The 57,671-nt window shown below is 70.5% G+C and carries 43 protein-coding genes (2 of these 43 running past the window's edge); 20 read left to right on the plus strand and 23 right to left on the minus strand.

Features of this window, described 5'->3' with window-relative positions:
• Window positions 1-1,823, plus strand: the 3' end of a protein-coding gene (locus tag K8640_RS33940; protein ID WP_223750863.1) for a hypothetical protein. The gene continues 2,737 nt to the left of window position 1, outside the view; only the last 1,823 of its 4,560 coding nucleotides appear in the window; the start codon falls outside the window, past its left edge; it ends in the stop codon at window positions 1,821-1,823.
• Between the two features lie 10 nt (window positions 1,824-1,833).
• Window positions 1,834-2,187 carry a hypothetical protein gene (locus K8640_RS33945; protein WP_223750864.1) on the plus strand — a complete coding sequence of 118 codons (354 nt, stop codon included), beginning with the start codon at window positions 1,834-1,836 and terminating at the stop codon, window positions 2,185-2,187.
• 111 nt (window positions 2,188-2,298) lie between these two features.
• Here the strand turns inward: K8640_RS33945 and K8640_RS33950 are convergent, their stop codons facing one another.
• Both K8640_RS33950 and K8640_RS33955 read right to left on the minus strand, forming a co-directional pair.
• Complete coding sequence (locus K8640_RS33950) at window positions 2,299-2,952, minus strand: SDR family oxidoreductase (RefSeq protein ID WP_223750865.1); 654 nt, start codon at window positions 2,950-2,952, stop codon at window positions 2,299-2,301.
• Between the two features lie 92 nt (window positions 2,953-3,044).
• Window positions 3,045-4,259: a phosphatidylserine/phosphatidylglycerophosphate/cardiolipin synthase family protein gene (locus tag K8640_RS33955; RefSeq protein ID WP_223750866.1), complete on the minus strand. Its 1,215-nt coding sequence runs from the start codon at window positions 4,257-4,259 to the stop codon at window positions 3,045-3,047.
• A gap of 133 nt (window positions 4,260-4,392) precedes the next feature.
• Between K8640_RS33955 and K8640_RS33960 the strand changes: the two genes are divergently transcribed.
• The 4 genes from K8640_RS33960 to K8640_RS33975 all read left to right on the plus strand — a co-directional run bounded on the left by K8640_RS33960 (window position 4,393) and on the right by K8640_RS33975 (window position 10,211).
• A complete protein-coding gene (locus K8640_RS33960) occupies window positions 4,393-4,947 on the plus strand; it encodes a DUF2378 family protein (RefSeq protein ID WP_223750867.1) in 555 nt (184 codons plus the stop codon).
• Window positions 4,948-4,984: 37 nt separating this feature from the next.
• The gene (locus tag K8640_RS33965) at window positions 4,985-5,641 is read left to right on the plus strand and encodes an exopolysaccharide biosynthesis protein (RefSeq protein WP_223750868.1); all 657 of its coding nucleotides are present in this window, start codon (window positions 4,985-4,987) and stop codon (window positions 5,639-5,641) included.
• Between the two features lie 150 nt (window positions 5,642-5,791).
• On the plus strand, window positions 5,792-9,334 hold the full coding sequence (locus tag K8640_RS33970; RefSeq protein ID WP_223750869.1) for a serine/threonine-protein kinase: 3,543 nt from the start codon (window positions 5,792-5,794) through the stop codon (window positions 9,332-9,334).
• Window positions 9,327-10,211 carry a methyltransferase domain-containing protein gene (locus tag K8640_RS33975; RefSeq protein WP_223750870.1) on the plus strand — a complete coding sequence of 295 codons (885 nt, stop codon included), beginning with the start codon at window positions 9,327-9,329 and terminating at the stop codon, window positions 10,209-10,211. Before K8640_RS33970 ends, K8640_RS33975 begins: the two co-directional genes overlap by 8 nt.
• On the opposite strand, the gene K8640_RS33980 is transcribed toward K8640_RS33975, so the two are convergent.
• The 8 genes from K8640_RS33980 to K8640_RS34015 form a co-directional block, all read right to left on the minus strand.
• A complete protein-coding gene (locus tag K8640_RS33980; protein ID WP_223750871.1) occupies window positions 10,201-11,040 on the minus strand; it encodes an SDR family NAD(P)-dependent oxidoreductase in 840 nt (279 codons plus the stop codon). The two genes, K8640_RS33975 and K8640_RS33980, sit on opposite strands and share 11 nt — an antisense overlap.
• Entirely contained in the window at window positions 11,037-11,813 is a 777-nt protein-coding gene (locus tag K8640_RS33985; protein WP_223750872.1) for a lysophospholipid acyltransferase family protein, read from the minus strand. Before K8640_RS33985 ends, K8640_RS33980 begins: the two co-directional genes overlap by 4 nt.
• A complete protein-coding gene (locus tag K8640_RS33990) occupies window positions 11,810-12,778 on the minus strand; it encodes a 3-oxoacyl-ACP synthase III family protein (RefSeq protein ID WP_223750873.1) in 969 nt (322 codons plus the stop codon). Before K8640_RS33990 ends, K8640_RS33985 begins: the two co-directional genes overlap by 4 nt.
• Window positions 12,775-14,697, minus strand: a complete 1,923-nt coding sequence (locus K8640_RS33995) for a patatin-like phospholipase family protein (RefSeq protein ID WP_223750874.1) — start codon at window positions 14,695-14,697, stop codon at window positions 12,775-12,777. The genes K8640_RS33990 and K8640_RS33995 overlap by 4 nt, the downstream gene beginning before the upstream one ends.
• Window positions 14,698-14,775: 78 nt before the next feature.
• Window positions 14,776-17,949, minus strand: coding sequence for an efflux RND transporter permease subunit (locus tag K8640_RS34000; protein WP_223750875.1), 3,174 nt, complete (start codon window positions 17,947-17,949; stop codon window positions 14,776-14,778).
• A 9-nt stretch (window positions 17,950-17,958) separates the two neighbouring features.
• Entirely contained in the window at window positions 17,959-19,104 is a 1,146-nt protein-coding gene (locus K8640_RS34005; protein ID WP_223750876.1) for an efflux RND transporter periplasmic adaptor subunit, read from the minus strand.
• Complete coding sequence (locus K8640_RS34010; RefSeq protein WP_223750877.1) at window positions 19,092-20,690, minus strand: TolC family protein; 1,599 nt, start codon at window positions 20,688-20,690, stop codon at window positions 19,092-19,094. The genes K8640_RS34005 and K8640_RS34010 overlap by 13 nt, the downstream gene beginning before the upstream one ends.
• A gap of 143 nt (window positions 20,691-20,833) precedes the next feature.
• Complete coding sequence (locus K8640_RS34015; RefSeq protein WP_223750878.1) at window positions 20,834-22,900, minus strand: HEAT repeat domain-containing protein; 2,067 nt, start codon at window positions 22,898-22,900, stop codon at window positions 20,834-20,836.
• A 262-nt stretch (window positions 22,901-23,162) separates the two neighbouring features.
• On the opposite strand from K8640_RS34015, the gene K8640_RS34020 reads away from it, so the two are divergent.
• Together K8640_RS34020 and K8640_RS34025 are read left to right on the plus strand one after the other, a co-directional pair.
• Complete coding sequence (locus K8640_RS34020; RefSeq protein WP_223750879.1) at window positions 23,163-24,413, plus strand: hypothetical protein; 1,251 nt, start codon at window positions 23,163-23,165, stop codon at window positions 24,411-24,413.
• A gap of 123 nt (window positions 24,414-24,536) precedes the next feature.
• Window positions 24,537-25,373 carry an alpha/beta fold hydrolase gene (locus K8640_RS34025; protein WP_223750880.1) on the plus strand — a complete coding sequence of 279 codons (837 nt, stop codon included), beginning with the start codon at window positions 24,537-24,539 and terminating at the stop codon, window positions 25,371-25,373.
• A 47-nt stretch (window positions 25,374-25,420) separates the two neighbouring features.
• Here the strand turns inward: K8640_RS34025 and K8640_RS34030 are convergent, their stop codons facing one another.
• The 5 genes from K8640_RS34030 to K8640_RS34050 all read right to left on the minus strand — a co-directional run bounded on the left by K8640_RS34030 (window position 25,421) and on the right by K8640_RS34050 (window position 33,468).
• Window positions 25,421-28,309, minus strand: a complete 2,889-nt coding sequence (locus tag K8640_RS34030; protein ID WP_223750881.1) for a HEAT repeat domain-containing protein — start codon at window positions 28,307-28,309, stop codon at window positions 25,421-25,423.
• Window positions 28,302-29,513 carry a VWA domain-containing protein gene (locus K8640_RS34035; RefSeq protein WP_223750882.1) on the minus strand — a complete coding sequence of 404 codons (1,212 nt, stop codon included), beginning with the start codon at window positions 29,511-29,513 and terminating at the stop codon, window positions 28,302-28,304. The genes K8640_RS34030 and K8640_RS34035 overlap by 8 nt, the downstream gene beginning before the upstream one ends.
• Window positions 29,510-31,819, minus strand: coding sequence for a DUF5682 family protein (locus tag K8640_RS34040; RefSeq protein WP_223750883.1), 2,310 nt, complete (start codon window positions 31,817-31,819; stop codon window positions 29,510-29,512). The genes K8640_RS34035 and K8640_RS34040 overlap by 4 nt, the downstream gene beginning before the upstream one ends.
• A complete protein-coding gene (locus K8640_RS34045) occupies window positions 31,819-32,904 on the minus strand; it encodes an AAA family ATPase (protein ID WP_223750884.1) in 1,086 nt (361 codons plus the stop codon). The genes K8640_RS34040 and K8640_RS34045 overlap by 1 nt, the downstream gene beginning before the upstream one ends.
• Window positions 32,905-32,997: 93 nt before the next feature.
• On the minus strand, window positions 32,998-33,468 hold the full coding sequence (locus K8640_RS34050; protein WP_223750885.1) for a hypothetical protein: 471 nt from the start codon (window positions 33,466-33,468) through the stop codon (window positions 32,998-33,000).
• A gap of 174 nt (window positions 33,469-33,642) precedes the next feature.
• On the opposite strand from K8640_RS34050, the gene K8640_RS34055 reads away from it, so the two are divergent.
• Complete coding sequence (locus K8640_RS34055) at window positions 33,643-34,617, plus strand: NADP-dependent oxidoreductase (protein WP_223750886.1); 975 nt, start codon at window positions 33,643-33,645, stop codon at window positions 34,615-34,617.
• A 70-nt stretch (window positions 34,618-34,687) separates the two neighbouring features.
• Here the strand turns inward: K8640_RS34055 and K8640_RS34060 are convergent, their stop codons facing one another.
• Window positions 34,688-35,713: a linear amide C-N hydrolase gene (locus K8640_RS34060; RefSeq protein ID WP_223750887.1), complete on the minus strand. Its 1,026-nt coding sequence runs from the start codon at window positions 35,711-35,713 to the stop codon at window positions 34,688-34,690.
• 260 nt (window positions 35,714-35,973) lie between these two features.
• Between K8640_RS34060 and K8640_RS34065 the strand changes: the two genes are divergently transcribed.
• Window positions 35,974-36,840 (plus strand): GNAT family N-acetyltransferase, encoded by an 867-nt coding sequence (locus K8640_RS34065; protein WP_223750888.1) that lies wholly within the window; start codon window positions 35,974-35,976, stop codon window positions 36,838-36,840.
• Between the two features lie 180 nt (window positions 36,841-37,020).
• Here K8640_RS34065 and K8640_RS34070 read toward each other — a convergent pair whose 3' ends face one another.
• Window positions 37,021-37,377 carry a DUSAM domain-containing protein gene (locus tag K8640_RS34070; RefSeq protein ID WP_223750889.1) on the minus strand — a complete coding sequence of 119 codons (357 nt, stop codon included), beginning with the start codon at window positions 37,375-37,377 and terminating at the stop codon, window positions 37,021-37,023.
• 532 nt (window positions 37,378-37,909) lie between these two features.
• Complete coding sequence (locus K8640_RS34075) at window positions 37,910-38,920, minus strand: AraC family transcriptional regulator (RefSeq protein ID WP_223750890.1); 1,011 nt, start codon at window positions 38,918-38,920, stop codon at window positions 37,910-37,912.
• Between the two features lie 353 nt (window positions 38,921-39,273).
• Here K8640_RS34075 and K8640_RS34080 point away from each other — a divergent pair, with 353 nt between their 5' ends.
• The gene (locus K8640_RS34080; RefSeq protein WP_223750891.1) at window positions 39,274-42,075 is read left to right on the plus strand and encodes a YncE family protein; all 2,802 of its coding nucleotides are present in this window, start codon (window positions 39,274-39,276) and stop codon (window positions 42,073-42,075) included.
• Window positions 42,076-42,283: 208 nt separating this feature from the next.
• Window positions 42,284-43,849: a putative metal-binding motif-containing protein gene (locus tag K8640_RS34085; RefSeq protein ID WP_223750892.1), complete on the plus strand. Its 1,566-nt coding sequence runs from the start codon at window positions 42,284-42,286 to the stop codon at window positions 43,847-43,849.
• A 37-nt stretch (window positions 43,850-43,886) separates the two neighbouring features.
• Here K8640_RS34085 and K8640_RS34090 read toward each other — a convergent pair whose 3' ends face one another.
• Window positions 43,887-44,345 (minus strand): SMI1/KNR4 family protein, encoded by a 459-nt coding sequence (locus tag K8640_RS34090; RefSeq protein ID WP_223750893.1) that lies wholly within the window; start codon window positions 44,343-44,345, stop codon window positions 43,887-43,889.
• Window positions 44,346-45,162: 817 nt separating this feature from the next.
• On the opposite strand from K8640_RS34090, the gene K8640_RS34095 reads away from it, so the two are divergent.
• A complete protein-coding gene (locus K8640_RS34095) occupies window positions 45,163-46,668 on the plus strand; it encodes a putative metal-binding motif-containing protein (RefSeq protein ID WP_223750894.1) in 1,506 nt (501 codons plus the stop codon).
• Between the two features lie 31 nt (window positions 46,669-46,699).
• Here K8640_RS34095 and K8640_RS34100 read toward each other — a convergent pair whose 3' ends face one another.
• Window positions 46,700-47,491, minus strand: a complete 792-nt coding sequence (locus K8640_RS34100) for an ABC transporter ATP-binding protein (RefSeq protein ID WP_141325976.1) — start codon at window positions 47,489-47,491, stop codon at window positions 46,700-46,702.
• A 157-nt stretch (window positions 47,492-47,648) separates the two neighbouring features.
• On the opposite strand from K8640_RS34100, the gene K8640_RS34105 reads away from it, so the two are divergent.
• The 3 genes from K8640_RS34105 (at window position 47,649) to K8640_RS34115 (ending at window position 49,253) form a co-directional block, all read left to right on the plus strand.
• A complete protein-coding gene (locus K8640_RS34105; RefSeq protein WP_223750895.1) occupies window positions 47,649-48,416 on the plus strand; it encodes a polysaccharide lyase in 768 nt (255 codons plus the stop codon).
• A 136-nt stretch (window positions 48,417-48,552) separates the two neighbouring features.
• The gene (locus tag K8640_RS34110) at window positions 48,553-48,744 is read left to right on the plus strand and encodes a hypothetical protein (RefSeq protein WP_223750896.1); all 192 of its coding nucleotides are present in this window, start codon (window positions 48,553-48,555) and stop codon (window positions 48,742-48,744) included.
• Window positions 48,744-49,253: a metal-dependent hydrolase gene (locus K8640_RS34115; protein ID WP_223750897.1), complete on the plus strand. Its 510-nt coding sequence runs from the start codon at window positions 48,744-48,746 to the stop codon at window positions 49,251-49,253. Before K8640_RS34110 ends, K8640_RS34115 begins: the two co-directional genes overlap by 1 nt.
• A gap of 7 nt (window positions 49,254-49,260) precedes the next feature.
• Here K8640_RS34115 and K8640_RS34120 read toward each other — a convergent pair whose 3' ends face one another.
• Complete coding sequence (locus K8640_RS34120; RefSeq protein ID WP_223750898.1) at window positions 49,261-49,848, minus strand: GAF domain-containing protein; 588 nt, start codon at window positions 49,846-49,848, stop codon at window positions 49,261-49,263.
• Between the two features lie 260 nt (window positions 49,849-50,108).
• Between K8640_RS34120 and K8640_RS34125 the strand changes: the two genes are divergently transcribed.
• Together K8640_RS34125 and K8640_RS34130 are read left to right on the plus strand one after the other, a co-directional pair.
• Window positions 50,109-50,801 carry a DUF2490 domain-containing protein gene (locus tag K8640_RS34125; RefSeq protein ID WP_141325980.1) on the plus strand — a complete coding sequence of 231 codons (693 nt, stop codon included), beginning with the start codon at window positions 50,109-50,111 and terminating at the stop codon, window positions 50,799-50,801.
• A 158-nt stretch (window positions 50,802-50,959) separates the two neighbouring features.
• A complete protein-coding gene (locus K8640_RS34130; RefSeq protein ID WP_223750899.1) occupies window positions 50,960-53,140 on the plus strand; it encodes a M4 family metallopeptidase in 2,181 nt (726 codons plus the stop codon).
• A gap of 238 nt (window positions 53,141-53,378) precedes the next feature.
• On the opposite strand, the gene K8640_RS34135 is transcribed toward K8640_RS34130, so the two are convergent.
• Window positions 53,379-53,648, minus strand: a complete 270-nt coding sequence (locus K8640_RS34135) for a hypothetical protein (RefSeq protein ID WP_223750900.1) — start codon at window positions 53,646-53,648, stop codon at window positions 53,379-53,381.
• Window positions 53,649-53,802: 154 nt separating this feature from the next.
• Window positions 53,803-55,389 (minus strand): hypothetical protein, encoded by a 1,587-nt coding sequence (locus K8640_RS34140; protein WP_223750901.1) that lies wholly within the window; start codon window positions 55,387-55,389, stop codon window positions 53,803-53,805.
• A gap of 533 nt (window positions 55,390-55,922) precedes the next feature.
• Here K8640_RS34140 and K8640_RS34145 point away from each other — a divergent pair.
• Window positions 55,923-57,095, plus strand: a complete 1,173-nt coding sequence (locus K8640_RS34145) for an FAD-binding oxidoreductase (protein ID WP_223750902.1) — start codon at window positions 55,923-55,925, stop codon at window positions 57,093-57,095.
• Window positions 57,085-57,671, plus strand: partial view of a hypothetical protein gene (locus K8640_RS34150; protein WP_223750903.1) — the 5' portion only. Its footprint extends 40 nt past the window's final position; 587 of the gene's 627 nt are visible here — the first part of the coding sequence; the start codon lies at window positions 57,085-57,087; its stop codon lies off the right edge, out of view. Before K8640_RS34145 ends, K8640_RS34150 begins: the two co-directional genes overlap by 11 nt.

A 57,671-nucleotide genomic window follows, 5' to 3' on the forward strand; every position in this document is an offset into this window, starting at 1 on the left:
TCGACAACGCGTTCGAGGGTGTGAAGGTCGACGCGCAGTTCACCACGGGCTCGTTCAAGGACCGCGAGCTGGGCGTGGGCGCGAAGCTGGGTGTCGTGGACTTCGAGGTCAACGCGCGCCACCGCGACGTCACGGCCGAGGGCGGCAGCGGCGGTGGTGGTACCACGGTGAGCCTGGGCGGTCGTCGGCGCAATGGCACCAACGGCTCCGATGGGTCGAACGGCTCCAACGGGAGCAACGGCACCAACGGCTCGAACAAGCCGGGCTCGACGACGGGCACGGACTCGAAGCCGGGGACCACGACGACGGGCACGGACTCGAAGCCTGGGACCACGACGGGGACGGACACGCGTCCGGGCACGACCACGAACCCGGAGCAGGCGGGCCGTCCTCCGCAGAACCGCGTGGAGAACCGGCCCACCGAGTTCCGCGTGAATCCCGCGACGGGCCAGCTCATCCCGGTGCCGCGCACGAACGGTCCGGAGAACACGCGTCCCACGCAGCCCGAGGTGGGCACGGACAACACGGGCCGTCCGCCCGTGCCCGTGGTGCGCAACCCCGAGCTCAACGGGCGCACGACGCAGGTCCGCTACGACAACGGCAAGGTGCACATCGAGGCGGGCCCGGACGCGACGAAGGAGGACATCCAGGCGCACATGGAGACGGCGCGCGTCCTCCAGCGCTACGAGGGCACTCTCGGCAAGGTGCGCCAGCTCGTCGACAAGGTGAAGCAGGCCATCACCGGCATGCCGGGGTACGGCACGCAGGGCTTCGAGTCGCGGCTGGAGGTGCAGAAGCTCAACGGCATCCTACGGACGATGGAGGCGACGCAGGCACAGCTCACCCAGGCGATCAACTCGACCTCTGGACAGTCAACGCCCGCAAGTGCCGCGCGGCTTCAGGACCTGGAACAGCGTATCGCCAGCGTGGAAGACCAGCTCCGTACGCACGCCGCGCAGGTGGACTCTCTGGTGTCGGGGCGTGGCCACGTGGCCATGGAGGACACGACGGGCGTAAACCCGCGTGGTGATGGTGAAGGCTCCGTCGAGGACCGGGTGCGTCAGCGGGTCGAGGACCGCATCGCGAACCCGAGCTTCGTGAACAAGAACAACACCTACACGATGCGCTACAGCGATGAAGAGCTGAAGGGCATCGTGCAGCGGGGCCAGGAACTGGGGCTGGACGAGCAGCTCATCACGGACATGGTCCACACGGGCTCTCGTGACGCGAAGCCCATCAGTGCCGAGGACCTGAAGCAGCAAATGGCGAACTGGGCCAATGAGGTCAGTCCACGGGGCTTCCCCTACAAGTTCAATGACCGGGCGGAGTTCGAGAGGTTTGGTCAGGAACTGTTGCAGGGAGTGGAGCAGGCGGGCTTCCCCACGGATGATGTGCGTGTCCAGGGGTCCTCGCTCCGTAACCCCGAAGCCAATGATGTCGATCTCGCGGTGTTCATGGATGGTGCCGCGTTCGACAACCTGCTGGTGGACTACTTCGATGGGAAGGCCCGTCTGGCCAATCCTGACCAGCCTGGCAAGCCCGGTCAGGCGCTGGACCTGAAGAACATGTCGCCCGAAGAGCTGATGGCGGTGGCTCGGGACATCGACGACAATCCGAAGAAGTACAATGCGAACGCCAAGACGTTCGCGAACGCCATGCTCAATGGCAACATCAACTCGAAGTCGGACCTTTCCAAGGGCCTGAAGCAGCTGGCGAAGTCGCTGGCGGCGACCTACGAGCACCTGAACCTCGAGACCATCTCGATCATGCGGCGCAATAGTGATTTCGACGTGGTCCCGGACATGCGCATCGGTGGAAACTGAGGCCTACGTCATGGACAAGTTCACATTCACCGGCAGTTTTGAGACGGACGATGCCCAGGTGCTCTCTCGCCTTCTCCAGGATGGATTCAAGATCCCGGAGCCCCGGACCCGAGTGGGGCGGGTTGGCGTCGAGATGGTGTCTGAGAGCGACGGGTTCTACCTGTTCTGCCACGAGGCGGCGACGCGACCTGGGAACCCTCCTCGGTATTTGCTCGAGGGGTCGATGAGCGGTGCGCTCAGCCCGACTCGTGATCGGCTCCAGCGCCTCGCGACGCTGGCGCGGGAGCGGAAGGTCTCCATGGACCTGGAGTTCGTCCAGGTGAATGAGGAGGGGGATGAGCTGAGCGAGCCAGTCATTCTCTGAGAGCGTCGCAGCGAGATGGCCTGCGTGGATTCCTCACGCGGGCCTGCGCATCACGTGGGTCTGACTTCTCTCGCTCATGCGCGTAGGGACGTGAATCGGCGCCACCGGGCCTCACTTCCCGGTCGCCGCCACCTCGCTCCAAAGGCTGTCACCCTCGAGCACCGCGCCCAGCGGTGCTCGCCGCTCCGCTACACGCAGCAGCACGGCGGCGAGCTGGTCCAGGTGAATCGGGCGCAGCCCACGCAGCGGCTTCAGCTTCGCCAGCGTGCGCAGGATGGCGGGCGGGTGGTGGTACTCGCCCTCGAACGCGGGCGGACGCACCACCGTCCACGGGATTCCACTCTCGCGCACCAGCCGCTCCGCCTCGGCCTTCGCCTTCAGATACGCGCCCACCGGACGCCCCGCGCCCACCGAGCTCAGCAACACGATGTGGTCCACGCCCACGCGCCGGGCCGCCTCCACCAGGTGCCGCGTCGTGCCGATGTCGCTCGTCTCGTACGTGTCCCCGGACCCGAAGCGCTTGCGCATCGTCCCGATGAGCTGGAGCACCGTCGTGCTCCCCTTCATCGCCTCCGCCAGCTCGTCCCCGCGCGCCAGCTCCACCAGCGCCTTGCGAGGCCAGCTCCGCGCCGGCTCCGTCTGGGCGCTCTTCGGGCGCACGTGCGCGATCAACGGCACGTTCCGCTCCAGCGCCTGCTTCACCACGTTGCGCCCCGTGGCCCCCGTGGCGCCAGCGACGAACAGAAGACGGGAGGGCTCGGTCATGGCGCGCGGACTCCGACAGACAAGAGGGGAAGAGGCCCGCTCTTTCAGCACACCGGCCCCCTCCTGCCCAGCCCCACGGCGCTCCACCGTGCTCAGCGAGACACCTGCCCCGTGTCCCCCACCTCCCGCGCGCGCGACAGGTCCTCCAGGAAGAACGCCTCCATCTGCCTCGCCGCGTCCAGGTCCTCCAACACCAGCGAGCCCTCCTCCAGGATGTTGAACGACAGCGGGTCGTAGTTGATGGACCCCACCAACACCAACCGGTCATCCACCAACATCGTCTTCGCGTGCATCATCGACGGCTGGTACTCCCAGACGCGCACCCCCGCCTTCAACAGCGCGTCGTACGTCGCCCGCTGCGCCACCGTGACGAACTTCTGGTCGTTGATGTCCCCCGGCGCCAGCACCCGCACGTCCACGCCCGCGCGCGCCCGCTCCTGCAACAGCTCCGATAGCGGCCCGTTCGGCGTGAAGTACGACTGCGCAATCCACAGCCGCTTCGTCGCCGCGCGCACCAGCAACTGCGTCAGCCGCTCCGCCCGCGTCACCTCCGGGTTCGCCGTGCTCCCCACGAACGCCGCCCAGCCCTCACCCGCGCCATCCAGCCCCGGCACCGGCAAGGCCAGCGTGGGGAAGTCCTCCGGCGGCAACAGCTCCCCTGTCGTCTCCTGCCAGTTCTCCGCGAACGCCTGCTGCATCTGCTCCACCACCGGGCCCGTCACGCGCGCGTTCGTGTCGCGGTACTCGCGCTCACTCAGGCCGTTGCCCAGCCACTCGTCCTGGATGGCCAGTCCCCCGGTGACGCCCACCCGCCCGTCGACCACCAGCACCTTGCGGTGGTTGCGCGCCAGGTTCTCGTCCGCGGGCAGCGGGCGGAACAGGTGCGCCCGACACCCCGCCGCCTCCAGCCTCGGCTTCACCTCCGCCTCGAACCCCGCGCTGCCGAACGGGTCCACCATCACCCGACACGCCACGCCCGCGCGGGCGCGCTCGGCCATCGCCTCCACCATCCGGTCCGAGGCCCGCCCCGGCCGCCAGATGAACATCACCAGGTTCATGGAGACCTTCGCCCGGCGAACCTCCTCCACCATGACGTCGAACACGTCCCCGTTGTTCGTCCACGTCAGGTGGTTGCCCGGCGCCATGCGCACGCCCACCGTCTGGTAGAGCGCCACCGCGAAGTCCGGCCCGCGCGAGCCCACCTCGCCCTTGAGCTGGAACACCCGCGGCCGCTCCTTCGTGCACGCGATGGGACACCCCGTCACGGACACCGCCGCCACCACCACCCACGCCATCCACCACCGCATGCCCCTCCCAGCTAGGCACTCGCGGCCCGCGCTTCACCCCGGGGGACGAGACAAATGTTCACCAGAGGATGTCTCCACCCACCCAGGACCCCGGCAACCTGTCGGATGCGGCGCGCGCTGTCGGCTGGCTAGCATGCCGCCCGCCTTGGACACCCGCGAGCCGCTCGTCTTCCCCCAGAGCTTCGAAGGACTCATCCGCGCGCTGGGAGACCAGCTCGACGAGCGCTGCGTCGGACGGCTCAAGCAGGTGGGCGTCGACACCCAGGGCAAGCTCGCCCCCGCCTATCCCCTGGAGGTGTGGCTGGGCGCGCTCAAGGTCGCCGCTGACACGCTCGCCCCCCACCTGCCCCTGGAGGAGGGCGCCGCCGTCGTCGGCCGCCGCTTCGTGGAGGGCTTCAGCGGGACGCTCATCGGCGGGGCGCTGCTCACCACCGTGCGCCTGTTGGGCCCTGAACGCATGCTGGCGCGCATGACGCGCAACCTGCGCACGGGCACCAACTACCTGGAGGCCACGCTGGAGCCCCGAGGGCCCGGGCACTACGCGCTCACCTGCCGCCCCGTCGTGGTGGCGGGCTTCTACGTGGGCCTGTTCCTGGCGGGCCTGGAGGCCAGCGGCGCTCGCCACCCCTCCGTGCAGGTGGTCCGTCGGCAGGGCGAGGAAGCGGTGTACGACATCGCCTGGAGCTGAGCGTCCCCCGCCGGGGCGTGATAGGGGAGCGGCGTCCATGTCCACGATGCCCCCTTCGTCCTCCGCCCGGTTCTCCGACACCCAGGTCCAGCTCTCCACCACGCTGCGCGCCCTGGCGGCGCGACTGCCCGAGTCGCTCACGGTGCGCGAGCTGATGCAGGCGTGCGGCGAGCAGGGCCTGCTGCTCTTCTGCTGCATCCTGACCTTCCCCTTCCTGCTGCCCGTGTCCATCCCGGGCGTCTCCACCGTGTTCGGCGCGCTCATCGTGCTCATCGGCGTGGGCGTGACGCTCAACCGGGTGCCGTGGCTGCCGCGCAAGCTGCAGGAGAAGATGCTGTCGCGCGCGTCGCTGCAGCCCGCGCTGGAGAAGGGCGCGGACGTGTTCACCAGGGTGGACCGGCTGAGCAAGCCGCGCCTGCTCGCGCTCACCCACGGCGCCAGCACCAACCGCTTCAACGGGTTCATGCTCTTCGTCGCCGGCGTGCTGCTGATGATGCCCTTCGGCTTCGTGCCCTTCAGCAACACCCTGCCCGCGCTGGCCGCGCTGTTCTTCGCCATCGGCATCCTGCAGCGCGACGGCTACGCCATCCTGGCGGGCCACGGCATGACGCTGGGCACCATCATCTACTTCGGCGCCCTCATCTTCGGCGCCGTCCAGGGCGGCCGCAGCCTGGCCAGCCTCATGGGCGGCTGATACTCCCGGTGGGTGGGCCTCCTGCCCCAGGGGGCAACGGGAAGTCCGGAGGGTGCCGGGTGTGTAACAACCCGTGTATCACTGTAAGGAAACCAACCCCCCGGATTCCCTGAAACTTCGTTATCATCGCCGGCGGGCGGCCCCCCGCACATGCGTTACATCCCACTCGATGCGCCACAGCCTCGTTCCGAGGAACCCGCGCGCCTGTCCGGCGACGGCGAGGTCGTGGGCGGCCGCTACCGCATCATGGAGTTCCTGGGGCGGGGCGGCGCGGGCACGGTGTGGCGCGCGCAGGACCTGCTGACGGGCCCGGTCGCCATCAAGCGGCTGCACAAGACGGTGGAGGACCTGGTGCGGCTGCCGCCGGGTGAGAACACCCCGTCCTCGGCGGCCCGGCACGAGCTGGCGCTGTCCCTGGCGCACGAGTTCCAGACGCTCGCCTCGGTGCGCCACCCGCATGTCATCAGCGTGCTGGACTACGGCTTCGACGCCGAGCACCGGCCGTACCTGGCCATGGACCTGCTGGAGGACGCGCGGCACCTGGTGAAGGCCGGCGCCCACCAGCCGCTCGACGTGCAGGTGGAGCTCTTGGTGCAGACGCTCCAGGCGCTCGCGTACCTGCACCGCCGGGGCATCATCCACCGGGACCTGAAGCCCGCCAACGTGCTGGTGGCGCGCGGCCAGGTGAAGGTGCTCGACTTCGGGCTCGCGGTGGGGCGCGAGCAGGTGCACCGCGCGCAGCCGGGCGGCACGCCGGGCTACCTGGCGCCGGAGCTGTTCGAGGACGAGCCGCCCTCGGAGGTGACGGACCTCTTCAGCGTGGGCGCCATGGCGTGCCAGATGATTTTCGGGCGGCTGCCCTTCGACGGGAGGGCGCCGGCCGCGCCCGCGGACTTCCCCGAAGCGCTGCACGCGGTGCTCGAGCGCATGGTGTCGAAGGACGCGCGCCAGCGGCCCCGGAGCGCGGACGAGGTGATTGCCGCGCTGTGCGCCGCGACGCGCCGGCCGCTGCCCGCCGAGTCCGTCACCACGCGCGAGAGCTTCCTGCAGGCCGCGCGCTACGTGGGCCGCGCGCGCGAGCTGTCGCTCCTGTCGTCCGTGCTGGACCAGGCGCTGCTGGGGCGCGGGGGCGGGCTCCTGGTGGGCGGGGAGAGCGGCGTGGGCAAGTCGCGCCTGCTCGACGAGCTGCGGCCCCTGGCGCTGGTGCGCGGCGCGGTGGTGCTGCGCGGCCAGGCGGTGGCGGCGGGCGGCAGTCCGTACCAGGAGTGGCGGCCGGTGCTGCGGTGGCTGTCCATCCTCACGCCGCTGGATGACCGCGAGGCGAGCGTCCTCAAGCCGCTGGTGCCTGATTTGGATGGGGTGCTGGGGCGGCCGGTGCCGGACCCGGCGGACCTGGGCGCGGAGATGGCGCAGGCGCGCCTGCTGCAAGTCGTGGAGGACATCTTCGCCCGGCTGACGCAGCCCACGGTGGTGCTCCTGGAGGACCTGCACTGGGCCCACGGGGAATCGCTGCTGCTGTTGTCCCGGCTGGCGGCGCGCGCCACCGGGTTGCCATTGCTGCTGCTGGGCAGCTTCCGCGACGACGAGGCCCCGGGCCTGCCCGCCCAGCTGCCCGCGCTGGACGTGCTGCGCCTGCCCCGGCTGGACGCGGGGGAGATAGCGGTCCTCAGCGAGTCGATGATTGGCCCGGCCGGCGCGCGGCCCCACCTGGTGGAGCTCTTGCGCCGCGAGACGGAGGGCAACCCGTTCTTCCTGGTCGAGGTGGCGCGGGCGCTGGCGGAGGAGGCGGGCGGGCTGGACCGGCTGGGCGACATGCCGCTGCCCGAGCGAGTCTTCGCCGGTGGCGTGCGGCGGCTGGTGCGTCGTCGGCTGGAGAAGGTGTCGGCCAGCTCGAGGGACCTGCTGCGCGTGGCGGCCATCGTCGGACGGCAGGTGGACGTGACGCTGCTGCGGCACGCGGCGCCCGGCGTGGACGTGGAGCGGTGGCTGTCCTACTGCGCGGGGGCGGCGGTGCTGGACGTGGCGGACGGGCACTGGAGGTTCGCGCACGACAAGCTGCGCGAGGGCGTGCTGGAGGAGCTGGCCGCCGCGGAGCGTCCCCTGCTGCACCGCCGCGTCGCGGAGGCGATGGAGGCGGCGTACGGCGAGGGCTCCGCGCGCACGGCGGCGCTCTGCTACCACTGGGGCGAGGCGGGCGACTTCGCGCGCGAGGTGGAGTACGCGCAGAAGGCCGGCGAGGAGGCCCTGCGGGTGGGCGCGTGCCGGGAGGCGCTGCCGTTCCTCGCTCGCGCGCTGGAGCGGGTGTCCCCGAAGGACGCGCTGCGGCTGGGCCACCTGGAGGCGCTGCTCGCCGAGGCGCGCTTCCAACTGGGCGAGCTGGAGGCGTTCCGCGGCCACGCGGAGCGGGCGCTCAGGCACTTCGGCTGGCCGGTGCCGACGACGCGCGTGGGCTGGGCGGTGGGCACGCTGATGCAGATGGGGGTGCGGCTGGTGCAGAGCGCCCGGCCGGACGCGCAGGGCGTGGAGTCCGAGGAGCGGCGGCGCGTGCGGCGCGTGGCGGGGCGGCTGCTCATGCGGCTCACCGATGCGTTCATCTACGGGCAGGAGGCGCTGCCGGTGCTCTGGTCGGGCCTGCGCATGCTGAACCTGTGCGAGCCCGCGGGCGCGTCCCCGGAGCTGGCGCGCGGCTACACCAACATGGCGGTGGTGGCGGGCGCGGTGCCGGTGCGTCCGGTGGCCGAGGCGTGGGTGGGCCGCGCGCGTGACGTGGCCGAGCGCGTGGGCAGCCCCGCGGACCTGGCCTACGTGCTGTGCCGCAACGCCGTGTACGCGACGTACATGGCGCGCTGGGCGGAGGTGGAGGCGTGGCTGGAGCGCGCCACGGGCATCGTCGACTCGGTGGGGGACCTGCGGCTGGCGGAGGAGTGCCGCGCGCTCTACACCGTGGTGGGGTGCTACCAGGGCAAGTTCCAGCGGGGGCTGCCGCTGATGGACTGGCTGGAGAACTCGGCGCGTCGGCGCGGGGCGCTCCAGACGCAGCACTGGGCGCTGCACTACCAGGCCCACATCCACCTGCGGCTCGGTGACCACCTGAAGGCCCGCGCGGCGCTGGAGCAGACGGTGGTGTGGACGGAGGCGCAGGGCGGCCTCACGGACCGCATCATCCTGGACGGCACGCTGGCGCTGGTGCGGCTGCGCGAGGGCGACGTGGCGGGCGCGCGCGCGGCGGCGGAGAAGGCGCTCGCCAAGCTCACCGCGGGCAAGTCGGTGGCGCACTTCGTCTACTTCGGCGTCACCGCGGTGGCGGAGGTGCTGCTCACGCTGTGGGAGCGCGACGGCGGCAAGGACACGTCCCTGGTGCGGGGCGCTCGCGAGGCGTGCCGCGCGGTGGAGGGCTTCGCCCGGGTGTTCTCCTTCGCCGAGCCCGCGGCGAAGCTGTGGCGCGGCTGTGAGGCGTGGCTGTCCGGCGATGCGCCGCGCGCGCACGCGGCGTGGCGCGACTGTGTGGCCTTGGCCATGGCGAAGGGCACGGCGTACGAGGAGGCCCGGGCGCGACTGGAGCTGGCGCGACACCTCCCCTCGGAGGACCCGTCGCGTGGGCCCCACCTGACACGGGCACTGGAGCGCTTCGAACAGATGGGCACGCGGGACGACGTGGCGCGCGCGAAGGTGCTACGAGGCTCGGGTGTCTAGTGGATTGAAGGCAGGGGATGTCCCGCTGGTGACGTGTCCGGACTGCGGCGGGACGCTGGTGTTCCACGGCCAGGAGGAGGAAGGGCGCCTGGCGTGGGGCTGGCTTCGCTGCGGTGGCTGCGGCGAGCCGTGGCCGGTGAAGCGGGGCCTGGCGCGGCTGTATCGCGAGGACGCGGTGCGCGGCACGGACCGGCTGATGCGCGTCATCTACGACGGGCTGCCCGCGCTGCATGACCCGCTGACCACGGTGCTCACGCCGCTCTTCCAGTCCGTCTCCGAGTCGAAGATGCGCGCGGGCTACCTGCGGCGCTTGGAGCTGGGCGCGCTCCGGCCGCACGCGGACGGCACGCCGCTGCGCATCCTGGAGGTGGGCGTGGGCGCGGGGGCGAACCTGCCGCTCATCCGCCGCGAGCTCGTCACCGGCCAGGAGGTGGAGGTGTGGGGCGTGGACCTGAGCGAGGGGATGCTGGGACGCTGCCAGCAGCGCCTGCGCAAGGGGCGCTACCCGGGCGTACGACTCTTGATGGCGGACGGACACACGCTGCCGTTCCGCGCGGGCCTGTTCGACCGCGTGCTGAGCGTGGGCGGCATCGGCAACTACCGCGACCCGGCCGCGGGCCTGCGGGAGCTTGGCCGCGTGGCGAAGCCGGGCACGCCCGTGGTGGTGGTGGACGAGCAGCTGGACGCGGGCCGCCGCCCCTCGCTCTTCCAGCGCGCCGCCTTCCGGGCCATCACGTTCTACACGCGCGACGCGCACTGCCCCCGGGAGCTGTTGCCCTCGCGCGCCGAGGACGTGCTCGAGGAGCAGGTGTCGCCGTTCTTCTACTGCCTGCGCTTCCGGATGCCCGAGCCCGTCGCCGCGCCCGTCACGGGTTGAGCACCAAATCGAGCAGCCGCAGCGTCATGCCGCCGCTGTAGTCGATGGTGGCGCCGTTGAACCAGCCCGCCTCGTCGCCCACGAGCACGCTGACGAAGTCCGCCACCTCCTCCACCGTGCACATGCGCCCCGCGGGGTTCATCCGCGCGTGGGCCTCCTCCAGCCGGGCCAGCGCCTCGGGTGAGTACACGTGCTTGAGCGCGGGCGTGAGCACCGTGCCGAACTTGAGCAGGTTCACCCGGTGGCCCTTCGCGCCCAGCTCCAGCGCCAGGTAGCGCACGTACATCTCCAGCGCCGCCTTCGACGCGCTGATGAGCCCCGTGTTCGACAGGTGTGTCTCATCCAGGGAGTTCTGCAGGCCGAGCAGCCGCGCGCCCGGCGCCAGCATGTCCGCGGCCACCAGCGCCTGCGTCCAGTACACGAACGAGTGCGCCATGGTGTCGAACGTCCTGCGGATGCGCCGCGTGTGCAGCCGGTCCTCGCCCTCGGACAGGAAGCGCCCCACCGAGGCGCCCGCAATCGAGTGGACGAAGAGCTTCACCGAGCGCGGCCCCGCCACCTCCCGCAGCGCCAGGACGCCCGCCTCCGCCGCCTCGGGCGTGGACGCGTCCGCCTGCCACAGCCGCGCGCGCCGGCCCGCCTCCCGCACCTGCCGCTCCACCTGCGCCGCGTTGTCCGCGTAGCGCCCCCGGTGCACCCCGAAGACATCCAGCCCGGGCTTCTTCGCCACCGCGTGGGCAATCGCCGCGCCCGTGCCCGAGGAGACCCCCAGGATGAGCGCCCAGCGTCGCCCCTGCGTATCGGGGGGCTCCCCTTCCGAGTCCTTCATCTCACCACTGCCTTCCCTGCCACTCGCGCGGGGCTCCGGCCGCGTGCCCGGTCCAACAGCGCCTGCACGGCGCCCGCCACTTCCCCGTGCGCCTGCAACATCGACGCGCGGTCACCCGCGTCGAAGTCCGGCGCCAGGTGACGCGTGAGCGGCTCGCCCACCCACTGCGTCATCTTCACGGGGAAGGGCAGCGACAAGGGCCACACGCCCGTCGCCCCCACCCCCAGCCACAACGGCAGCCGCGCGGGCATCCCCACGCGCCGCCCCAGCGCATAGCCGTCGTTGAGCCCCAGGAATGCGTCATCCATGCCGCTGCCACCCACGGGGACGATGGGCAGCCGGTAGCGCACCGCCAACCGCAGATAGCCCAGCCGCTCGCCCCAGCTCACCCGGTAGCGGTGGCGGAAGCTGCGGCACCCCTCGCGTGTGCCACCCGGTTGCAGCAGCACATGCTCGCCCCGGGCCACCGCCTGGGCGAGCCGCGCGTCATCGCCGGTGACGAAGCCCAGCCCGTCCGCCACCGCGCGCATGCCGGGGATGCGGTCGAACGCACCGTGCGCCACGCCGTGCGGCAGGTAGCCCAGGCGCTCGTGCAGCGTCACCGTCAGCATGCACAGGTCCACCGCCAGGGGCCGCCCGTGGTAGCCGACGATGAGCTTCGCGCCGGGCCGGAGCAGCGGCTCCAGGTTCACCACCTCGTAGCGGTGGTAGCGCTGGAGGAGCTTGAAGAAGCCCAGCCACGTGGCGAGGGGCAGACCCCCGGCGCGTCTCATCCCCCCACCTGGTACAGCACCGCGCCGTGCGCGACGCCCGCGCCCACGCCCACCAGCAGCACGCGGTCCTTTGGCTTCAGCCGCTTCGTGCGCCACAGCACGTCCAGACACGTGGGCAGGGACGCCGAGCCCACGCTGCCCAGCGTGTCCACCACGCGCACGCTGCGCCGGGCCTCCACGCCCATCGCGTCCAGCACCGCGTCCAGCATCCGCCCGTTGGGCTGGTGCGTCAGCACCCACTCCACGTCGCGCAAGGCCACCTTCGCCCCGTCGAGCACCTCGCGTGTCGCGCGCACCAGCGCGTCCAGCGCCACCCGCGTCATCTCCTTGCTGGGCGTCAGGAAGCGCATCCGCTCCAGCCGGCCCGTCGCATGCGGGTTCTCCAGCACCACGTCCGTGGGCAGCGAGCCGTCGTTGCCCAGCGCCACGCCCAGCACGCCCTCGTCCGGGCGCCCCGTCCCCAGCACCGCCGCCGCCGCCGCGTCCCCCAGCACCAGGTAGGGCCGCGGGTCCTCCGGCGTCGTGGTGCGCGACAAGAGCTCCACCGACACGATGCCCACCGGCCCCAGCCCCGTCGCCACCGAGCGCGCCGCCAGGTCGAACGCGCTCAAAAAGCCCATGCACGCGTTGCTCAGGTCCATCGCGTCGCAGCTGCCCGACAGCCCCAGCGCCGCGGCCACCCGGTTCGCCGTGGCCGGCGTGGTGACGTCGCCGCCCATGGAGCTGACGCAGAAGATGCGCTTGAGCGCGCGCGCCGGAAGCCCCGCCGCGTCCAGTGCGCCTCGCAGCGCTTGCGCCGCCACGTCCGCGGCCTGGGTGCCCGGCGGCGCGAAGTGACGCGTGTGGATGCCCGTCTTGCGCATCACCTCGGCCACGTCCCGCCCCACGCGCGCGCACAGCTCCGCCGTCGTCACGGCGGGGCCCGGTCTCAGGCTCGCCGTGCCCAGGATTCTCACGGGAATCATGCGGCCTGCTGGCCTCCGCGGTGCCGGCCGTTCGGGCCACAGTGCGCGCGCATCTGCTCCCAGTGCGCCTTGAGCTCGGTGAGCCTCTCCGCCAGGGCTTCGTCCGTGGCGGCGCGCTCCAGGATGTCTCGCGCCTTGGTGAACTCCATCGCCGTCCTCAGCGGAGTGTCCGCTGACTGGATGTCGTAACTCACGTCCGCCATCAAGCTCTCCGCGTCGCCGCTGCGATGCAACAGCAACACACCGCTGGCGACCAGGTCCAGCGCCCTTGAGACAGGATTGAGATTCGCCAGGAAGCGGCCCGCGCGGGATTGCGGCATCCACGCCGGCTCGCGCACGCCGAAGGGGAAGATGTTGCTGGAGAACACGAGGTCCGCTCCCGCGCTCACCAGGACGTTCGCGGGCACCATGCTGGTGAAGGCCCCGTCCACGTAGCGTGCGGGAGGCACCACCGTGGGCGCCCACATCCCGGGCGCCGACCCGCTCGCGCGCACGGCCTGGGCCACGTGGCCCCGCTCCAGCGCCATGCACTCGCCGCGCGTCAGGTCCGTGGCCACGGGCAGGAAGTGGATGGACAGCTCCTCCAGCCCCACGTCGCCCAGGTCCCCGGTCACCAGGTGCTCCAGCGAGTACGTGGTGACGACGGCCGCCATCGCCGCCAGCGACAGCCGACGGCGCATGGCCTGCTCCTCCAGGCGTCGCAGCCCCGACAGGCCATTGTGTCCATCCAGCGCCGTGCCACAGAAGTACGCTCCCACCAACGAGCCCATGCTCGAGCTGCTGATGAAGTCCACCGGCACGCGGTGCTCCACCAGCCAGCGCAAGATATGCACGTGGTAGAAGCCCCACACGCCGCCGCCGCTGAGCGCCAGCCCCACGCGCCGGTGGGTGATGGCCCGGGCCCAGCGCGACAGCGCGTCCCGCTCCGCGCAGCCCAGTCGCAGCGCCGCGAGCGGACGGTCGTCCACCTCCAGCCCCTCCAGTCGTCCCACGTCCAGCCTCAGCCGGCACGGCTGCAACACGTGCGTGCCCGCGCCGGGCCTGTCCTGGGGCCGCCCCTCCAGCGCGGCGCTCCGGGGCGGGCGCACCGGGTCGATGAGCACGGTGGGCAGCACCCGGCCTTTCGCCAGGCGGAACTCGCGCGTGGGCTCGTGGCGCGGCACCAGGGCCACGTGCTTGTCCACCAGGAGCGCGCCCTCCGCCAGCTGGCACCCGTCGAGGAACACGTAGTGCAAGTCGCCCTCCCGGGCGAACTCGCGCAGGCGCTCCAGGCCCAGCCGTCCCGGGGCGCCGCGCTGGGGGGCGGGAACCCAGGCGCGCAGCACGCCGTCCGCGCCCTTCACCGGCGCGGGCTCGCACGTGCCCGGCTCCGCGGTGCGCACCAGCAGCACCCGGTCCTTGAAGTCGTGGGTGATGACCTTGGCCACCAGCTCGATGAGCCGCGACAGCGGCGCGCCCGTCACCTCGCTGGAGAAGGTGACGACCTCCACGTGGGGCAGCGGGTCCGGCTGCCGGGGGGGCTCGGCGTGCGCCAACAAGCGCTTGAGGTCCTGTCTCAGGCCCGCGCGCGCGTGGACGAGCGCCCACACCGCGTCCCTGGGGAAGAACAGGCCCTTGCAGGTGGTGGCCGCGCGCGCGGTGACGGAGTAGTGGCCGCCCATCAACGCCTCGAACCCCAGCGGCGTGCCGGGGCCGAGCGTCAACAGGAGCTCACCGTCGCGGCGGGCCTCCAGCTCTCCCTCCAACAGCAGGAAGAAGCCGTGGGCCTCCTGGCCCTCCTCGCACAGCACCGTGTCCTGCGCCCAGGCGACGTCCCAGGCCAGGTCGAGCAGTTGGAGGAGGACGGTGTTGCTGGTGTGGCGCAGCGCGGGAGCGCGCTTGAGCGCATACAGCCGACGACGCTGGACGTCGAGGGGCATGGAGCGGGCCATGAATCGACGGAGGATAGCGAACCCTCCGGCGTGGGATATTGGGTCGTATCAGCCCCGCCATGGACATCAGGCGGGCTGCGGTCGGGGCGGCTCCGAGGGCGGCGGTGTGCCTCCGCCTGGAGGTCGTGCGTGCTCGTGCCGCTTGAGCAGCCGCGAGCGCGCGGACTCCACCACCGCGTACAGCACGGGGATGAAGATGAGGTTGACGAACGTGGACAGCAACATGCCGCCGAACACGGTGGTGCCCAGCGACTTGCGCGCCGCCGCGCCCGCGCCCGACGCGAGCACCAGCGGCACCACGCCCATCAGGAACGCGAAGGACGTCATCAGGATGGGCCGCAGGCGCGTGCGCGCCGACTCAATCGCGGAGTCCACCACGCTGCGGCCCTCGTGGCGCAGCTGCTCGGCGAACTCGACGATGAGGATGGCGTTCTTGCTCGCCAGGCCCACGAGCATGACCAGCCCCACCTGGCAGAACACGTCGTTCTGCAGGCCGCGCGCGTTCTGGAACGCGAGCGCCCCCAGCATGGCCACCGGCACGCCCAGCAGGATGACGAACGGTAGCGCGAAGCTCTCGTACTGCGCGGAGAGCACCAGGAACACGAAGACGATGCCCAGCCCGAAGATGAGCAGCACGCGCCCTCCTGCCTCCTTCTGCTCCAGCGACAGCCCCGTCCACTCGAAGGTGTAGCCCTCCGGCAGCACGTCGCGCGCCGCGGCCTCCATGGCCTCCAGCGCCTGACCGCTGCTGGCGCCCGGCGCCGCCTGCCCGTTGATCTCCGCGGCGCGGTACAGGTTGTAGTGCTGGATGTTCTGCGCGCTGGTGATGGGCTTGATGCGCACCAGCGCCTCCAGCGGAACCATGTTCCCGGTGGCCGAACGGACGTACAGCGCGCCGATGTCCTTGGGCTCGTTGCGGAAGGGCATGGCCGCCTGCACGTACACCCGGTACACGCGGCTGGCGAAGGTGAAGTCGTTGACGTACTGGCTGCCCAGGTACACCTGCAGCGTGGCGAACAACGCGTCCAGCGGCACGCCCAGGGACAGCGCCTTCTCGCGGTCCACCTGGACGTCGAGCAGCGGCGTGTTGGCGGTGAACGACGAGAACACGCCGCGCAGGATGGAGGCCTGGTTGGCCTTGCCCACCAGCTTCTCCGTGGTGCTGGCCAGGTCCGACAGCGAGCGGCCACCTTGCTGGTCCTCGAGCACGAACTCGAAGCCGCCCACGCTGCCCACTCCGCGGATGGCGGGCGGCTGGAAGGGCAGCACGCGCGCCCCGCCGATGCCGAGCAGCGGACCGCGCAGCCGCTCCACGAGCCCCGCCACGCTCTCCTCCTGCTTCTTCCTCTCGTCCCACGGGCGCAGGTTGACGAAGAGGGTGCCGTAGTTGGCGCCGGTGCCCAGGAGCGAGAAGCCGCCCACGGTGAAGGTGCCCGTCACCTCCGGCTGCTTGCGGATGATGTCCTCCGTCTGCAGCAGCACCCGCCGCGTGTAGTCCAGCGAGGTGCCCTCCGGGCCCTGCACCGCGATGATGAGGTAGCCCTGGTCCTCGTCCGGGATGAAGCCCGAGGGCGTGGCGCGGTACACCCACGCGGTGCCCAAGAGGCACAGGGCGAAGACGATGATGACCGGCCACTTCCACGGGCCGATGAGCTTGTGGAGCAGCCGCCCGTAGCCGTCGCGGAAGCGGTCCAGGCCCTGGTCGAACTTGCGGAAGAACAGCCACTTCTGGCCCTCGTGCGGACGCAGCAGCCGGGCGCACAGCGCGGGCGACAGCGTGAGCGCCACCAGCGCGGAGAGGCTGATGGAGAAGGCGAGGGTGAGTGCGAACTGGCGGTAGATGGCGCCGGTGGTGCCGGGGAAGAACGACACCGGGACGAACACCGCGGAGAGCACCAGGGCGATGGCCACCACGGCGCCGGCCACCTGGCGCATGCCCCGCTCGGTGGCCTCGCGCGGGCTGAAGCCCTCCTCCATGGTGCGCTCCACGTTCTCGATGACGACGATGGCGTCGTCCACGACGAGACCCGTCGCCAGCGTCAGGCCGAACAGGGTGAGCGTGTTGAGCGAGAAGCCGAAGGCGCTGACGAACATGAACGTGCCGATGAGCGACACCGGCAGCGTGGTGGCCACCACCAGCACGCTCCTCCAGCCGTGCAGGAAGATGAAGATGACCAGCACGACCAGGAGCACCGCCTCGCCCAGCGTGACGAGCACCTCTTCAATCGACGCCTCCACCGCCGCGGTGGTGTCGAACGCCGTCGCGTACTCCAGGCCCGGCGGGAAGTTGCGCTTGAGCCGCTGGAGCTCCTGGACCACGCCGTCGCGCACCTCCAGCGCGTTGGAGCCCGGCAGCTGGAAGATGCCCAGGCCCACGGCGTCGCGGCCGTTGAAGCGCAAGAGCTGCGCGTAGTTCTCCGCGCCCAGCTCCACCCGGCCCACGTCCCGCACGCGCACCAGCGAGCCGTCCTGGCCCCGCTGCACGACGATGGCGCCGAACTGCTCCGCGGTGGCGAGCTGCCCCTGCACGCGCAGGGTGAACTGGTAGTTCTGTCCCGGCGGCGCGGGCTCCTGGCCCACCTGCCCGGCGCCCACCTGCACGTTCTGCGCGCTCAGGGCCGCGACGACGTCGGAGGCGCCCAGCTTGCGCCTCGCCAGCTCCGAGGGGTCCAGCCACAGGCGCATGGCCAAGCGCCGCTCGCCGAAGATGCGCACGTCGCCCACGCCCTTCACGCGCAGGATGGCGTCGCGGATGTACACGTCCGCGTAGTTGCTCAGGAAGCCCGTGTCATAGCGGTCCTGCGCGTCGAACAGGCCGAAGGCCATGAGCAGCTGCGTCTGCGCCTTGTTGACGGTGATTCCCAGTGCGTTGACGGCCGCGGGCAATTGCGGCGACGCGGTGGAGACGCGGTTCTGCACGTCCACCGCGGCGATGTCCAAATCCCGGTCCTGCTCGAAGGTGACGGTGATGCTGCTCTGCCCGGTGTTGCTGCTGGTGGAGGAGATGTAGCGCATCCCCTGCACGCCGTTGAGCTGGCGCTCGAGCACCGTGGTGACGGCGCTCTCCACCGTCTCCGCGGACGCGCCGATGTAGTTGGCCGTCACCTGGACCTCGGGCAGCGACAGGTCCGGGTACTGCTCAATCGGCAGGCCGGGGATGGTGATGGCCCCGACGAGCGTGATGAGGATGGACAGCACGCTGGCGAAGATGGGCCTTCGGATGAAGAAGTCGGTGAACATGCCGTGCCCTCACTGCCCCGCGTCGGAGGCGCCGCCGACGCCCTGGTCCTCGGGCTTCGCGGGCATGGGCTTGATGGGCTGGCCATCCCTCAACAGCTGCAGGCCGCTCACGACCACCTGAGTGCCCCCGTCCAATCCTCCCGTCACCTCGTAGTCGTTGCCCGTCACGTCGCCCACCTCCAGCGGCGTGCGCTTCGCCACCGTGCCGCCGTCGGCGGACGCCACCACGTACACGAAGGACTGGCTGCTGATTTGAGTCACCGCCACCGTGGGCACGGTGAGCGCCTCGCGCGCCTCGTACACCAGCCGCGCGCGCACCAGCTCCCCGGCGCGCAGCCCCACGGTGTTGTCGAACGCGGCCTTCACCTCCACCAGCTGCGTCGTCGCGCTGGGCGTGGGCGCCACGAAGAACACGGGCGCGGACACCCGCACGTTCCCCTTCTCGTCCAGCACCTCCACCGGCGTCCTGCCCACCCGGACGACGCGCGCCCGGTCCACCGGCACCTGCACGGAGACCTCCAGCGCCTTGCTCTGGTCCAGTGACGTGAGCTGCGATTGGGGCGTGACGTAGTCGCCCACCTTCACCGGGATGTCGCCGACCACGCCCGCGAAGGGCGCGCTCACCTCGTAGAAGCCCAGCTGCACCTGCTGCGACTGGATTTGCGCTTCAATCGCCCGCGCGCTCGCCTCCGCCTGCTGCGCCTGCGCCACCGCCTGCTCGTAGTCCTGACGGCTCTGCAGTCCTTCCTTGAGCAGCTGCGCGCTGCGCTCGCGGGTGCGCCGGGCGAACTCGCGCTGGGCCAGCGCGGAGGCCTTCTGCGCCTTCGTGGCGCGCAGCCCCGCCTCTTCGCGGCGCGGGTCGACGACGAGCAGCACCTCGCCCTTCTGCACGCGGGTGCCGGGCCGCACCGGTATCGCCTGCACGTAGCCGGCGACCTGGGGATACACGCTGATGCTGCTGCGCGAGATGAGCGCGCCCACGTACTCGGCGGCGTCCTGCACCTCGTTGGGGGAGAGCGCCTGCACCTGCACGGGCATCACCGTGCCCGCGGCGGCCTGTCCCGCCTGCGGTCCGTCTTCCTTGCCCGAGCCCTTGCACCCCGAGAGCGTCAGGAGCATCGCGCCCGCCGCGCCCCATGTCCTCACCAGTCGCATGCCGCCTCCGCCAGGAACGCCTCGACGCGCGCCTGCTCCAACTCGAACTCGCGCACCACCAGGGCCAGCTCGGCCTGCCGCAGCGCCGCGGCCGTCTGGATGAGCTCCAGGCTGGTGCCGGTGCCCACCTCGAAGCTGCGCCGGGTGAGCCGGTCGTTCTCCTCGGCCAGCCGCTGCTCCTGCGACGAGATGTCCCGCGACGCCTGGGTGACCTCCACGCCGCGCCGCGCCCTGGCCACCTCCACCGTGACGGAGCGCTCCAGCTCCACCACCTGCTGGCGCGCCACCTCCGCCTCCGCGCGGGACTGCCTCAGCCGCCCCTCGCGCGCGCCGCCGTCCCAGAAGGGCAGCAGCAGGCTGGCGCCGATGTTCCAGATGGGGACGTTCACCACGTCGTCCTCCACCGTGAGCGCAATCGTCGTGCTCGTCAGCGAGAGCGACGGCGCGTACTGCGCCTTCACCGCGCTGACCTGTCGCTCGGCCACGGTGTGCCGCGAGCGCGCCGCCGCCAGGTCCGAGCGCCCGTCCACCGCCTCCAGCTGGCGACAGTCCTTCCTCGCGCCTCGCAGCAGGTCCTCCACGCTCACGCCCTTGGCCAGCCCCACCGCCTGGGGCATGCCCAGCGCCAGGCCGAGCCCCTCTCTTGCCTGCCTCAGGTTCTCGTCCCCGGTGACGACCAGGGCCCGCGCCGCCTCGGCGTCCTGCTGCACGCGCACCACGTCCAGCCGCGTGCCGGCGCCCAGCTCCAACCGCCGCTCCGCCAGGGCCAGCCGCTCCAGCGCGGTGCGCAGGTTGACGCGGTTGACCTCGGCCAGCCGCTCCTGCGCGGCCACCTGCACCAGCGCGCGGGCCAGCGCTCCGCTGAGCTGACGCCGGGTCTCCGCCAGGGACAGCGTCGCGGCGCGCTGGGCCTCACGGGCGACGCGGCGCGCGCCGATGGCCTGGAAGTCGAGCAACGGCATGGACGCGGAGAGGAAGCCCACGACGGGCGGCTGCGTGGGCCGGAGGCCGTCTCCGTCGCCGGTGCCTCCGCCGACGCCGCCGCCGATGCCACCGCCCACGCCGCCCCCCGCGCCGCCGCCGATGAACGTCGTCGCGTCCGGGTCCAGCACGTTGTACTGCACGCCCACGGTGCCGGTGACGGTGGGCAAGAGCCCCGCCAGCGCGATGCGCGCCTGTCCCGCGGCGGACTCCACCTGGGCCAGCGCCGTCCTCAAGTCCGTGGAGCGCTGCCGCACCAGCTCCAGCGCCTCGTCCCAGGACTTCATCTGGATGGGCGCGGGCGGCACCGGCGTCAGGAGCGGGTCCGACACCTCGGGCTGCGGAGGCTGGGGTGAGTCGTCACCCGAGGGGCCGGGCCCGGGCGTGCTCGGCGCCTGTGAGGGCGCGCCGGGATTCCGGGGCGGCGTCTGTTGTCCCTGGGCGGACGGCGGCTTCGCGGGGCCCTGGGCGGGCAGCACCCGGGGCACGCGCTGGCGCGGCTGCGTCCGCTGTCGCACGGCGGGGCGTGGCCGGGCCTGGGCGAGCAACACGCCCGGCTCGGAGCCAGGGTGCGAAAGCAGGAGGACGAGCAGCAGGGCGTTCATATCGGGTGCCCTGAGGTAGGGGAGGCACCCGATACCGGCCACGTACCGTGGGGCGAGGCCCCTCCTGCCGGACAGAACCGGCGAGTGCCTGCTCAACAGTGGATGGAGCGGCGGGAGGCTTCGTCCGCGAGCGGTCCCGCGCCTCAGCGTCCTTGTTGGAGCATGGACAGACGTTGCTTCGCCGCGCGGCTCTGCGGGTCGAAGCGCAGCGCCTCCTCCAGGCGCTCGCGGCCCCGCTCCACCTGTCCCTGCACGACATAGACATCGGCCAGACGGATGAGGGCGTCGGGGTTGTAGGGCTGCAGGTCCAACGCCTTCTCGAACTCGCGCACCGCGGTGGTCAGGTCCTTGCGGCGCACCGCGAGCTGCGCGAGCAACAGGTGCGGCTGCACCAGCCCGGACGTCTCCGGCTTGGAGGCCAGCGCCTCCACGGCGGACAGGCCGCGAGCGTCACCGAAGCTCGCGAGCGTCACCGCCGCCGCCTGACGGACCCAGAGAGACTCCGTCTGGAGCAGGGCGGCCAGGTCCTCGCTGGCCTCGCGTGCGTTCACCAGGCTCAGCGCCTCGATGACGTCCGTGCGCAGCTGGCTGTCCTGGGTGCTCTTGAGCGCGGCGCGCAGGGCGGGGATGGCCTCGCGCTTGTAGCGACGCACCAGCACCTTCGCCGCCGCGCCGCGCAGGGACGGGGCTTCGTTCGCATCCGCGAGCGTGGCCTCCAGCGCGGGGCGCCCCGTCTGGGCGGTCTTGTCGTCGAAGGCGTCCGCGAGCCGGAGGCGGCGCTCCTGTCGCTTCGCGGCGGCCGGCCACAGCTTCGTCATCGCCTGGGCCATGGCCTCCGGCGTCTGCTTCGTGTGGCAGGTGTTGCACGCGTTGGGGATGTTGTGGCGCGTGGTGTTCTGGGGCGCGGGGACGTCCAGCGCGTGGTCCGCGAACTTGTCGAGCACGCCGGAGACGACGGGAGGCATGTGACAGGCCAGGCAGTCCTGCGCCTCGCGCGAGGTGTGGCGCGCGTGCTGGGCGGCCCGGGCGAAGAGGTCCGCGTGGCACTGCTGACAGGTGGCCGAGCCGACGGAGACCTTCGTCTGGGACTTGTCCGGGAGGTTCAGCTCGTTGGGGGCGTTGGGCTCGTGCGGCGCGGTGTGGCAGGTGAGGCAGGTGGCGCCGCCCTTGAGATGACACGCGGACTGGATGAGGGCCTGGTACTCGAAGCTGGAGGTGCTGGGGCGGCCGTCGGTGAAGTAGTCGCCGGAGCGCTCGTTGCCGAGGAAGACGACGATGGGCTGGTAGAAGTCCTCGTAGCGCTGGCCGGGCTGGTAGCGGTGCGTGGTGTCGAGGATGGGGAAGAGCGGACGGCGCGGGCCGTGGCACTGCGCGCACACGGCGAAGCCCAACTCGTGGGACAGCTTGGACGGCTGGACGATGTCCTTGGGTTCCTGCGTGTCGGCGTGGCGCGCGCCCGGGCCGTGGCAGCTCTCGCACGCGACGCCCGCGTCGGTGAAGGCGGTGGTCCACGTGTGCTGGTCGCGGTCATAGCGCGCGTCGAGGCCGGTGACGTGACAGTCCAGGCACGCGTGCTGCGCGCTGCGGCGGAAGTTGGTCCAGAAGAACGGGTGCTCGGGCGTGAGCGCGCCCTGCTTGGTCTCCGAGTAGTCCACCCATTCGCCCTTGCCGGTGACGTGGTAGTAGACGGGCAGCACCTGCCAGCGTCCGTCGGGCATCACCGCGACGGGGTCCTGCATGCGCTTGCCGCCGATGACCCACTCCACGGGGAACTCGGCGAGCTGTCCGTCCGAGCCCTTGGTGCGCATGAAGTGGCGCTCGCCGTCGCGGCGCATCCACGCCTCGCTGGAGTCGCCCTTGAAGTGCGTGCGCTTCGCGTAGTCGCCCACCACGAACTCGCGCGTCCCGGGGGACAACGCGCGCGCGTGCCAGTCCTTGCCCCACGCGGCGTGCTCGTCCTCGTGGCACTCGCCGCACGCCTCCGAGCCCGCGTAGACACCGCGCGCGGGATGCGCGTCCTTCACCGCGGTGGGCGTCGCGCTCGCCTGGACCGCGGGGGCCAGGGTGGGGGTGGCGGTGGGCGTCGCGGCCCGGGGCACGGGAGCCGGGGCCGACGAGCCCGGTGAGCGCAGCGCGAGGGTGATGCCCGCGGCGGTGCCGAGCAGCGCGAGGAAGACGAGGACGAGCAGGACGGGACGGGCGGGGCGCATGGCGGGGCGGAGCCGTGAGCCTGCCCTTCGCGCCCTGTCATGACAAGCCGGGCTCCCGGGGATGGCGGGGCTTGGCCGCCCTCCTGGGTCGGGAGCTCCGGCGGTGGATGGGCCGGCGCACGGGTGCTGTCAGTGGATTGCTCCTGCAGCCTGGCTGCTGGGTTTGTCTTCACCAGGGACGATGTTTGACTTCTCTCGTGGGTGCCCGTTTCGTCCCGGGCAGGGTTGACCCTGGCTCACCGCGAGGGGAGGCTCGGGGGCGATGCTCAAGCTCCAGTGGCTCCAGGTCCACCGTTTCCGCGCCGTGAAGCCCGGCACGCGGCTGTCGTTCAGCCCGTCCTTCAACGTGCTGCTGGGACGCAACGGCACGGGGAAGACGCTGCTGCTGGACCTGGTCGCCGCCGTGGCCAGCTCGGACTTCACCACGCTCGCGGCGGAGCCGTTCGACCTGGAGTACGCGCTCGCCGCGGACACCGGCCACATCACCGTGCGGGTCCGCAACGAGCCGGTGCCTCCCCAGAGCGGGCCCGTGGCGGCCGGGCTCTTCATGGACATCGTCGTCTCGCCGCGCGACATGGCCTGGCCGCTGGTCATCCGCCGCGAGGGACTCCAGGTCACCGTCTCGCGCGAGGACGACGCGTCGCTCGTCGTGCAGGAGCGCCTGGCGCCGGAGGTCGCCGGCCGCCTGTGGCTGGTGCTCATGTCCGGAGGCATCGCCTGGGTGGAGAAGACCGGCGAGGGGTCCGCCACCGTGGAGCCGCTGCTCGCCATGGCGCGCGAGGTGTCCGCGCTCGCGGGGCTGAGCCGCTTCGACGAGGGGCTCGCGTACTTCGAGCAGCTCTACCAGGTCGAGCTGCGCCTCTCGCGGCGCGCGGAAGGTGTGCTGGCCACCGGCATGGGGCTCGCGTCCGAGGCGCTCCTGGATGGCCTGCGCCGGCTCGCGGCCGCCCAGTGGGGCTCCCCGCGCTATGTCGTCCCCTCGGACGCGGTGCCCTTCCTGCGCGACGCGGCCAGGCTGCTGGGCTTCACCTCCGCGGAGGCGGTGCTCGTGCCCGTGGAGGCCCCGCCCGAGGGCAAGTACGAGTCGCTGACGCTCGGTGGGCTGGAGCTGGACTTCCTGGGCCCCGCGGGGACGCGCGTGTCGGCGCGGCACCTGGGCCATGGCCAGAAGCGGCTCCTGGCGCTCCAGCACTACCTGGCCCGGGCGCGCGCGGTGGTGGTCGCCGACGAGGTGGCCCACTCGCTCCACCCGCAGCTGGTGCGGGCCAGCGTGGAGCCCCTGAAGGGCCGGCAGAGCTTCTTCACCAGCCAGAGCCCGGGCCTGATGGACCTCTTGTCCTTCGACTCGGCGGACCAGGTGCGCTCGAGCCTGGTGCTGTGCCGCCGCGACGAGGCCACCGGCCTCTTGTCCTGGGAGAACCCGTCCCCGGAGGCCGCCGAGCGCCTGTTCACCGCCACCACCGCCACGCCCGGCCAGCTGGGCACGCTGCTGCAGACGCAGGGGCTCTGGTAACCCCGGGACGCCCGCACGCACGCCGGGCGTCCGCGAGTCGACAGCCGGCGCAACGCGGCAAGACTGTTGCCATGTCGCGTCACGCCCTGGCCTATCCTGCTCGCAGGTGGGGAGGGAACCGCGATGCCGATGCTGTCCGTGAATGGAACCGAGTTGCATTACGAAGATACGGGTGGCTCGGGCGAGCCCATCCTCTTCAGCCATGGGCTCCTGTGGAGCACGCGGCTGTTCGACCCGCAGGTGGACGCGCTGCGAGGGCGCTACCGGTGCATCGCGTATGACCACCGGGGGCAGGGCCGCAGCGCCGTGCCGGACGTCAGCGCCATCGACATGGAGACGCTGTACCTGGACGCGGTGGGGCTGTTGGAGCAGTTGGACGTGGGGCCGTGCCACTTCGTCGGCCTGTCGATGGGCGGCTTCATCGGGATGCGCATCGCGGCGCGGCGGCCGGAGCTGTTGCGCTCGTTGACCTTGATGGAGACGTCCGCGGACCCGGAGCCGCTGGCCAACGTGCCGCGCTACACGCTGCTCAACCTCATCGCCCGGCTGGCCGGCCTGCGCCCGGTGGTGGACCCGGTGATGCGCATCATGTTCGGTCGCAACTTCCTGACGGACCCGAACCGCGCCGAGGAGCGGGCGCTGTGGCGGGCGCGCCTGTTGGAGAACCGCCGCGACATCTGGCGCGCGGTCAACGGGGTGATTCGTCGCAACGCGGTGTCGCACGAGGTGCCGAGCATCCGCGTGCCCACGCTCATCGTGGTGGGCGAGGAGGACGTGGCCACCGTCCCGGCGAAGGCCGAGCGGCTCCACCAGCTCATCCCCGGCTCGAAGCTGGCGCGGCTGCCGCGAGGCGGGCACTCGTCCACGGTGGAGGAGCCCGCGCTCGTCAACGCGGCGCTCGGCTCCTTCCTGGAGTCGCTGGAGCGCCCGCACGTGTCGCCTCGCGTGGGACTGGGCTGAGACGAGCCTCCGCTCGCCGCGACTGGCTCGCGGCGAGCGGGCCTGCCTCACCCCTTCAACCCGAGCAGCTTCTTCGCCGTGCGCGACAGGTCCTTGTCCATCGCGGCCTCGGGGATGTCGAGCAGGGCCGTCGCCACCACCTTCCCCGCGCCGTGCGTGTTCTCGCCGGCGAGCTTCAGGTACGTGCCGAAGCGGGCGAGCCGCTCGGGGTGCGAGCGCGCCACCTCCACCCGGGCGAGCAGCGCCTGGGACAGCGCCGCCTTCGGGAACTTCTCGAACAGATTTCGCAGCGCCTGTCGCTCCATCGCCTCCGGCCGCGTCTCCGCCAGGCGCACGGCCGGCTCGAGCATCGCCAGCCCGAAGGTCTTCAGCGCGGTGGACACCACGTTGGGCTTCCAGCCGTCCACGAACGCGCAGAGCAGCGCCTCCGCCCCGCGCACGTCCCCGAGCACCCCCAGGGCATACACGGCCGCCTTCGCCCCCTCGTCGTCCGTGTCGCGCTCCTCCACGGCGTGGACGAAGCGGTCCAGCACCTCGGTGTCCCCCAGCCACGCGAGCGCCATGGCCGCGCGACGTCGCACGTCCTGCGACGCGTCTCCGTAGAACACCTGCCGCAGCACCGGCCACGCCTGCGTCAGTCCCAGGCCCTCCAGTTGGTCCACCGCCGCTTGTCGGCCCTCGCGGTTCGACTCCGTCAGCGCGCGCTGCGCGAAGGGCCGCAGCCGCTCCTGCCGCTCGCGTGCGAGGCGCGCCACCGCCTCCGGCCCCTTCTCCCGCGCCTGCACGTCGTCGAGCACCTCGCGCACATAGAGCCCGAGCCCGCTGTCATGCCGCCTGCGCGACAGGCCCTCCAACCACACCCGCGCCTCGGGTCCACCCAACTGCCCCAGCACCTGGACGGCCGTGCGATGCACCCGGTGGCTGTGATGCTCGGCCAGGGCGCGCTTCACCACCTCCAGCGCCCGCTCCCGGGGACAGGCCGTCACCGCGCGCACCACGAAGGTGCTCGCCGCGCCGTCGCTCCACGCGGGATACAGCGACTCCAGCAGCGTGTCCGTGCCCAGGCCCGCGTAGTGGTGCGCGGCGTGCGCCGCGGCCTCGTAGCGCGTCAGCTCCCCGCGAGCGCGCCTCCTCAAGGCCTCGCCCGGAAGCAGCGGCGTCTCGGGCTTGCGGATGCGGATGCTCGGGTGCGTGGGCACCGGCTCCAGCGCGCCCGCCTCCACCTGCACCGCGCCCGCCAGCCGCACCAGGGCGATGCCCAGCACCTGGTACACCTTGATGAAGTCCTCCAGCCGCTCCGCGGGGTCCGCACGCCGCGCCAGCGCCTCCAGGAGCGCCCCGGGCTTCTCCAACCCCAGCTCCCGCAGCCGCGCCACCAGGGGCTCCACCGCGCGAGGCGACACCGAGGGCAGCCCGTTCGAGAACCGCTCCGCCAGCTCGTCGCGCACCTCCGCCAACGCGATGGCCGCCGGGGACGCGCCCGCCGCGCGCGCCGCCTCCGCCCAACCTCCGCGTGGCACCGCGACTGGCGCCTCGACCCGCGCGCTCCGCCGTCCGCGCCGAGGCTCCTCGGGTGACTCCTGCTGTCCCAGGCCGCGCAGCTCCAGGCCCTCGGAGGTCTCCACCAGGACCGCGAGCGGGAACAGCGTGGGCAGCGCGGCCTCCAGCCCCACGTTGCCCAGCACCACCTTCAGCGTGGCCCCCTCCAGGGCCGCGGACAGGGGCTCGTCGAGCCGCGTGTCCGCCGGGAGGAACAGCCCCCGGTCTCCGGAGTCCACGAGCTGCGAGCGCTGCCCGCTCGCCAGCAGCGTCTGCACCCGCAGCGCCACCGGGAACAGCTCCGGCGCGAACACGTCCTTGCGGTGCTCCTGGAAGGCCGCCAGCGCCGCGCCCACGTCCGGCAGCGCCACCTCGATGAGCCGCCGCAGCGCCGCGCCGCCCAGGTCCCGCGTCTTCTCCGCGCCCTCCAGGTCCAGCCGCACGGGCGCGAAGCCGGGATACCGGCCGCCCTTCGCGCCCTCCAGCACCGTGCCCGCGTGACTGCGCTTGGGCTCCACGCTGCGCAGGAACGCGGGGAGGATCTGCTTCTCCGCGTAGTGCGCACCCGTGCCCAGGTCGATGAAGCGGCTCTCGCGGATGACGAAGTTGTCGGGCGTGGAGCGCGTGGTGAACGCGTACTCCAGCAACCGCAGCCCCTCGACGGGCGCGCGGTCCTTCTTCGTCCACGTCTTGCCGATGAGCTCCTCGACGTAGCGGTCCTCCAGCGCCTCGCCGCCCAGGTGCTTCTCCACCTTGCGCGCGGTGAGCAGCATGTCCGCCATCAAGTCCGTGAAGACGGGAGGCTCGAACGCCCCGGTGCGCGCCGCCGCCTGCTCCAAGAGCCCCGCCACCTCCACCGCGCGCGCCGCGAGCCTGCGCAGCCCGTTCGCGCGCAGCGCCTCGCCCAGCGCGCGCACCTGCGCGGCCCGGTCCTCGGACAACGCGGCCACCCCGGACAGTCCCAGCTCGCGCACCAGCGTGGACACCTGCGCCACGCCGGACCTCATCAGCTCGGCCGTCTGCGTCTTGCCCTTCTTCACGCTCTTCTTCGCGGGGCCGCCCGCGCCCGTGGGCGCCGTGTCGGTGGTGACGAAGGCGTCGGGCGCGCGAGACCACGCCACCAGCAGCGCCGCCGCGTGCTTGCAGAACGGCCGCGAGCGCGCCGCCATGCACGAGCACTTCCCCTTCACCTCGTGCCCGTCGCCGAACACCAGGGACACCTTGTACGGCGAGGCCCCGGAGCCCGACGCGTCCGCGAACAGCCGGTTCTCGAAGCGCGACAGGTGCGTGAGCTGCTTGTCGTCGAAGATGCGCGCGCCCTTCGACAGCTCGTCGCGGTCGCGGATGATGTCCGTCAGGGCCCCCATGCCCGGGGCCAGCCTTCGCACCTCAACCATGGCGAGTCTCCTTGTCGGCGTCGAGCAGGGACGTCAGGTCCTGGTTCCGCATCACCCGCTCCACCACGTCCACGAGCCTGCGAGGCGTGCACCCGAAGCACGGGATGCCCATCGCGGTGAGCTTCTCCGCCATCACCGGGTCGTACGAGGGCCTGCCCCCGTCCGACAGCGCCAGCAGGCACAGCACCTTCGCCCGCGAGTCCACCAGCTGCCGCAGCCGCGCCACCAGCTCCTGGGCGTCGCCGCCCTCGCACAAGTCGGTAATCAGGATGAAGAGCGTCTTCTCCGGGCGCTCCACGTAATGCGTCTGCGCATATGCCACCGCCCGGTTGATGTCCGTGCCTCCGCCGAGCTGCGCGCTGAAGAGCACCTCCACCGGGTCCGACAGCACGGGCGTCATGTCGACCACCTCGGTGTCGAACAGGATGAGCCGCGTGCGCAGCACCTCCAGCGACGCGAAGATGGCCGCCATCACCGAGCTGTACACCACGCTCTCCGCCATGGAGCCGGACTGGTCCACCACCAGCGTCACGTCCCACTCGTGGTGACGGCGCTGGTTGGGCCAGAAGTAGAAGCGCTCGGGGACGAGCCGCCGGTGCTCCGCGTCCCAGCCCTTCAGGTTCTGGCGAATCGTGCGCTTCCAGTCGATGTTGCGCGCAATCGGCAGCGGGCTCGTCCTGTCGCGCCTCAGCGCGCCGAACACCGCCGTGCGCACGGTGGACTCCAGCTTCTCGCGCAGTTGGTCCACCACCTCGCGGACGATCTGCCGCGCGAGCGCCTTGGCGTCCTCGGGGATGAGGCCGCGCGCGCTCACCAGCGTCGTCACCAGCTCCACGTTCTTCTCGAGGAAGGGCAGCGTCTCCGGCTCGAACAGGAGCTGCGTGAGGCCCTTCTTCTCGATGGCGTCCTTCTGGACGAGGGCAATCACGTCGTCGCGGAAGAAGCCGCGCAGCGCGCCCAGCCACTCGGGGATGTACGGCCGCGAGCCGGACGCTCCCGCGCTCTTCTCGCCGTAGACGAAGGACAGCGCGTCATCGAGCGCCTCCAGCTCCGTCTCACCCACGCCCACCGCGCTCGCGCCGGCGCCCAGCGCGTGCAGCGACGGACAGCTGCCCGTCTTCTCCGCGGCGGGGCCCAGCGCGAGCCGCCAGCGCAGGAGCGCCTCGCGGTCCTCTGGTGCCAGCTCCTTGGGGTCCATGCTCATAGCAGGTCATCCAGGTCGGCGAGCGCCTTGCCCAGCTCGGCGCTCATGTCCTTGAGCTTCTCGGTGTCCTTCTCCGCGAGAATCGTCTTCGCGGCCCGGCCCTTGTCTCCGAGCTGCCGCACCGCGACGACGTTCTCCAGGAGGTAGCGGCGCTCGGTGGGACCGAGCACGCCCAGTGCCCTCCTCAATACCGGGAGGGTCTGACGGAAGCGCTCGGGGTCCACGCTCGACAGGAACGCATCCAGCGCCCGCACCACCTCGCGGTTCTTCACCAGCACCAGCGCGTTGACGCGCAGGAAGCCCTCCAGCCACGACGCGCCCGCCTCGGGCTCCACCGCCAGCGACAAGCGCAGCCCCACCTCGCGAGCGACCTCCGACTCACTCAGCTCCTCGGCCAGGTACAACAGGCCGGTGGCCAGCCCCGACGTGGCCGGATGCACGACGGTGCTCGACATCAACCCGCGCGCTTCGGTGAGCCAGCCGGCCTTGTCCGCCAGGGGCTGCGCGAGCGCCACCTCGTGCAGCGTCCTCAGCGCCCCCATCACCGAGGGCACGGTGTCCTGGGTGCAGGCGCACGCATCGGACACGCGCAAGAGCGCGCGAGCGAAGGTCTTCTGGCACAGCGCCGCCACGGCCTCGTCGCCCAGCGCCGAATGGGTCCGCGAGGTGCCATAGGCCACGAGCCCCGACAGCGCCCGCGAGGCCGAGGCGAGCGAGGGCAGGTCCGCGTCCGTGGTCGCGTGGCCGTCACAGGCACGCAGGGCGGAGGCCATCGTCTGCGGGCAGCCGGTGATGACGGACTCCAGCAGCACCGCCGCCGCCGCGCCCGTGGACTTCGCGAGGGCCAGCTGGTCCTGGAGGACGCGCGTCGTCACCGCCTCGAGCGAGTCGCCGAGGACGATCTTCTCCACCAGCGCCACATCGGTGGACGGCGTCCACTGTGCCTGCCAGGACTCGCGCACGCGCGTCAGCGCGGCCTGTCCCCCCGCCTCCTGCGCCGTGGCCTTCTGCTGACCCGTGGCGGCGAGGCCCGCGTAGGGGATGCCCACCACGCGCAGGCGATGAAGGAAGATGGAGGAGCCGACCTCCACGGGGTTGTTCAGCCGCAGGGTGAAGGTCTCCGCGCTGTCGGTGCTCGGCAGTCGGCGTGACTCGACCTCGCGCCAGAACTCCGCCTGCAGCGAGTTGCGGCCGATGCGGCTGGCCACCCGGCCCACCTGATGTCCGACGACGCTCTTCCACAGGAAGTCGTCGACGTGGGTCGCGTCTCCCCGGCACAGCGTGGCCACGGTGGCCTCGCGCAGCTCGTCCAGGCCGGGCGCGCTCTTCTCGCGCAGGTCCGCGAGCGTCACCGCGAGCCGGTAGGCCTCCAGCACGTCGGACAGCGACGCGGTGAAGCCGCGCATGCGCAGGTGTCCCGCGAAGTCGATGAGCACCTCCAGCGTGGCGCGGCGGAAGTCGCACTGGGCCTCGTGGGCCTTCTGGTAGAAGTGCGGCGCGCGGTTGCCGGCGCCGTAGCCGAGCTGCTCGGACAGGCGCGGGAAGCTGTAGGGAATCACCGTCACCGCGCAGGGCACGGCGGTCGGGAGCTTCGCCTCCAGCGTCGGGTCCACGTCCCGGGCCAGGAAGGCCGCCACATGGGCCGCGCCCGCCACCACGGCGATGCGCTCCGGAGGCACGCCGCTCGCGATGACCTCCAACACCTGGCGCGCCATGAAGGCATCACGCCAGCGGTGGTAGTCCGGCCGGGACCCCGCGTTGAGCACGTCCGCCCACGCGAGCAGCACGGGGCGGAAGCCGTCGGGCGTCCAGTCAGGAGCCTCGAACATCGCCTCCCACAGCTCCTCGAACGAGCGATAGCCGCGCTCGCGGGCGAAGCGCTCGGTGAGCGGTTCCTCCATGCGCGCGCACGTGGACTCCGCGTCCTCCGAGGGCTCACCGTCGAGAGACACGGCTTCCACGTGACGGTCCACGCCCAGGCTGACGCCGACGGGGATGTCGATGAAGCGGGCGCGAGCGCCGTGGGCCTTCGCCCAGCGCAGGGCGGCGTATTCGGGCGAGTAGTCCGCGAAGGGCCACAGCGCGGAGCCCGGGGTGTCGTCGGTGCGGTAGCCGAGCAGGGCGATGGGCGGCTTCGTCTCCGCGTCGCACAGCACGTCCACCAGCTCCGAGGCATCGCAAGGGCCCTCGATGAGGACGACCTGGGGCTTCACGTGGTCGAGCCAGCGCGTGAGCACGGCGGTGGTGCGCGGCGAGTGGTGGCGCACGGGGAACAGGTGGGCGCCCAGGAGCAGGTCCAGGTCCATCAGCCCCTCAGGAGCTTCTTGCTGGCGGAGTACAGCTCCTTCCACGCGCCGGGGCGGCCCTTGGCCACGGTCTCCATGTACTCGCGCAGGGCCTTCACGTCGTCGGCCTGCTCCTTCACCACCGCGCCCACGAGCGAGGCGGCCAGTTCCTGCGCGGTGACCTTCCCGCCGCCGAACTGCTGCGCGAGGATGGAGCTGTTGAAGAGGACGCTGATGGCCTCCGCGGTGGAGAGCACGGCGCCCGGGGTGCGGACCTTCGTCTTGCCGTCCTTCGTCACGCCCTCGCGCAGCTCCTGGAAGAGCGTGAGCAGCAGGCGTGACAGCTCCTCGGTGGGCGGCACGCCGACCTGATAGTCATTGCGCAGCTCGGCCTCGCGCTTCGTGACGATTTGAATCTCCTGCTCCAGGTCGTCGACGATGGGGACGGTGACGAAGTTGAAGCGGCGCTTGAGGGCGGCGCTCATCTCGTTGACGCCGCGGTCGCGGGTGTTGGCGGTGGCGATGAGGTTGAAGCCGCGCTGGGCGCTGACGACCTCGCCGAGCTCCGGGATGGAGACCTGCTTCTCGGAGAGGAGGGAGATGAGGGCGTCCTGAATCTCCGGCGAGGTGCGCGTCACCTCCTCGAAGCGGGCGAACTTGCCGGTGCGCATGGCGCGCAGGACGGGGGAGGGGACCAGGGCCTCGGGGGTGGGGCCCTGCGCGAGCAGCAGGGCGTAGTTCCACGAGTACTTGAGGTGGTCCTCGCTGGTGCCGGCGGTGCCCTGGACGATGAGGGCGGAGGTGCCGCTGATGGCGGCGGAGAGGTGTTCGGAGAGCCAGCTCTTCGCGGTGCCGGGCTCGCCGACGAGCATCAGCGCGCGGTCGGACGCGAGCGTGGCGATGCAGACCTGGATGAGGCCCCGGTCGCCCACGTACTTGGGTGTAATCGTGACGCCACCCACGGGCTTGGGGCTCCCGAGGATGTAGGCCTCCACGGCGCGAGGCGACAGGGCCCACCCGGGAGGGCGGGGTTTGTCGTCGTGCGCGGCGAGGGCTTCCAGCTCACTGCTGAACTTCGCTTCGGCGGGCAGTCGGATGTCCGGCATGCGTGAAAGCTACCGGCCCGGTCTGACACGCCACGCTCCGTCAGGTTGTCTCGTCTGTGACTCGAAAACCCACCTCCCGGGGCGTCCGCCCGCTCACTCCGCGCAGGGGAACGCGGTGTCCAGCGTGCGAGTCCCCTGCACCCCGGGGCCCGTCAGCGTGGCCACCACCTTCACGGTGGACGCGCACTGATACGTCAGCAGGAACGGCACCACCGTGACGCCGCCCTCCGCGAGCACGTGAAGCTCGCGCGTCTGCGCCGTCTTCCACGCGCGGCGCGAACCGGCCTCCGACTCCTCCTTCGGCGCGCTCGCCGTGAGCTTCAGCCGCAGCGGCTTGTCGCCCTCGTACGTGCCCTTCACCTTCACCAGCAGCACCGCGTCCACGTTCATCCCATACGGGTCGGAGGCCTCGTCCACCGCGACGAGGGCCCCCTTCGCCCGGTCGAACACGCGCAGCTCCACGCCCTCCAGCGTCACCGCCGGCGCGCTCGCGCTCCCCGCCATGGACGGCACCCACAGGACTCCCCCCAGCAACAACGCGCGCAGCTTCGTTCGCGGCGACATCCTCGCCTCCCAGGCTCACGACAGCGTGTCCGGCCACTGTACGTCAGCCCGCCCCCTCTCGCGCCCGGTCGGCGGCCGTGTGGACATGCCCTGGCCCGTCGCTTCGTCGCTCGCTCTGCATTCCCACAAGGCCGTGCCCAGCCTGCGAAAGAAACCCCATCCCTGGAGACGCCCATGAACCCCTCCATCCCCTCCCAGATGAAGGCCGCCGCCATCGACCGTTTCGGCGGTCCCGAGGTGCTCGACACGCGCACCATCCCCGTTCCCCAGGTCGGTCCCGGTGAAGTGCTCATCCAGGTCGAGACCGCGGGCATCGGCCAGTGGGACCCCTCCGAGCGTGCGGGCGAGATGGAGGGCTACAAGCCGGGCAAGACGTCCTTCCCCCACGTCCTCGGCACGGATGGCTGCGGCACCGTCGCCGCCGTGGGGGACGGCGTGAAGAACCTGAAGGTCGGCGACAAGGTCTACGCCTTCGGCTTCCTCAACGACAAGGGCGGCTTCTACGCCGAATACACCGCGGTGAAGGCCAGCGACACCGCGCCCATCCCCAAGGGATTGAGCGCGGAGCAGGCGGGCGTCCTGGCGGCGGATGGCATCACCGCCCTGCAAGGCGTGGAGGACACGCTGAAGGTCGGCAAGGGCACCACGCTGCTCGTCTACGGCGCGAGCGGCGGCGTGGGACACCTCGCGGTGCAGCTGGCGAAGCGGCTCGGCGCGCGCGTGCTCGCGGTGGCCTCCGGCTCCGACGGCGTGGAGCTCTTGAAGAAGCTCGGCGCGGACAAGGTCGTGGACGGCCGCGCGGATGACGTCGTGAAGGCCGCGCGCGAGTTCGCGCCGGACGGCATCGACGCGGCGCTGGTGCTCGCGGGCGGCGACAAGACGAACCAGGCGCTCTCCTGCGTGAAGTCCGGAGGCCACATCGCCTACCCCAACGGCGTCGAGCCCGAGCCCAAGGGCAACGACGGCGTCAAGGTCTCCAGCTACAACGGCGAGGCCAACTCCCAGGTGCTCGCGCGGCTCAACAGCCTCATCGAGTCCGGCCCCTTCCACGTCGAGGTCTCCCAGGTCTTCCGCCTGGACGAGGCCCGCGACGCGCACGAGGCCGTGGGCAAGCACCACCTGGGCAAGCTCGCGCTGCGCATCCACTGACGCGCCACACCCCGGGCCCCGCTTCCACGCGCGGGAAGCGGGGCCCGATTTCGTCACACGGGACGCGACGTCAGCGCGTCAGCTTGTCCGTGATGTCGATGGACGTGGGGCTCGAGGGCACGGCGAAGGTCTTCCCGTTGGCGGCCTGGAAGTCGAGCGACCTCAAGTTCACCGAGTAGACGAGCGGGTCCTGGTAGAGCCGCACGTTGAGGACGTTGTGGGTGAGGTCCTTCACCACGGTCCACTGGGTGTAGTCGTCCTCTTCCTTCTGGGTGTTCTCGTTGAGGGCGCGCACGGTGCCTCGCGGGATGTCCACCGTGTTGAGCAGGTGGAAGGCGAGCGTGGTGGCCTCGGCGGCGTTGGCGACGGGGCGCGCGAAGTTCTTGAGGTACGTGGTGCGCACGAAGCGGGACGGAGGCATCGGGTCTCCGGGCAGCCCGCGCAGGCCGCTGCCGTGGCCGGGCTGCGCGAAGCTCTGGCTGCCCAGCTCCACCTTCTTCGCGTCCCACGGGGACAGGCCCACGTACTCGCGCAGGTTCTTCAGCTGGAACGGGAAGGGCGGCGCGTTGGTGAGCACGGCGACGGGGTTGTCGTGCAGGTGCATCACGCCGTCGAGGAACTCCACCACCAGGCTGTTGCCCTGGGCGTCATGGATGGGGAAGTGCAGCGGCAGGTACTGCGCCAGCCAGTCCGACTCCCAGACCTGGGCCTCGCCCTTCTCGAGCGCCCCGCGCACCTCCGCGACGGTGGAGAAGTTCCCCAGCACCCAGCCGGCGAAGAACGCCAGCGACAGCGCCTTCGAGTTGTCGGTGACCTTCGGGTAGCGCGAGTCCGGCAGCCACAGGCACCCGGTGGAGAGCCCCTCCGTGTTCAGGCCATCGACGATGAAGGGCACGTCGCCCTTTCCGGTGAGGCCCACGTAGCCATACCTGGACGTCCAGGACAGGCCGTTGGTGAGTCCCGAGGGCGAGGGCGAGGCGAACCTCGAGCCCGCGGCCCTGACGAGCAGCTTGGAGTCGAGGTCGACGCCGAACTCCATGCTGCGTCCATTGACCACGCTCTTATCCGAGGCGACGACGAGGAAGTCGGTGCACATGCCAGGCTCCTTGCGTGAGGTGGGGGAAACAGGGGTGACGCGGGCGGCCCTTGTGCACCGCTCGCGCCACGCACGCTCCTGTCAGCGAATCCGCGCGGTTGAAATCGCGCCCCGGTCGCGCTCCGGGTCCGCGTGTCGCCTACTGCACGCGAGCCGCCCGCAAGCCGCGTTCAGGCGGGAGACACCCGCGTCCGGCGCGGACGCGATGCGCGTGAACGGGCGGTTTCGGACACAGGGACATTCGTGCTGTGGTGCCCGCCATGTCGACCTCCCGAGTCGTGGTCATCGACCAGCATGCTCCCTCGCTGCAGACCGCCTTCTGCGACTACGTGCCCCGGGTCTTCCGCACCGTGGACTTCAGGCGCTGGTGCGAGTGGGGCGAGTGGACCGACGACTACCGCGCGTTCAGCATCCTCGAGGACGGGCGCGTGGTGGCGAACGCGTCGGTGATGCGCATGTGCCTGCGCGTGGAGGGCCGCGACGTCACCGGCTATCAACTGGGCGCGGTGGGCTGTGTCCCCGAGCGCCGGGGGCACGGCCTCGCGCGCGTGGCGATGGAGGCGGCGCTGGAGGCCTGCGGCGACGCGCCGGTGATTCTGTTCGCGAACAAGACGGTGCTCGATTTCTATCCACGCTTCGGCTTCGCGCCACGAGCACAAAGCCTGTTCGGCGTGGACCTCCAGGTGACACCGTCGGCCGAGCCCGCGCCGACGCTGGAGCTGGCGGACCCCACGGTCCGTCAGGGATTGAGGACGCTCGCGAGGGAGGGCACGCCGCTGACGGAGCGCTTCGGCGCGCGGCGCCACGCGCGCATCGCGAGCTGGTACGCGGCGGCGAACTTCGCGAGGCCGCTGCGCCAACTGCGCGAGGACGCGTGGGTCTTCGCGAGCGTGGAGGACGGCGTGCTCCACCTCGACGACGTCTTCGCGGCCGAGGTGTTCGACCTGCGTCCATACCTGGGCCGACTGGTGGCCGAGCCCGTGAAGCAGGTCCGGTTCGGCTTCACGCCGGAGCGCTGGTGGCCGGACGCGCGCGTGCTCGGCGAGGACGACGACGCGGACCTGTTCGTGCGAGGGCTGTACTTGCCCGAGGGACCGGACCGCTTCCCGGTGATGGCGCGGACCTGATGCGGGCTCGCGGTTCTCTTCCCTGAACACCCAGTCACTTGATTGGCTCAGGGGGCACCGAGCCTTGTCTCGTTCGGCATGTGCTTCTTGGGTGGTGCTTTTCGAAGCGGCAAGGGTCGGAGGGTTCGGTGGGTCGAGCAACTGCACCGCACTCGCACCGGGGCGCGGCACGGCGGGCATTCACATGTCGTCGAGTTGGCCTTGCGCTATTTCTCGGTAGAGCGGCACGACTTCGACGGCGAGCACGTCTCGCATTTCCTGGCGGGCGCTGTCGTAGTCGCCTGTCTCCTGGTGGCGGTACATCCGATGGAGCGCATCGCCCAGCCGGTTGGACCCTTCGGTAATGCGCCGTGAGCATTCGCGCAGGACCGCTAGCGCGCCTTCCTGGGTCTCCACCTCGGCTTCGGCGAGTGCGACTTCATGCGCCGTGCGTCGCAGCAGGTCGCGTACCTCCTCGGTGAGCGGAAGCATTTCGCCGTCGCGAAGAACGCGCCGTGCAAGCGCGCGAAAAGGGGTCCAGTCGAGCTGTGTTTCCATGGTCATCGCCCCTTCTTGGGGCGACAGAGGTCGAAGGGCCATTCGTGGTCCCCAGTGCAACGCTCGAAGCATGCAAAGCAGCTCCCCTTCTGGTCTGCCCAGTTTTGATTCTCACAGTCCCCATACAGCCGGATACACCGGTTCTTCCACTCGGGCAGGCGCGAGTCCTCGACGTAGTCGTTCACCTTGGTTCCGGAGCTGGTGACAGTACCGGCTGCTTCCGCGGCGGCGGCCATGAGGGCGGCGGCTTCCGAGGCCGTGAATCCACAAGCTTCCGGGCCCCGGCGCTGGATGCAGCACGTCTCGGAGTCCATGCACGTTGCCTGGGCGTACAGGTCGCGAGGACTCGCAGAGGCGGCTCCCGTGTGGGCTCCAGTCGCGCACCCAGCGAGGGCTACGCCCGAGAGCGAGAGGAGGAACCCTCCAGTCCACCTTGTCATGGCGGGGACTGTATTGGGGGGCTGCAGTGCAGTCCATGCCCGGAGGTGGCGCCGGGGCCGGGGCACCATTGGCACGCATCACGCAAACTGGCTCACGTCCCCGAGCGCGCGCCGAAGCGGCTGGGCGGCTGTCCCGTCCACCGACGGAAGGCGCGGGTGAACGTGCTCACGTCGGAGAAGCCGAGCAGGTACGCGATTTCGCTCACCGAGCGCCCGGGCTCGGAGAGATAGGACAGGGCCAGCGTGCGGCGCGTCTCCGCGAGCAGCTCGCGAAAGCCCGAGCCCGATTCCACCAGCTTGCGCTGCAGGCTGCGCGAGCTCATGTGCAGCCGCTCCGCCACCTTCTCCTGGGACGGCTCGCCCTGGGGCATCAGCTCCAGCAGCATCGCGCGCACCCGCGTCACCAGGTCCTGCCCCGCGTGCCTCGCCAGGTGCCGGGTGATGAGCTCGTCGTTGATGCGCGCCAGCTCCGGGTTCGCCCCCGGAAGCGTCACCTCGAACGGCGCCCGCTCGTACACCAGCACGTCCGCGTTGGCCCCGAACGTCACCTTGCACCGGAACAGCTTCTCGTACGGCCGCAGGTCCGAGGGCGCCTGCCGGCGCAGCAGCACCTCGCGCGGCGACAGCTCCCGCGTGTAGACGACCCGGCAGAAGCGCACCAGCAGGTACGCCACCGCGTCCGTCTCCTCCTCGCACAGGTGCGGCCCGTCGCCGCCGTCGAAGAGGATCACCTGATAGCAGTCCCCATCCCGCGTGAAGGCCGGCCGCAGCGCGTCCGACACCAGCGCCACCGCGTGCACCAGCCGCTCGAACGCCTCGCGCAGCGTGCTGGACGCGTTGAGCCGGTAGCCCACCGCGTGGAACGTCGTCGGGCTCACCTGCCGCGCCATCTCCAGCCCGATGGCCGGGTCCCCCGAGCTCTCCACCGCCAGCCGCCACAGCCGCGTCAGCCCCTCCTGCGGATAGCGCGCGTTGGCGTCACCGAGCAGCCCCGGATTCAACCCGGCCTTCACGAACAACCCGTGGGAGTCCAGGCCACGCAGCTCCAGCGTGCGATGGAGCGCGAGGGCCCAGCTCGTCAACATGGTCGCCGGAGAGCTCATGTTGTCGCCTTCGGCCAAGGGAATTGGCGCAATGGGGCAAGCGGTCCAGGGCCGCTAAGCGATACCTTGGCTTCCTCGGAATCCTGCCATGTCGGAGGTGAGGATGCTCAATCCCGCATCAGTGTGTCCTCTTGGTAACGCATTGCATCATGTCTGTCTGTAGACCAGTCCGAGCGTAGCCGTTCAAGGGCTCCACGCTTTTCCACCCCGCTCACATTCCGTCAGCCCTTTTTCCGTCGGCGGAGGTCCCCGCCGCGTCGGGTCGGCGTGTGCGTGGGGCCCCGCGGTTCGCGGCGTGGGATGGGCTCTCGCCGTGGTCGTCCCCCTGTCATCCCCCGAGGTCTGGCATCCCCATGACTCCCACGAGACTCAGAGGCATCCAGAAGTCCTTGCTGGCGGCGGCGGCGCTGCTCGCCGTCATGTCGCCGGGCTTCACCCCCGCGCGGGCGGCGCCGCCGTCGTTCATCGCCTTCGAGAGTGGCCAGGTGCGCCCGCTGGCGTTGTCGCCGGACCGCACGCGGCTGTTCGCGGTGAACACGCCGGACAACAGCCTGTCCATCTTCACCGTGGGCGCCAATGGCCTGACGCTCCAGTCGCGCGTGCAGGTGGGCCTGGAGCCCATCGCCGTCGCCGCGCGCAATGACAATGAGGTCTGGGTGGTCAACCACCTGTCGGACAGCGTGAGCGTGGTGTCGCTCACGGGCACGCCGCGCGTGGTGCGCACGCTGCTGGTGGGGGACGAGCCGCGCGACATCGTCTTCGCGGGCACGGGGGGCCGGGCCTTCATCACCACGGCGCACCGCGGGCAGCACCGCACGCACGCGTCCATCGCGGCGGTGCCGGGCGCCGGAGACCCGAAGCTGACCACGCCGGGCGTGGGCCGCGCGGACGTCTGGGTGTTCGACCCGGCCAACCTGGGCACCTCGCTGGGCGGCACGCCCGTGCGCATCCTCAACTTCTTCGGTGACACCCCGCGCGCGCTGACGGTGAGCCCGGACAAGCAGACGGTGTACGCGGCCGTCTTCAAGTCGGGCAACCAGACGACGTCCATCCTGGAGGAGACCGTCTGTGAGGGCTTCAATCCCTACCTGCCCTGTCTGGTGAACGGCTCCATCTATCCGGGCGGCAGCCCCGGCCCCGCCACCAACCACGAGGGCATCCGCGCGCCCGAGGTGGCGCTCATCGTGAAGTACAACAACCAGGCCGGCAAGTGGCAGGACGAGCTGGGGCGCAACTGGAACAACGCGGTGCGCTTCCGGCTGCCGGACCAGGACGTCTTCGCGGTGGACGCGAACTCGCTGGGGCAGAAGGCGGCGTACTCGCAGGTGGGCACCACGCTGTTCAACATGGTGACCAACCCGGTGACGGGCACGGTGTACGTGTCCAACACGGAGGCCTTCAACCACGTGCGCTTCGAGGGCCCCGGCAACTACGGCGGCACCACGGTGCAGGGCCACCTGGCGGAGACGCGCATCACCGCCATCCTCGGCGGCAGCGTGCTGCCCCGGCACCTCAACAAACACCTGGACTACTCGAAGCTGGCCACGGACCCGGCCTTCGACCGGACGGCGAAGAACCACAGCCTGGCCACGCCGGTGGACATGGCGGTGAGCTCGGACGGGCGCACGCTGTACGTGGCCGCGTACAGCTCCAGCAAGGTGGGCGTGTTCGACACGCAGGCCCTGGAGGCGGACAGCTTCAACCCCCGGCTCAACAGCGCGGCCTACATCCCCGTCAGCGGCGGTGGCCCCAGCGGCCTCATCCTGGACGAGGCGCGCAATCGCCTCTACGTGCTGACCCGCTTCGACAACGCGGTGAAGGTCATCGACCTGGCCACGCGCGCGGAGCTGGGCAAGCAGGTGCTGCCCAACCCGGAGCCCGCCTCCGTGGTGCAGGGCCGCCCCATCCTCTACGACGCGGCGACGTTCTCCGCGAACGGCGAGGCCTCGTGCGCCAGCTGCCACATCTTCGGCGACATGGACGACCTGGCGTGGGATTTGGGCAACCCGGATGACGACGTGACGCAGAACCCGATTCCAGGGCGCCTGTTGGGCGCGGCGGAGCTGCTCAAGCCGCACATCAACGGCTCGGGCAACGTGGAGGACTTCCACCCGATGAAGGGTCCCATGACGACGCAGACGTTGCGCGGCATGGTGGTGTCGGGCCCGATGCACTGGCGCGGTGACCGCTCCACGGGCTTCTTCGGCACGTCGGGCACGGACCCCAATCTGTCGTTCATGAACTTCATCGTCGCGTTCGAGGGGCTCCTGGGCCGCTCCACCGCGCCCACGCAGGCGGAGATGCAACGCTTCACCGACTTCCAGCTGCAGGTGCAGCTGCCGCCCAACCCGGTGCGCAACCTGGACAACTCGCTCACCGCGGCGCAGCAGCGGGGGCTGGACTTCTACGCGGGCTCACGCCGCTCGGATGGCCTCCCGTTCGGAGAGGGGCTGGGCTTCACGTGTGAGGGGTGTCACCGGCTGAGCCCGGCGCAGGGCTTCTACGGCACGGATGGCATGGCGAGCTTCGAGAACATCCCGCAGATCGTGAAGATTCCGCACCTGCGCAACATGTATCAGAAGGTCGGCATGTTCGGTAACCCGACGACGCCCTTCTTCCTGGCGCCGGACAGCGGCTGGCAGGGGGACCAGGTGCGTGGGTTTGGCTTCGTGCACGACGGCGCGGTGGACACCATGGCGCGCTTCCTGTCGGCCATCGTGTTCATCCCGAGCATCGGCGTGGGCTTCCCGCTGAACAACCCGGACGCCACGCGGCGGGACGTGGAGCAGCTGTTGCTCGCGTTCGACACGGACCTGGCGCCCATCGTCGGGCAGCAGGTGACCTTGACGAGCACCAACGCCTCGGCGGTGGGGCCGCGCATCGACCTGCTGTTGCAGCGCGCGCGCACGCCGTTCGCCTCGAAGATTCTGGGGACGGGCGTGACGGAGTGCGACCTCGTCGCGAAGGTGGCGTTGGGCGGGCGGGTGAAGGGCTTCCTCTTCAGTCCGTCGGGCAACGGCTTCATCCCGGATGACGGCACCACGGCGAGCGTGTCCGACGCGGCGCTGCGCAACTACGCGAAGACGGCGGGCCAGGAGGTCACCTACACCTGCGTGCCGCCGGGCTCGGGTCCGCGCATCGGCCTCAATCGCTGAGGAGTCAACACTTCGGACGCCCGCGAGAGCCCCGTGCCCTCGCGGGCGTTCGCGTTTGTATCAGCCGGAGTTCATGTCTGCAGTCGGGGTGCACGGTGTTTCCGTGACAGTGGTTGGATTGTCGTGGCGTTGCATTCCGAGAATGCAATGTTTCGCGAGACTCGGGTTGTCGTGGCTTTCGAGGTGGGTCGCGTGCAACCTGGGTCACATGCAAGCCAAGTGTATTCAGGTGGGGATGGGGTTGTTGCTGATGTGTGTGATGACGGCCTGTGGTTCGTCTGGGGACAAGGGTGGGCCGGGGCCGGTGGTGGACGACGACGCGGGTGTCTCCGAGGGGCCGGATGCGGGAAGGCCCGATGCGGGGGCGCCGGACTCGGGCACGCCGGACGCGGGACCGGTGGACGCGGGCGCGGATGGGGGCGTGGTGGAGGCGGGGCCGCCGTGTGAGAAGACGCACGGGGTCTGCGCGGGGGCGAAGCGCGCGAAGGTGGATGGTGTGTATGAGTCGGTGTGCACGGCGCTCTCCTATGGCGAGGACTACGAGGGCACGGAGACGCGGTGTGATGGGTTGGACAATGACTGTGATGGGGTGACGGACCCGTCGAGCACGTCTCGGGTGGCGGCGCTGAGCGGCTCTGTGCACGGTGGGCTGGTGTCGAGCCTCCGGACGGAGACGGGGGTGTGGGTGGCGGTGCTGGATTCGGCGAGCGAGGCGCGCATCCTGCGATTGGATTCGAACCTGGTGCTCCAGGGGAGCTCGGGGGTGCCGTATCCGTGGACGCGCACGGGTGGGGCGGCGGGGATGCCGCGCAGCGCGAGGCTGGTGCGTACGGAGGAGGGGCCCGCGCTGTACTACGCGACGACGGACGGGGTTTCACCGCCGCTGCGGGCGTTGCTGGTTCCGCTGGATGGGGAGGGTGCGCCGAGGACGGACGATGGGGGCGCGCTGGTGGAGTACCCGGTGTTGGACCGGGAGTTCGACAGCTCGGAGTCGTTCGTGGCGGCGTCGCCGACGGGGGAGCGGGTGGTGGTGTTGTGGCGAGCCGGTTCGGAGCAGGCGCCGCCGCTGCAGGTGATGGGGAAGGTGACGGATGCGCGGGGGCAGGTGCTGGTGGCGCCGAAGGTGCTGTTCGAGAGCACGTCGGGAGGGACGCCGTATCCGGCGAGTGTGCTGTGGCTGCGCAATGGGGAGGTATTGGTGGCGATGGGGGAGTCGCAGTCGGGGGTGACGCAGGAGGTGGTGAGGGTGCGCCGGCTCGATGAGGCGTTGGAGCAGGTGGGGGAGGAGCGGGTGTTCACGGCCTCCGAGTCACCGATGCCGTTGTTGGTGGACCGGGGCGAGGCGGCGGGAGAGCCGCTGGTGTCGCCGGTGTTGGTGATGCGGGCGCGGGAGGCGCCGGACTTCCGTGCCCGGATTCAGGTGACGAGCAGCCTGTTCGAGGGCGGGATGCCCGCGACGTGGACGGAGGAGCCCGAGGGGTTCGTGCCGTGGTACGGCGCGCACGGTGGTGACGGAGTGGTTCAGCTGTCCTGGTTGTCGAAGGTGTATGACCAGGGCGAGGGCGGCGCGTCGAGATTCTGGGGTCGGTTGTGGGCGCAGGAGCCGGGAGTGGCGGCGGTGGAGCGGACGCCGGCGCTGGAGCCGATGCGGCTGACGGCGGAGGCGCAGTGGGTGTTGATGGAGAAGGTGGCGCCCCGGCGCATGGCGGCGATGTACATGGTGTCCACGGACGAGGGGCTGTTCCTGGACGCGGTTCGCTACTGCACGCAGTGAAGTCGTGAGACGCGGGCCCGTCCTGTCCTGACGGGCCCTACTCGTTGAGCCAGTAGATGCGGTCTCCTCCCGTGAGTGCGCGTTCCAGGAACTCACGGAACGAGGAGGCAATGCGCCGACAGCGCTGTGGATAGCCCTCGTGCCAGCCATCCAGGAGCGGATAGGGCGACGGAGCGGAAGCGACGTCCACGAGGGCGTAGTCGCCATCTTGGACATCGACGAGTGTCCACCAGTCGGGAGGGCCGGCCGACTCCTCGTCCCTTCCGCGAATCGCGATGCGTGCACGGCGGATTTCCGCAAGGGACAGGATGCTGTAGCGCGCCTCGGGCAAGGGCTCGAAGAGCTCGGCGCCATTGCTGTGCAGATAGAAGGCGCGCAGCTCGTCGTCGAGCTTCCATCCGACGCGTGCTTCGAAGTCGGCAATCGCCGCGCGGGTGGCTGGTGGGTGTGGGTGATGGGCTCGAGAGATTTCGGCGAGGAGTTCATCCAGCGTCATCGTCAGTCCACGTAGGGTTTCTCGGGGCCGATGGAGAGCCACCGCGGGTCTCAGGAGTAGCAGGCAGGGTACGCGTCATTGAGGAGTTTGTGCACGTCCTCCGGAACAGGCAGGACGTTGGACCTCGCGACGGGAGCGCCCCCATGCAGCAGGTCGTGGATGTGGTGGCCCGGCCAGTTCCTTCCGCCTGACTGAGGCCATGCCCCGAACTCCTCCGCCCAACCGCGCCGGAACGTCCTGCGCGCATTGTCCCAGAACCTGCGCAGCTCCTCCGCGCTGCTCACTTCGGGATAGCTGCAGCAACAGTGCTTCACGGCGTAGCGAGTGCCTGCCTTGGCGGGAAGACCGAGGAGGCGACCCGTCCAGTCTCCTTTGATGTCGGCAAGCCAGATGCAACCCAACAGCGCATGCCCCTCCCTGGCGCAGCGGCTTTCGCACTGAGCCATGTACGTGGCGTTGCATTGCCACGGGCCGTAGTAGATGACCGTCTGTACCATTCCCCCTTCCGGGGAGGGAACGGACGGGCCCACCCATTTCGCGGTGGCTGGGCCACTACCGACGCCGCCCACGGTGGCGGAGCCGCAAGCCGTCCCGAGCAGCAGGGCGAGGATTCCTGCCGCATTCATGGGGGCGTCATGTGCATTCATGGCACACCGAGATAGCGCCAGGCTGCTGGCGGTACAAGTCGATGGAACTCGACCCGTCTGGTTGCGATTCCTCCATGCGTGTGGGCTGGGCTGTACGGGTGCTTTGCAGAGGGCGTCGTGCCGCAACGATGATTGGCTTGTTCACACGATGCCGTGCGAGGCTTCGGTGAATGAATGCACGGCTCTGGTGGTCTGGCGTGGTCCTGTCGTGTCTGGCGATGGCGGGGTGCGAATCTTCGGGTGGGAAGGGGGACGCGGGCACGGTGGTGGAGGACAGCGGTGGCACGCGTGGCGACGGAGGTTCGGGAGACGCCGGGCCCGGTGATGCAGGCACGGACCCGCTGGCCTGCGAGAAGCAACACGGTGTCTGCGCGGGAGCCAGGCGCGCGCTGGTGGATGGGGCGTATGAGCCGGAGTGCACGGCGCTCTCCTATGGCGCGGACTACGAGAGCTCGGAGACGCGGTGTGATGGGTTGGACAATGACTGTGATGGGGTGACGGACCCGCCGAAGGAGTCACGCGTCACGGCCCTTCGTGGAGGGTACGAGAGAGGGAAGATCTCCAGCCTCCGGACGGAGGCGGGGGTGTTGGTGCCGGTATTCGATGGGGCTGAAGAGGCGCGCGTCCTCCGGCTGGACGACGACCTGGAGGTCCAGGAGACGTCGAGCGTGCCGATGGCCTGGGTGCGCACGGGGACGGCTCGACAGTACGTGCGCTCCTCGAAGCTGGTGCGGACCTCGGAAGGGCCCGCGCTGTACTACTCCACCGAGAACTTCCTGGTGCCCCCGCTCAATGCCTACCTCGTCCCGCTCGAGGCGAATGGGGCACCCAAGCGAGGGCCGGACGGTGAGGTGCTGGAGTATCGGCTGCTCGACCGGCCCACGGATGACGGGCCCACGGTGGTGGCCGCGTCGACCGAGCATGACCGATTGGTGGTGCTCTGGACGACGGGAGGGCCCCTGACTCCTCCCATCCAGGTGATGGGCACCATGGTGGATTCGAAGGGGCAGGTGCTCGTGGCGCCCAAGGCACTCTTCGAGAGCCCGTCCGGATGGACGCCCGCTCCGGCGAGTGCGCTGTGGTTGCGCAATGGTGAGCTCCTCGTGGCGCTGACGGAGGAGTCGGGGTCGGGTCAGGGCACCGTCCGGGTACGCCGACTCGACGCGGCGCTGGAGCAGGTGGGCGAGGAGAGATCCTTCACGACGTCGGAGCAGCCAGTCCCGCAGTTGGTCGACCTGGGTGAGTTGGCGGGGGCTCCGCTCGCCTCGCCGGTGTTGGTGTGGCGCAGCCGTGAGGCGCCGGAGTCCCTCCGCTGGATTCGCGTGGCGGGCCACCTGTTCGAGGGCGGCCAGCCGGTGACCTGGCTGAAGGACACCCCCGGCTATATTCCCTGGTTCGGAGCCTTCGTCGACGACGGTGTGCTGCGGCTGTCCTGGCTGTCGAGATTCTTTGAGCCGGGGGAGAACAACACGCCGCTCTATTGGGGGCGGCTGTGGACGCAAGACCCGGGCGACGCACCGGTGGAGCGGACACCAGGATTGGCGCTGATGCCCCTGAATGAGCACGCGATGTGGGTGCTGATGGAGAAGGTGGCACCCCGTCGCATGGCGACGATGTACACGGCGACCACGGACGACGGGCAGTTCCTGGACGCGGTCCGCTACTGCACGCCGTGAGAGCTCGGGCCCGTCCTGTCCTGACGGGGCCCTACGTCGTCCGCCCCCGCTGTGCGCGTCGCCGCAGGTAGTTCTTGAGGAATGCCTGCACCGCGGGGTGCTGGGACTCACGGAAGGAGTCCGGCGGCCCGTGCTCGACAATTCTCCCCTCGTGCATCAGCGCCAGGTGGTCCGCCATGCCGAACGCCGACGCCACGTCCGGCGTAATCACCAATGACGTGGCGCCCAGCTGCTGCTTGCCCGTGAAGATGATCTCATTCACCGACGCCGTCGTGAGCGGGTCCAGACCGGCGGTGGGGTCGTCGTAGAGCAGGATCTTCGGCTGCAGGATGGCCGCGCGCGCGAAGCCCACGCGCTTCTGCATGCCGCCCGACAGCTCCCCCGGGAACCGCGTGGTGGCATGCGACAGCCCCACCATCGCCAACGTCTTGTCCACCGTCTGCCGGATCTCCTCCTCCGACATCTTCGTGCGCTCCCGCAACGGGAACGCCACGTTGTCGTAGACGTTCAGCGAGTCGAACAGGGCATTCGCCTGGAAGAGGACCCCCTGCTGGCGACGCATCTGGTTCAGCGTCGCCTCGTCCATCTTCGCGACCTCGTCCCCGTACACCTTCACGAAGCCCCGGTCCGGCTTCATCAGCCCCATGATGTGCTTCATCAGCACCGACTTGCCGGAGCCCGACACCCCCATCAGCACGCACGTCGTGCCCTCGGGCACCTCCAGGTTCACGCCCCTCAGCGCGGCGTTGTCCCCGAAGGTCTTGTGCAGGTCCTTCACCTCGATGACCAGCTTCGCCGACGCCTGTCCGCCCGAGTCACTCATCGCACCCCACCTTAGTGCCCCACCGCCCCTCCGTCCCCCGGAACCACCCTTCGCTCGATAGTCGACGCCTCGGACAGTCAAGTCTGTTTATTCAGTTTATTCTGGATATGAGGTCGGGGAGGCCGCACAGGCCCAACCCCTCACCCTTCCGAGAGCCATGAAGACGAGAACGCTGGGAGTCATCGCAGGAGCCTCGCTGGTGTCGTTCGCGCTGGTCGCCCACGCCGCGCCGCTGTTCCGCAACACGGGGACGCTGGCCGGGTGGAGCTCGGTGAACCGGGAGCACCAGGGCTCGGTGAACGAGGTGACGAACGTCACCTACGAAGGAGGCACGGCGCTCAAGATGACGCAGATTCACGACGCGTCGTACGGCGGGCGCTACCACTCGGAGGTGATGCGCACCAACGTGTACCGCCGCGGCGACACCGGCTTCTACGGCTTCGCCTTCCGGCTGCAGCAGGACTGGCAGTTCCAGCCGCAGTCCTACAACATCGCGCAGTTCATCGCGGACTTCTCCGACACCGGCTGCGACGACTACATGCCGTCCAGCATGGTGTGGATTTCCGGCAACCAGCTCTTCACGCGGGTGAAGCAGGGCACCATCTGCAACCAGAAGACGGTGACCTTCGGCAACCTGGCCACGGTGTCGGCCGGGGTGTGGCACAAGATTGTCATCCAGGCGAAGTGGGCGAGCGACGGGACGGGCTTCTACAAGCTGTGGTTCGACGGCGTGAAGGTGCTCGAGCAGTACAACCTCAACACCACCATCGCCGACGACCGCTACTTCCAGTTCCGCGTCGGCCTGTATGCCAATGGCTGGTACGACGACGGCTACATGCAGGGCAGCCAGCCCAACCGCAGCATCTGGTTCGACGAGATTGGCGTCGGCACCACCTTCGCCGACGCCGACCCCGCCCAGTGGTAGTCCGTGACGAGGACCCGGCGGCGAACAGCCCCGCCGGGCCCGTCACCTGACGCCAAGGCCGCGCGCTCGAGGGAAGCTCGACCGTGTACGTCTCCACGTCCGTGCGCTGCCCCAGTGGGAGTTCCAGACCCCGCGCGTGAAGTCACTGGCGAGCGGCTCCGTCCCGTCGCCGTTGGACGTGGTGCGGTGGCGCGCCAGCGTGGAGCTGTTCGGGTTCGCCTGGCGCGGTAGGCTTCTGGCCATGGCCTCGTGGCTCCTGCTGGTCGGCTTCGGCGTCCCCATCGGCGTGGTGGTGCTGCTCGACTTCCTCGCGCGGCGAGGACGCTGATGTACCTGGGCCACGTGGGGCTCGCGCTCGCCGCGCGTCGCGTCCCCTCGGGGGCTCCGCTCGCCGCGTTATGCGGGGCCGCCGTGTTCCTCGATGTCGTGGATGTGCTCGTCGACGTCGCTGGCCTCGACAACACCCACACCGCCTGGAGTCACACGCTCCTGTCGGCGAGCGGGTGGTCCGTGCTCGTGGGCCTGCTGGGGTGGCGCTGGCGAGGTGTCACCGCGGGCCTCGTCCTGGCCTCGCTGGTGCTCTCCCATCTGCTCACGGACTGGCTCACCAGCCACCTGTGGCTGTGGCCCGGAGGCCCTCGCGTGGGCCTGCGTCTCTATGACGACCGCGTGTTGGACTTCACCGTCGAGGCCGCCGTCATCCTCGCGGGCATCTGGCTGTACCGGGGCTCACTGCCGGACGGGGCCCGGAGGGGCCCCTATCCGTGGCTCATCGCCGGGGTGCTGCTCGTGCTGCAGGCGGTCTTCGACGGGCTCGGCCTCGCCCGGACGGACTGACGGCGTCTCAGGACGCGGTGGAGGCGCAGCGCTCGATGATGGAGCGCAACTGCGTCTGCACGCTGTGGAGCGTGTTGCGCAGGCGCGCGTGGCGCAGCGAGCCCGCCAGCGCGTTGGACAGGGCCTGGAGCACGTGGCTCTCCTCGCCCGGCCAGGTGCGCTCGGTGCGACAGTCATCGAAGCCCACGAAGCCCCACCACTCGCCGCCCAGCACGATGGGACAGACGAGCAGCGAGCGGATGTCCTGGCTCTCCAACAGCTCCCTCGCGGGCGAGGGGAAGTCGCGCGGCGCGCCCTTGAGCACCCGCCCCGAGGACAGGGGCTCCACCCACGACGGCATCACCGCGTCATAGGGCACGTTCTGCAGCTCGGGGTTGTCCTGCTGCGCGGAGGCGCTCGCCGCGGTCCACTCGTAGCGCTGGCTGCACAACAGCTTCCCGTCGGGCGCGGTGCTGTTCTCGAAGATGTAGACCCGGTCCACATCCAACGCCGCGCCCACCTGGCCGAGCGCGGACGTGACGTTGCCGGGCTCGAAGCCCTTCTCCAACAGCAGCTGCGAGACATTCATGAGGGCTGAGAAAGCACTCGTGGCCATGAGGGGGACTCCAGGAGGGGGACGGGCCAGACGCGCGTGGGGGGACGACGCGAGCAACCCGAAGCGTCGCACGCCTCCGCGCCCTCGGGTCAAGCCATGCGCCCCGCGCGTCCGCCCCTCACACGCACGGAGTTGCTTTCGCCCGGGCCCGGGCCTCTTTGAGAGGCCTGACACCCCCCGCGTCCGCCCTTCGTTGTCCGGGCCACGTTCGCTGGCACGGACGGATTGAGCGGGTGCTGTTCATGCTCTAGGCACACACCATGCGTTCGCACCTCCCCCGCCTCCTCGTCCTCCTGCTCTGCGTCGTCGCTTCCCCGGCCGCCCTCGCCCGACCCATCAGCTCCGAGGCGCAGTTCTGGTACACCGTCAGCGCGCAGGGCCCCATCGCCGAGCCGTTCCTCTATTACCTGGAGGCCCAGCCCCGCTTCGGCGAGGACGACGCCCGCGCCATCCTCCGCGCCGCCGGCGGCACCCGTGTCACCCAGGACCTCTCCCTGTGGCTGGGCTACGGCTGGATTCCCGTCTGGGTCTGGGATGGAGACCCCGCCCTCCGCCAGAACGAGAGCCGCCTGTACCAGCAACTCCTGTTCACTCCGAGGCTGGGCGAGGTGCGGACGGTGGTGCGGGCGCGCCTGGAGCAGCGGTTCCTGCCGGGCACCACGGAGGTGTCCCATCGCGCCCGCGTGATGCTGCGCGGCGCGCTGCCCGTGGCCGCCGAGGGGCGGCTGTCGCTCATCGTCTGGGACGAGGCCTTCGTCCACCTCAACTCCGTGGACAGCGGCCCCCGCCGGGGCTTCGACATGAACCGCGCCTTCGTGGGCGTCGGCTGGAAGCTGGGCGACCACTCCGCCGTGGAGGTCGGCTACCTCAACGTCTTCACCCGCCGCCCCACCGCCGAGACGGACCAGCTCATCCACACACTCTCCGTCTCCACGCCCTTCAACTTCATGTGAGCTGAAGCGCGCCCGAGGCGGCTTCTCGAAAAGCAAGAAGGCTCGTGCGCACCGGCGGCTCCCGGTGCGTGCGGGCCTTCGTTTCGCGATGAGCGCAACTTCTTGATACATTCTCGCGATAACTCTTCAGCCACCTCGTATGGAGTCCTGAGACCCCCATGAGCATTCGCCGCACTGAAGGTTCGAAGCCGACGGTCCTCCCCACCATCTCCTCCGAGGCTCGGCCCAAGAGCGCCGCGAAGACCCCGACGGCCGCGAACGTCATCAAGGACGGGTTCGGCCCGGCCGCGAAGACGTCCGACCTGGCCCGCGCGGAGAGCACGCTCAAGCCGCTGCCGCCCCCCGTCGGCCGCCTGGCGCTGGACAGCAAGGAGGCGCAGAGCGCCATCCAGACCGCGCTGCAGCACCTGGACGTGGGCACCAAGCTCCCCTCGCAGGGCCTGCGCGGCGGCATCCAGTACCCCTCCTTCGTCCCCAAGAACGTGGAGCGGGACGAGCTGGGCATGACGCACGTGCGCCTGGACCGGCAGCACGAGGGCGTGAAGGTCTACGGCGAGCAGGTCGTCGCGCACCTGGCCAAGGACGGCAAGGTCGACAGCGTCACGGGTGACCAGACCAAGATTCCCTCGGGCCTGGGCACGCAGAAGCCCGCGCTGTCCAACGCGCAGGTGCTGGACATCGCGCTCAAGGAGTTCAACGGCACGCCGGACCGCCAGCCGCACTCCGAGCGCATCATCTACAAGGACCCGTCGGGCGAGTACCGCTCCGCGTACCGCGTGGAGGTCGCCGACACCACGGCCACCGAGAACCCGCGCAAGATGAACTACTTCATCGACGCGAACAGCGGGAAGGTCTACGAGAAGTTCAACACCATCGACGGCTTCAAGAACTGCCCCTGCGCCACGCACGGCACGGGTGACGCGGCCGCCACCAAGGGCGCCGCCGGGACGAAGGGCGCTGCCGCGGCCCCCGCGGACGTGAAGGTCTCCACGACGCCCAACGCGCAGATCAAGGACAAGGGCTCGGTCACCTCCAAGGTGACGGTCGCCGACGACGTCACGGTGGACAAGCTCAAGCTGTCCCTGGACATCACCCACTCGTACAAGGGGGACCTGAAGGTCACGCTGACCAGCCCCTCGGGCAAGACGTTCGACGTGCACAACCGCACGGGCGGCAGCGCGGACAACATCAAGCAGGACTTCGACCTGAGCGCCTTCGCGGGCGAGTCCGCCAAGGGTGAGTGGACGCTGAAGGTCAGCGACCACGCCGCGGGAGACAAGGGCAAGCTGGTCAAGTGGGGCCTGTCCATCACCCCCAAGGCGACGCAGCAGCCGCCCACGGACCCGACCACCCCCACGACCCCTGGCGCCGCGGACGACACGTCCATCTACAGCGGCAAGGTGGCCCTGGAGACGAAGAAGCAGGCGGACGGCACGTACACGCTCGAGGACGGCACGCGCGGCAAGGGCGTGGCCACGTACGACGCGCGCAACCAGGAAGAGGCCAGCGGCCAGACGCAGATCAAGGACGACAACAACGTCTGGGGCGAGGCCACGGACCCGGAGCGCAACCGCGCCGCCGTCGACGCGCACTACGGCGCGGCGATGACGTACGACTTCCTGAAGAACATCCTCGGCCGCGACTCCATCGACGGCAAGGGTGAGAAGCTCGTCTCCTACGTCCACGTCAGCGAGAACTTCGTCAACGCGTACTGGGACGGCGAGAAGATGAGCTACGGCGACGGCGACGGCGTGGACTCCGGTCCGCTCACCGCGCTGGACATCGCGGGCCACGAAATCGCCCACGGCCTGACGGAGCGCACCGCCGGCCTCATCTACCGCGGCGAGTCGGGCGGCCTGAACGAGGCCTTCAGCGACATCATGGGCGCGGGCGTGGAGTGGTACGCGTCCACGCAGAACCCGGCCGTGAAGTTCAACTGGACCATCGGCGAGACGGCGTGGACGCCGACCAACGGCGATGACACGGACGGCCTGCGGTACATGGACGACCCGAAGAAGGACAACTACTCCATCGACAACTACAAGGACTACCCGAAGCAGACGGAGGTCCACGGCTCCAGCGGCATCGCGAACAACGCGTTCTACCTGCTGGCCAACGGTGGCACCAACCGCACGTCCAAGATCGAGGTGAAGGACGGCATCGGGATGGAGAAGGGCCTGAAGATCTACTACCGCGCCCTGGCCCACTACATGACGCCCAGCACCACGTTCGCCCAGGCGCGCACGGCCACCATCAAGGCGGCCACGGACCTGTACGGCGCGGACTCGGCCGAGGTGGCGAAGGTGAAGGAGAGCTGGACCGCCGTCGGCGTGAACTAGCTCGCGACTGTCGTTGCAGGACCCGGGCACGCTGGAAGGTGCCCGGGGCTCGACGTGACGGGGTGGCCTTCGCCCGTCGGGCCCTGTGATTCGGGACGCTCCGGGAGCCTCAGCGGGTTCCTGAGCGGGAAGGGGGGGCGTTCCGAGTCCTTCACCGCGCGGTGGCTGTCACTCCCGGGAGTCCTCCCGAGGTGACGGCTGACCGCGCGGTTGTTTTTTGGGGCGGTGCGCGCGTCGCTCAGGACTCGGGCGGCGGGCAGGTGATGGGGCAGGTCTGGCTGGTGGGCAGGCACAGGCCGCCGCAGCAGCCGGCGTTCCACGAGCACCCGGCCTCCATCCGGCACGCCGTCTGGGTGGTGCTGGTGCAGGAGGCCAGGGCGGACTCGGACGACGTCGCCTCGGAGACGGGGTCAGCGCCGACGGAGGCCTCGTCGGGCCCGGAACAGCCCGTGAGCAGCGAGGCGATGGCGGCACATGCGAGGAACAGCGCTCGACCGGGGAGAGTCATTGCAGGCTCCGATGGGACGGCGAGGTGTGCCCGCAATCATGTCATCGACAGACGGCGCCCGGAATCTGGATTGTCTTCCAGGCCCATATGTCAGGCTTTGTTCCAGCGCCACGGCAGGAGTGTGTTGGCGCTGATGTGATTGGCCCCTGAGCGCCTACAGCCGGCTCGGGTCATCCACGCGGTAGTGGCCCAGCCAGTAGTCGTCGTCGAAGCCGGGCAGGTCGATGTTGATCTTCTGCATGTGAATCTGGCCGCGCGCGCCCATGCGCGGGTCCGCGTCCAAATCCCAGAGGTCCAGGCCCTCGAACTCGTCGGTGGAGCCATAGGGGACGTAGTAGTACCCCTGCACGTACCCGTTGACGACGTCCACCATGTAGATGCCGGACGTCTGGCCTCCGCCGCCCACGCTCACGTAGAGGTTGCCGCGCGCGGAAATCTTGCCGCCTTGAATCCAGGTGCCCTGCGGGATGTTGCTCGAGAAGGACAGCGTGCGCTTGTGCGTGATGGACACCGTCGTGCCGGACAGCGTGATTTGATAGCCGCGCAGCACCGTGTAGCCCGGGTGGTTCGTCACCGCGTAGAACAGGCCGTCACGCGGGTTGTGCGCGATGAAGGCCACGCCGCCCTCCCACTGCGGCAGGGACGCATAGCCGATGTACTGCATGCTCGTGTTGAACACGCCCACCGCGCCGCTGCGCCCCGGGCCGTCCATGGCGATGTAGAGGTAGCCGTTGACGTGCACCAGGTCGCCGTAGTGCCGGAAGCCCGCGTTGTACCAGGGCGAGGGCATGCGGTAGGTGCCGCCGGGGTTGTTGTTCAGCCCCGCCATCGGCCACCAGGCGATGAGTCCCTCGGTGGACTCGTCCTTCCAGAAGTTCGTCGCGTTGCGCGTCTGGTACCAGTAGTGGGCGTCGTGGGTGAGGCCCTGGAGGTTGTCGGAGAAGCCCGTGTAGCTGCGGTCGCTCGGGAAGTCCGACAGGTTGGCGACGATGTTGGGGATGGCATAGCGGTAGCGCTCCACGAAGAGCGCGTTCGCGGTGGCGTCGATGCCGGAGCGGTACTGCGCCGCGCCCACCGCCCACGTGCACGTCCACCACCACCTGGGCAGGCTGGCCGTCTGCAGGCGCTGCCACGCGCCGCTGCCCCAGCGCTCCAGCCACAGCGTGCCCGTGGCCTCACCCGTGGTGGCGCAGGCCTGGTAGTACTTCTGCACCGGGCCCCAGCCGGAGTGCGCCCAGCTGTACACGTTCGTCGGGCACCAGATGGCGTCGTACTCCTGGTTGAGCCCCTGGCAGAAGTTGGCTGACCACCACGCGGTGTCCGGCAGGGCCTGCTGGCTGACGCCGCCGGGCCCCACGTCGGCGGAGCTGCGGGCCGGCCCCTCGGGCGCCAGGGCCTCGCGGGTGGGCGTCAGGTGCAGCATGGACGGCGCGCGGCTGGCGGCCTCCACCAGCTTCGCGGGCGGCTCCTGCCCGCCGGACAGCTTGCGGTAGACCTCCGTGATGGGCATCCCGTCGAACGCCGCCGCGTCCGGCATGGGCGTGCCGCGCGGGCCCTTCACCACGGTGACGATGCCGTAGTCGGGCACCTCGTGGAACGAGATGGACTGGCCCTCGGGGAGCGTCACGCTCGCCAGCCGCGTGCCCGGGTCGTCGCCGGCCTCCAGCGCCTCGTCCGTCTCCGGACCGCCACACGCCACCAGCATCGCCGCACAGCCAGCCCACTTGAACAGACCTCGCACGCGCTCACGCCTCCTGAAGGATTTCAAGGTGAACGCAGCCGGTGTGTTTGCTTCGGTCCGCCTGGGGCTCGTCGCGCCGTGCGCGCTCCCGTCAGGCGTGTGGGGGACTTGTGGGCAAGCGCCGCGTGAGCGCGGCGGCGCTGGTCGTTCGGGCGCGGCGTGGCCCTCTTCGCCCGCTCGGGCGTGGAACCTCGGATGTCCGAGCGCCGTTGCTTGGCGTTCCCACGGACGCGGGTGGACCCCTCCCGTCACGGAGGGCGTGCGCCACGGGGCTTCGGGAGGGCTCCTGGCGGCGATGCCAGCGGCGCCGTCGCGCGGAGCGTGACAGCCCGTTGTCTCCGGGCTGCCTCGCGCCACCGACTCCGGACGATGTCTGACATGAGGCCGGACGCCGCACCCGGCGCGTCCTTCCGAAGTCAGACGCGAACCGTCAATAGTTGCAAATCAAGTTAATCGTGCAAGTCACGATTATGAAAACTCTCCGTCATGAACACTGTCTGACGGGGGGCCGCGAGCCTTTTGGGGAGACCTCCGTGACGCGAAACCTGCAGCGATATGACGTGGTGTTGGTGGGGGGCGGGGTGACGGGATTGATGGCGAGCCACAAGCTGGCGCGGCTCGGCCTGCGGTTGTTGTTGTTGGAGAAGCAGCCGACGTTGGCGAGCGGGCCGTCCACGCGCAACGAGGGCTGGCTGCACCGGGGCAGCTATCACGCGGGCTCGGTGAAGGACCGGCAGGCGGCGGTGCAGGTGGCGCGGCGCTGCATCTACGGCCACGAGCAGATTCGCGCGTTCGCGCCGGAGGCGGTGGAGGACGCGGACCGTCCGCCGATGGTGCTGGTGCGGGACGCGGACCGGCTCCAGGAGCTGGTGTCGCGTTGGGACGAAGCGGGCGTGTCCTATCGGCCGCTGACGAAGGCGCAGGCCTCCGCGCGCTTCCCGTCGGCGGACCTGACGCGGGCCTCGGAGGTGTTCGAGGTGGCGGACGTGAGCATCAACACGCGGATGCTGTACCGCAAGCTGCTCACCTCCGCGCAGCAGGGCGGCGCCGAGGTGCTCACCGGCGCCCGGCTGGAGCACGTGCGCGGCTCGGAGGCCACCGTCGTCATGGCGGACGGCTCGACGCTGCAGCTGGAGTCGCGGCTGTTCGTCTACTCGACGGGCTTCGGCGCGCGGGACTTGTTCCGCCAGTTCTTCGAGCTGGAGCTGCCCATCCGCTACTGGAAGAGCCACCTGGTGGTGGTGCCTCGGCTGGGCGGCCACGGGCTGTTCTACGTGGACCCGCACGAGGCGGCGATGATGCACCACGGGGACTACAGCGTCGTGGGGCTCAACGAGGACGCGCTCCTGTGCGCGAACCCCGACTACCTCGTCGTGCCCGAGCGCGCCGACAACCTGCACCGCGCGCTGGAGCGCCTGGTGCCGGGCTGGAAGAACGCGGGCACGTACAGCGACGTCGCCTGCACCAAGGTGGACTTCGCGCCGGATGCCACGTCCGCGCGCTCGCTCAACATCGCCATCCACGAGCCGGTGCCGGGCCACATCTGCATCCTGCCGGGGAAGATGACCGAGGCGCCGTTCCTCACCGACGTGCTCACGGCGCGGCTCTACGAGCGGCTGGAGGACGGGCTCATCGCGAAGCGGCCGTGTGACGTGCTCCACGCCAGCCTCGCCTCCGTCGCGCGGGAGGCCCACCATGCGGCTTGAGCTGCTCGCGGCCCTGGACGCGCCCCGGCGCTCCGCAGGGTTGTTGACGGTGACGGAGGTGCTCGCGCTCGCGGACACCGGCAACGTCATCTACGACCCGTTCTCCGTCCTCATCTCGCGGCACCTGAAGCTGGGCGAGGGCAACGTCCTCTACCCGTGCGTCACGCTCACCTGCGCGCCCACGGCCGAGCTGCGGCTGGGGAATCGCAATGTGTTGCACACCGGCACGCTGCTGGCCGCGGAGACGGGCGCCATCCTCGTGGGCGATGGGAACCAGTTCGGCGAGGGCGGATTCACCGCGAAGGCCAACCGTCCCGGCGCGTGCATCCGCATCGGCGATGGGGGCCGCTATCTCGGCGGGGCGTCGGTGTTCGGCGAGTGCTCGCTCGGCTCTGGCACACAGCTGCTCGGGGCCATCACGGTGGACAGCTGCAAGCTGGCGGCGGGCGCGCCCTTCAGTGACGCGGACCCGGACGCGCGCGCGGCGGTACTGAAGGGCTCGGGGACGGCGCGGGGGCTCGTGCTCGAGGTGGGGCAGGTCATCCTGGGCAACGGCGTGTTCCGCGCCGAGGACGT

This window comes from Myxococcus sp. XM-1-1-1, assembly GCF_020037095.1.
Classification (GTDB): domain Bacteria; phylum Myxococcota; class Myxococcia; order Myxococcales; family Myxococcaceae; genus Myxococcus; species Myxococcus fulvus.

Coding starts and splice junctions, on each gene's coding strand:
- K8640_RS34045 (WP_223750884.1), bottom strand. CDS start 32,904: ATGCCGGACATCCGACTGCCCGCCGAAGCGAAGTTCAGCAGTGAGCTG.
- K8640_RS33945 (WP_223750864.1), top strand. CDS start 1,834: ATGGACAAGTTCACATTCACCGGCAGTTTTGAGACGGACGATGCCCAG.
- K8640_RS34095 (WP_223750894.1), top strand. CDS start 45,163: ATGAATGCACGGCTCTGGTGGTCTGGCGTGGTCCTGTCGTGTCTGGCG.
- K8640_RS33980 (WP_223750871.1), bottom strand. CDS start 11,040: ATGAAGGACTCGGAAGGGGAGCCCCCCGATACGCAGGGGCGACGCTGG.
- K8640_RS34060 (WP_223750887.1), bottom strand. CDS start 35,713: ATGTGCACCGACTTCCTCGTCGTCGCCTCGGATAAGAGCGTGGTCAAT.
- K8640_RS33950 (WP_223750865.1), bottom strand. CDS start 2,952: ATGACCGAGCCCTCCCGTCTTCTGTTCGTCGCTGGCGCCACGGGGGCC.
- K8640_RS34125 (WP_141325980.1), top strand. CDS start 50,109: ATGCGTTCGCACCTCCCCCGCCTCCTCGTCCTCCTGCTCTGCGTCGTC.
- K8640_RS34020 (WP_223750879.1), top strand. CDS start 23,163: ATGCTCAAGCTCCAGTGGCTCCAGGTCCACCGTTTCCGCGCCGTGAAG.
- K8640_RS34055 (WP_223750886.1), top strand. CDS start 33,643: ATGAACCCCTCCATCCCCTCCCAGATGAAGGCCGCCGCCATCGACCGT.
- K8640_RS34065 (WP_223750888.1), top strand. CDS start 35,974: ATGTCGACCTCCCGAGTCGTGGTCATCGACCAGCATGCTCCCTCGCTG.
- K8640_RS34000 (WP_223750875.1), bottom strand. CDS start 17,949: ATGTTCACCGACTTCTTCATCCGAAGGCCCATCTTCGCCAGCGTGCTG.
- K8640_RS33965 (WP_223750868.1), top strand. CDS start 4,985: ATGTCCACGATGCCCCCTTCGTCCTCCGCCCGGTTCTCCGACACCCAG.
- K8640_RS33985 (WP_223750872.1), bottom strand. CDS start 11,813: ATGAGACGCGCCGGGGGTCTGCCCCTCGCCACGTGGCTGGGCTTCTTC.
- K8640_RS34070 (WP_223750889.1), bottom strand. CDS start 37,377: ATGGAAACACAGCTCGACTGGACCCCTTTTCGCGCGCTTGCACGGCGC.
- K8640_RS34035 (WP_223750882.1), bottom strand. CDS start 29,513: ATGAGCATGGACCCCAAGGAGCTGGCACCAGAGGACCGCGAGGCGCTC.
- K8640_RS34085 (WP_223750892.1), top strand. CDS start 42,284: ATGCAAGCCAAGTGTATTCAGGTGGGGATGGGGTTGTTGCTGATGTGT.
- K8640_RS34135 (WP_223750900.1), bottom strand. CDS start 53,648: ATGACTCTCCCCGGTCGAGCGCTGTTCCTCGCATGTGCCGCCATCGCC.
- K8640_RS34040 (WP_223750883.1), bottom strand. CDS start 31,819: ATGGACCTGGACCTGCTCCTGGGCGCCCACCTGTTCCCCGTGCGCCAC.
- K8640_RS34080 (WP_223750891.1), top strand. CDS start 39,274: ATGACTCCCACGAGACTCAGAGGCATCCAGAAGTCCTTGCTGGCGGCG.
- K8640_RS33970 (WP_223750869.1), top strand. CDS start 5,792: ATGCGTTACATCCCACTCGATGCGCCACAGCCTCGTTCCGAGGAACCC.
- K8640_RS34120 (WP_223750898.1), bottom strand. CDS start 49,848: ATGGCCACGAGTGCTTTCTCAGCCCTCATGAATGTCTCGCAGCTGCTG.
- K8640_RS34100 (WP_141325976.1), bottom strand. CDS start 47,491: ATGAGTGACTCGGGCGGACAGGCGTCGGCGAAGCTGGTCATCGAGGTG.
- K8640_RS34130 (WP_223750899.1), top strand. CDS start 50,960: ATGAGCATTCGCCGCACTGAAGGTTCGAAGCCGACGGTCCTCCCCACC.
- K8640_RS33995 (WP_223750874.1), bottom strand. CDS start 14,697: ATGCCCCTCGACGTCCAGCGTCGTCGGCTGTATGCGCTCAAGCGCGCT.
- K8640_RS34115 (WP_223750897.1), top strand. CDS start 48,744: ATGTACCTGGGCCACGTGGGGCTCGCGCTCGCCGCGCGTCGCGTCCCC.
- K8640_RS33955 (WP_223750866.1), bottom strand. CDS start 4,259: ATGCGGTGGTGGATGGCGTGGGTGGTGGTGGCGGCGGTGTCCGTGACG.
- K8640_RS33960 (WP_223750867.1), top strand. CDS start 4,393: ATGCCGCCCGCCTTGGACACCCGCGAGCCGCTCGTCTTCCCCCAGAGC.
- K8640_RS34010 (WP_223750877.1), bottom strand. CDS start 20,690: ATGAACGCCCTGCTGCTCGTCCTCCTGCTTTCGCACCCTGGCTCCGAG.
- K8640_RS33990 (WP_223750873.1), bottom strand. CDS start 12,778: ATGATTCCCGTGAGAATCCTGGGCACGGCGAGCCTGAGACCGGGCCCC.
- K8640_RS34050 (WP_223750885.1), bottom strand. CDS start 33,468: ATGTCGCCGCGAACGAAGCTGCGCGCGTTGTTGCTGGGGGGAGTCCTG.
- K8640_RS34015 (WP_223750878.1), bottom strand. CDS start 22,900: ATGCGCCCCGCCCGTCCCGTCCTGCTCGTCCTCGTCTTCCTCGCGCTG.
- K8640_RS34030 (WP_223750881.1), bottom strand. CDS start 28,309: ATGGTTGAGGTGCGAAGGCTGGCCCCGGGCATGGGGGCCCTGACGGAC.
- K8640_RS34005 (WP_223750876.1), bottom strand. CDS start 19,104: ATGCGACTGGTGAGGACATGGGGCGCGGCGGGCGCGATGCTCCTGACG.
- K8640_RS34105 (WP_223750895.1), top strand. CDS start 47,649: ATGAAGACGAGAACGCTGGGAGTCATCGCAGGAGCCTCGCTGGTGTCG.
- K8640_RS34075 (WP_223750890.1), bottom strand. CDS start 38,920: ATGAGCTCTCCGGCGACCATGTTGACGAGCTGGGCCCTCGCGCTCCAT.
- K8640_RS34025 (WP_223750880.1), top strand. CDS start 24,537: ATGCCGATGCTGTCCGTGAATGGAACCGAGTTGCATTACGAAGATACG.
- K8640_RS34090 (WP_223750893.1), bottom strand. CDS start 44,345: ATGACGCTGGATGAACTCCTCGCCGAAATCTCTCGAGCCCATCACCCA.